Genomic DNA, 57,671 nt, shown 5'->3' with positions numbered 1-57,671 from the left:
TGCGCCAATCTTCTCGGAAGCTGCTACGGGTCCACCAATCCTTTCAGCGAAAATCCGGAAAGCGGCGAGCCCTATTTCTATGATTTTCCACAGGTGACCACGCGAGATCTTGCCGCAAGCTTGGAAAGGCTCAGAATCCATCTCGGAATTCACCAGATTCATACGCTGATAGGGGGATCACTTGGTGGACAGGTTGGCTTGGAATGGGCGGTGATCCTTGGTAAAAAATTAAAGCATGCGGTTATTTTGGCATCCACAGCCAAGACCTCCCCTTGGGTGGTCGGCTTCAACGAGACCCAAAGAATGGCCATAGAGTCTGACTGTACTTGGGGGGAACGCCACGAGCTTGCGGGAATAAAGGGATTGGAAACTGCCCGTGCCATCGCCATGCTCAGCTATCGCCATCCTGATGACCTGACCGTGAAGCAAAGTGAAAGGGAGGAAAAGCTGGACGGCTTCAGGGCTGCCTCCTATTTGCGCTATCAGGGACAGAAACTGGCGAAGAGATTTAATGCCCTTTCCTACTGGACACTTTCCAAAGCCATGGACAGCCACGACTTGGGCAGAAATAGAGGCGGCGTGGACGTTGCCATCTCCTCCATCGAGGCAAGGGTTCTAGCCATCGGTGTCAACGCAGACTTGCTCTTTCTACCCACCGAAACGCAATACATCAGCCAGAAGGCTAAAAGAGGAACGTATAAGGAGATCAACTCCACCGCAGGCCATGATGCGTTCCTGATTGAGTTTGAGCAACTGGCTTACTTTCTCAAGTCCTACTACCTGGAGCAAAACTGAAAAATGGCGGGTTTGGCCCGCCATTTTTTATTCTATTCTCGTCCACTCCACTGTCTTTCCCACAAAAGAAAAACCAAGGTAGCCTTTCACCTCCAATACTTCCTTGGATTGGAGTTTAAGCTCACATGAGTAGGTTTTACCGGAGTTTGGATCATAGATCTCACCGTCCTTCCAGATCCCTTTTGCATAGGTCAGCCCATCCAAGAGCTTCAATCCGACCAATGGCCTTTTCCTTAAGGTATGATCCTCATTGTTTTTGTCTGTGGCAGGCTTTCCATCCGGATTTGGGTTTTTCAGCCATACGATTTCTCCCGAGTAGATGGATCCTGTTTTCTGGATATCGATTTTGGCTGTTTTCTCGGTGTTGTACCACAATCCTACGATTGCATCCGCTGATTGGGCCCGGGCCTGGAGCACAGTGATTAGAAATAAGACCAGTGTGCCTGACAGGAGTTGACTTGTTTTCATAAAAATTAAGGTTTGATATCCCTAAATACGGATAGATTTGAAACTGTTATGAACGAGGCAGAAAATTTGACGCAACATCGAAAAGGACTTTCATCGCAGTTCCATGGGTACACTTTTGAATTTCTTTTGGAAAAAGCCCTTTGGATCAAAGAGTTGGACACCCTTTTGATCGCTGATCTGCATTTTGGAAAAGCAGCCCATTTCCGAAAGTCAGGTATTCCCATCCCAGAACCTATCCATGATCTTGATTTGATTCGGCTGAGAAGGCTACATGATCATTACCAGCCAGCCCAAACCTATTTTCTGGGAGACTTGTTCCACTCGGACTGGAACGAGCAGTGGACATTTCTCAACCACTTTTTGCAAGGAATAGACGGTACAAAGTTTCACTTGGTCAAGGGAAATCATGATGTACTTTCACCGGCGGCCTATCTTCAATCCACGCTGACCATCCACGAGAGTCCGTTGGAGTTTGGGCCATTTCTCCTCTCCCACGAACCTTTGGGTGTGGTACCGGATGGCAAGCTCAATATCTGCGGACATATCCATCCGGGGATTCGGTTGGTAGGCAGAGCAAGACAGTCCCTGATCTTGCCGTGTTTTTTTCAATCAGAAACGCAACTGCTTTTGCCGGCATTTGGAAACTTTACCGGATTGGCAAGGGTGAGGCCGAGTGCCCAAGATAAAGTTTGGGCGATTGCCGATGAAAAAATCATCCCCGTCCTTTCTGGCACATCGATTGGTTAAATCCCTCCGGCTTTCCTATTTTTGACCTGAATTAACCAACTATGGCTAACCCATCCCGCAAGAAGAAAACCCTCGGACATTTTAAGTTTGGAAGTGTGCTCTTCAGCACCACCCTTTCTCTTTTTATTGTTGGGCTTTTTGGAGTGATATTGATCCAGGCCAGGTCATTGACAAAAATGATCCGGGAAAACGTGGAAGTGCAGGTATTTCTCGACAAAGGGCTTTCCAAAGAACAGCTCGCTGACATCAAAAAAAACATTTCAGGGCGGCCATTTATTCTGACCAAATCGGATACGCTCGGTCTGCGATTCATTTCGGATGAGGAAGCGGCAGCCACTTTCATCGAAAATACCGGCGAGGATTTCACGGAGTTTTTGGAGGACAATCCCTTGAGGGATAGCTATGTGATCGTAGTTGCAGAGGAATTTCAAACGTCGGAGCAGTTAGACATCATTGCCAAAGAACTGGAAGCAGTACCAGGCGTGTTTGAGGTTTCGTACATGACTGACCTCGTTGATTCGATCAACAAGAATCTTCTGAAAGTCAGTTTGGTGATGGGAGGATTTATCCTAATCCTTATCATTACCGTCGTAATGCTCATTAATAACACCATTCGCTTGGCACTCTTTTCCCAGCGGTTCCTCATTCGCTCGATGCAACTCGTCGGTGCGACCAGGGGCTTTATCCGAAAGCCATTCCTGATGCGCGCGCTCCTATTTGGAATGGTTGCCGGCGCTGTAGCATCAGCGATATTGTTTGGCTTGGTGGAATATACCAAGTCGAACATCGAAGGGTTTGTCATGCTGCAAAACCAAGAGTTGCTGTTTCTACTATTTGCGACATTAATTCTGACAGGTGGAATACTTTCAGTCCTTAGCACCCTAAGGGCAGTAAACAAATATTTAAACATGTCTCTTGACGAACTTTATTAACCATGGACAATTCCCCACTTCCTTTTTCCAAAAGAAACTACAGGCTAATGCTGGTCGGCTTAGGCATGATTGTCCTTGGATTTATCATCATCAGTCTCGATGGTCAGCCTAACGGGAATGGAGTTCTCGGTCTGACAGTCGGCCCCATCGTGACCTTGGCGGGTTTTATTTTTGAGTTTTACGCGATTTTTGCAAAAGCTGAAAAGAGCTGAATCATCCTTCCTGCCCACTTCCAGCAGGTGACTACCAATTCATAATTATGCAGCAAGAAGCGTACGGAGAAGTATTTCTGATAGACAAGCCACTGGAATGGACATCCTTTGATGTTGTTAAAAAGGTAAGAAACGCACTCCGTATCAAAAAAGTGGGCCATGCAGGCACCCTCGATCCATTAGCAACCGGATTGCTGATCGTATGCGCCGGTAAACAAACCAAGCAGATCGAAACCTACATGGGCCAAGAAAAGGAGTACACCGGCACCTTCGTGATCGGCTTCACCACCGAATCATTTGATTTGGAAAAGCCCGTCATCCCTGTGGGAGATTTTTCCAAGCTCACTATCGAGCAAGTCAAAGACGCCGCGGCGCAGCTCACAGGGGATATCCTTCAGGTACCACCGATGCACTCTGCCATCAAAGTGGACGGAAAGCGGGTCTATGAGTCTGCTCGAAAAGGTCTGGAAGTAAAAATGGAGGCGAGGCCTGTTCAGGTCAGGGAGTTTGAAATTACCAGATTTGCGGGTAATGAAGTCGATTTCCGGATTTCTTGTTCCAAAGGAACCTATATCAGGAGCTTGGCGCGGGACTTGGGCGAGCTACTCGGTACGGGAGCTTATCTAAAGGCCTTGTGCAGAACCAGAATTGGCAATTTCCTGCTGGCGGAGGCCCATGAGCTGCCCGAATTGATCGAAGAAATCAAAGCCAGACCCCATGAAAATCTATGAAGGCCTTGAGGGATTCACACCGGTAAGGAATGCCGTGGTGACTTCGGGTACTTTTGACGGTGTTCATCTCGGACATCAAAAGATTCTGAAGCGGATTCGGGAAATCGCCCGGTCGATTCAGGGTGAGACCGTTCTGATTACTTTTTGGCCCCATCCCCGACTGGTTCTTTATCCCGATGAACACAAACTGCGGCTCCTCAGCACTTTCGAAGAGAAGACCAAGCTACTGAGACAGTTTGGGATAGACCACTTGATTACGATCCCATTTACCCAAGAGTTTTCCCGGCTGACCTCCCAGGAGTTTATCCGAAAAGTACTAATCGATTCGATTCATACTCGAAAGCTAGTCATCGGCTACGATCACCGATTTGGCAAAAATCGCGAGGGAAGCTTTGAATACCTGAAAAGTAACAGTCATACTTTCGGTTTCGAGCTGGAAGAGATTTCCAGGCAAGACGTGGAAGAGATCGCCGTGTCGAGCACAAAGATCCGAAAAGCACTGGAGTCTGGTGATGTCAAAACTGCCGAGAGCTGCCTAGGCCGACCTTATGAACTCAATGGGCTCGTGATCAAAGGCCAACAAATAGGACGTTCTATCGGCTTTCCAACGGCGAATATCCATATTCCCAACGACTACAAACTTATCCCGAAGGATGGCGTTTACGCTGTAGAGGCCTCCGTAGATGGTACACTTTATAAAGCCATGCTAAATATTGGCAACAGGCCCACGGTAGACGGAACCAAAAAAACTGTGGAAGCCAATCTGTTTGATTTCCAAGGCGATCTATACGACAAGCAGATCACGGTTTACTTCCGGGAGTTTTTGAGGGAAGAGCGAAAATTTGACAGCTTGGAGGCGCTGAAGGATCAACTCATCCAAGACCAGCGTTCAGCAAAGTCTTTACTTTAAACCCAGATAAGCTATGATTGACAAAACTGTAAAAGACGCGAAGGAGGCGGTGGCCGACATTCCCAGCGACAGCGTGCTGATGATGGGGGGATTTGGGCTGTGCGGAATTCCGGAAAACTGCATCCAAGCCCTTTTGGAAAAAGAAATCAAGGGGCTTACCATCATCTCCAACAACGCCGGTGTCGATGATTTTGGAATTGGCCTTTTGCTGCAAAAGCGGATGGTCAGAAAAATGATCTCCAGCTACGTGGGCGAAAACGCTGAGTTTGAGCGACAGCTGCTCAGCGGAGAGCTGGAGGTGGACTTGATTCCCCAAGGCACTCTTGCGGAGCGGGTCCGAGCCGGAGGCGCTGGCATCCCAGCTTTTTATACTCCCGCCGGAGTGGGCACAGAAGTGGCCCAGGGAAAGGAAGTCCGGGAGTTTGACGGCAAGCTCTATCTGATGGAAAGCTGGCTGAAGGCTGATTTTTCGATAGTGAAAGCCTGGAAAGGGGATTCCTCTGGGAATTTGATCTTCCGTGGAACGGCAAGGAACTTCAATCCTGTAATGGCTACCGCGGGCAGGATCTGCATTGCTGAGGTCGAGGAACTGGTAGCGGATGGTGAGTTGGATCCGAACGAGATCCATACCCCTGGGATTTTTGTGCAGCGAATTTTCCAAGGAAAGAACTACGAAAAAAGAATCGAAAAGCGAACTGTAAGCCAATAACGCCATGCTAACCAAGGAACAAATAGCCAAACGAATCGCCAAAGAGGTAAAGGATGGCCAGTACATCAACCTGGGCATAGGCATACCCACATTGGTCGCCAATTATATTCCCAAAAACCTCAATGTCGTGCTCCAGTCAGAAAATGGACTCTTGGGGATCGGCCCTTTTCCTACCGAAGACGAGGTAGACGCGGATTTGATCAATGCGGGAAAGCAAACCATTTCCATGCTTCCGGGCTCCGCACTGTTCAATTCGGCCGATTCGTTTGCCATGATTCGTGGCGGACACGTGCATCTGACCATTCTTGGGGCGATGGAAGTGTCTGAAAACGGGGATATTGCGAACTGGAAAATTCCCGGCAAAATGGTGAAGGGCATGGGCGGTGCCATGGACTTGGTAGCGTCTGCCGACAATATCATTGTGGCGATGCAGCATTGCTCCAAAGACGGAGAATCCAAGCTTTTGCCCAAGTGTAGCCTTCCTATCACGGGTATCAAGTGCGTTAAAAAGATCGTCTCTGACCTTGCCGTATTGGAGGTAGTTTCCACGGGGGGCTTTGTTTTGAAGGAGCGTGCCCCGGGTGTGTCCGTAGACGAGATCAAATCCAAAACAGCCGGAAAGCTCATCGTCGAGGGTGAAATTCCGGAAATGACATTCGATTAAACCACACAAACTGGAACTCGTCGCAGCGTTGGCGGGTTTCTTCCTAAATTTTATCCAAATGAAAAAATCAGACATCAATTTCCAGATCGAACTGGATGAAAATAACCTCCCCAAAGCAATTCAGTGGGACGCCTCAGACAAGGAATCCGCTGGCATGGAGTCCACCAAAAGCATTAGCGTAAACGTATGGGACAATCTGAACCATGCAACACTGCGAATCGATCTTTGGACAGAGGAAATGTCTGTGGTGGAAATGAAAAGATTCTACATCGATATCTTAGGCGGAATGGCCCAAACCATACTCAACAGCACCGGAGATGAATACTTTTCCGAAGAGATGAAGGAACTTTGCGATCGTCTGGTGAAACATGTGAATGAGGAGAATAAAAGGAATTCCTGATTCAAAATCATCTAAATACTAGGCATGGCGTTGACCATGCCTTTTTTGTATCCACTTCAAGCGAAAAATCATTTTTTAGTAATTTTTAATAAATCAGACTTCCTGCTTCGGTTTTTCTAAAGGACTGTAAGAATAATTTTTGATTCTCTTCAAAAAGCCCTCAGTTTCCATTTTTGGCCTTTTTTAGGTATGGGAAACTGCTTGTTTAAAAAAGTAAGGAACGATTGTTAATTGGGTTTTTAATCTAAATTTCGATCAATTCAAAGATCAATCACCTCAATTGAAAAACCCAAAATACTCACAACAGATCGCCTATGAGAAATCTTACTAACAAGATCTGGGTGGCAGTGTTTACGCTGTTTTTGCTGGTTTCCCAAGGAACGGAAGCCGCATTCGCCCAGACCACCATCTCCGGTACCGTGACCGATTCGGACACGAAGGAGACCTTGGTTGGAGTAAATATCATCGTGAAAGGAAAAGTGATCGGAACTATCACTGACCTTTCGGGTAAATTTACACTCAACGTCGCTCAGCAGCCCCCCCTTGTCCTGGTATTTTCCATGGTAGGGTATTCACCAAAAGAAATCGAAATCACCAACGCAAATACCTCTGACTTGATCGTAGACTTGAGCGAGCAGACGATGCTTGGTCAGGAAGTGGTGATTTCTGCATCTCGGGTTGAAGAAAGCATCCTCCAATCTCCAGTATCCATCGAAAAAATGGATATTCTGGCAATTCGGGATACGCCAGCTGACACCTATTATAAAGCCATTGCCAATCTCAAGGGGGTGGATGTCACTTCTTCCTCGATCAATTTCCAAATTGTCAATGCCCGGGGATTCAACTCGACGGGTAATACCCGATTTGTCCAACTGACGGACGGGATGGACACGCAGGCTCCGGCCTTGAATTTTCCGATTGGAAACCTGAATGGCCCATCCGAACTGGATGTGGAAAGCGTGGAGTTTATCCCAGGCTCGGCATCCGCGCTGTATGGCCCAAATGCCTTCAACGGCATCCTTCTAGTAAACAGTAAGAGTCCATTTGAATACCAAGGGTTGAGCGCTTTCTATAAGCAGGGGTTCAACCATTTCGGAGGGACGGCAGGAGAACCAACCAGCCCCCAGCCTATGTATGAAGGATCTATCCGCTATGCGAAGGCATTCAACAACAAAGTAGCCTTTAAAATCAATGCTTCTTTTATGCAGGCAGAAGATTGGTACGGCACTGACCAGACTGATCTGGCAGCATCAACACAGGGAGACCTTCCTTTCAACCCCGGAGCAAATCGCGTCCACGTCTACGGTGACGAAGTGGCCAACAACATTGGCCTCCTACGAAATGTAGGCGCAATACAACAACAGGCACAAGCGCTTGGCCTTGGGGGATACCTATCCAGCATTCCGGATCAAATCGTGTCTAGGACGGGATATGATGAACGATACCTCGTGGACTATGGGGCCAAAAATTACAAAGTCAATGGAGCGCTCCACTACAGAATCAGCGATAAATCTGAGCTATCCTACACTTTGAATTACGGTGCAGGTACCTCAGTGTACACCGGTGCGCAGCGATATTCCCTCAGAAATTTTGAGATTACCCAGCACAAACTGGAACTGAGAGGATCCAACTATTTTCTGCGAGGATATACTACTCGGGAAAATTCGGGAGAGTCTTATATCGCCGACTTGACTGGGGTCAATATCAATTCCATGTGGAAGGATAATTCCAGCTGGTTTGGCCAATACACACTCGCTTACATGGGTGCCTTGGCCCAGCAGGGAGTGGCCCCAGGTACACCCGGTACCACGGCCCAGCAAGCTGCTGCCCACAACGGTGCGCGAGCCTTTGCGGATCAGGGACGATACGAAGCCGGTTCAACTGATTTTGAAAATGCTTCCAAGGAGATTAGGAGCCAGTTCATTCCCGAGGGATCGCTTTTCAACGACAAATCCAGGATGTATATGGCGGAAGGTCAATATGATTTCCGTGAGGAAATCGATGTGATTGACCTTCAGGTCGGTGCACAATACCGCGTATACGAGCTGAGATCCAACGGGACCATCTTTGCTGATGTAGAGGGCAATGACATTACGATATCAGAATATGGAGCTTTTGTCCAGGCCGCAAAGAGAATATGGAATGACAAACTAAAAATTTCAGGAAGTCTGCGGTATGATAAAAACGAAAACTTTGATGGACAAATCAACCCAAGAATCTCTGGGGTCTTGACTCAAAACAACCACAACATCAGGTTTTCTTACCAAACCGGTTTTAGAATGCCTACTACGCAGGCACAGCATATAGATCTCAATGTGGTATCTGCGCGTCTGATTGGCGGCTTGCCATACTATCGGGAGAAATATGATATTTTCACCAATGCCTTTACCCTGGCTTCAGTGGAGCAGTACGTTGCCAAGGTAGGATCTGGTACCAGCCCGATATCCCCTGAAGCGACAGCACTGCTGCAGCCTGCAACTGCGGAGGATTTTCCGGAATTGCGTCCAGAGCAGGTGAGATCCATAGAAATCGGCTACAAGAGTTTGTTGAGTAACAACAACATCATGGTAGATTTCGCCTACTACTACAATACCTACAACGATTTTATCACGCAAAACGCAGTAAGAAAGGCACCTGGACCAGTTTATCCAGTTCCAGCAAACGGTGATCAGTTAGCGGTCAATGCAGTCAACGCCCCTAGCCTTTTGACTCCCGTTACCATCCCAGGAAGTGAAAATACCTTTCAAACCTACACCAACTTTACCGAAGGCAACGTAAGGGCACATGGTGCGGCATTAGGGATCACTTTCAATTTGCCGAAAAACTATACTTTATCAGGCAACTACAACTTCAACAAACTCCTCTCCTCACCTTCCGAGGGATTCCTAAACGACTTCAATACGCCTGAACATAAAGGAAACATCGTTTTTGGCAACAGAAGGCTCACAAAAAACATGGGGTTCAACGTCGCTTGGAGATACCAGACCGAGTTCCGATGGGAATCATCGTTTGCTAGAGGAGACGTGCCTGCAGTTTCCAATTTTGACGCGCAATTGAGCTACAAAGTCAGCTCGATCAAGTCGATCATTAAGCTCGGTGGCTCAAATATCTTCAACAACCGCTACATCTTGAATTTCGGTGGGCCGAAGATTGGAGCGATCTATTATGTCTCGATCACCTTTGACGAACTGCTAAACTGACCTCATCCATGAAAAATTTCATAAAATACTCATTCATACCCTTGTTTGGAGCTGTAGTATCCTGTACCTACGATTTTCCAGCTGACGAAACGCAAGTGCCAACTGCAGGTGAAGCCAACTTTGCGAAAATGGTGGTCATCGGCGACGGCATAGCGGCGGGCTTCATGGACGGAGCGCTATATGACAGAGGGCAGGGAAACTCTTTTGCCGTGAGACTGGCGGAGCAGATGAGCCTAGTCGATGGAGGTGCGTTTACTCAACCCTCCATCAATTCGGTCAATGGCTATTATGGTATGGGGCCAAATAATACGATTCTGGGCAGGCTGATACTTAAAACAACCAATGGCGTCACGTCTCCGGCTCCCATAGGACCCGGAGAATTGCCGACAGCGTATGGTGGAAATAAGGCGGAGCTGAACAATTTCTCCGCCCCAAGTTTGACCCTTGGCCTGGCACTTATCCCCCAGACAGGAGGACCAAATGTCCCTCAAAACCCTGCCTTCAACCCATATTATGCGAGATTTGCTTCCAACCCAGGTGCGTCAACCCCAATCGGGGACGCAGCACAGGCCCTGGGATCAAGTGGCACATTCTTTTCATTTTGGTTGGGTAGCAGTGATGTGCTGGGCTACGCCATTGGCGGTGCCTCCAATCCCCTGATATTGACTTCCGATTCCGATTTCACTCAGAGATATTCTCTCGCGCTCGGAGCCATGTTGTCTGCCAATCCAGATGCAAAGGGCGCTGTGGCAAATATCCCTAACCTTAACGTACTGCCTTATTTCAATCTGGTGCCCTGGAATGCGCTTCCTTTGGACCAAGGTACAGCGGCGGCGGTAAACCAAGGATTCGCCGCCTACAATGGCGGCCTGGTCCAGCTGAAAAATATGGGGCTGATTAACGAGGAAGAAAGGGTCTTGCGTACGATCAACTTTGTAGCGGGACAGAATGGATTCCTCATGTCTGACGAAAGCCTAACCGACCTTAGCCAGTTTGGACTTCCATCCATCAGACAAAGCAAAGCATCCGACAAGGCTACGCTTACTTTGGCGCAAGCCTTGGGTCAGCCTATTGGCGGAAATTCCCAAGTCGTGCGAGGAGTGAGCTATCCTGTCGAGGATGTCTACGTCCTGACCCCTGCGGAACAAACGCAAATACAAACAAAAATCGACACGTTTAACGGGATAATTTCAGCTGCGGTGCAGGCAGATGCGCAGCGATTGGTCTTGGTTGACATCAATGCTTTTTTGAACCGAGTGCTACAAGGACAGGTCAACTTTGGCGGTGCTGTATTAAATGCCTCCATCATTCCGCCAAACGGTGGGTTTTCCGTGGATGGCGTTCATCCAAATGGACGTGCGCATGGATTTATTGCCAATGAATTCATCAATGCCATCAATGCCAAATGGGGATCCAATATTCCACTCACCAATCCCAACGCAATTCCTGGAAACGATATCCCAGTTCAATAGGAAAACAGAAGCCATCTAGCTTGCTACAAAGCTTGAATTTTAAAAAAGGAAAGGCCCATGAAACTGGATTTCGTGGGCCTTTTCTATGAGATTATCTTTGTAAATCAATGAACTTCTCCCATCAGCTTCCGCAGAACAGGTTTCAGTAAAAATAGAAGCAGTGCAGATCCAATTACCGTGTATACGATGGTCATAAACTGGTCAGGCATTGCAGCCAGGCCCTCTTCAGTGCCTCCGCTCGCCTCACCTGCGATTATTCCTGCGAAGAGATTACCAAGTGCGACGGACAAAAACCAAATCCCCATCATTTGTCCAGCATAGCCTTTCGGTGCCAACTTTGTTGTAAGGGAAAGTCCGACAGGTGACAAGCTCAGCTCACCAAAGGTGTGCAGCATATAGGTAATGATCAGCCAGGTAGGGGCCGCCAGATCTCCTGAAGCTGCAATCTTCGTAGCAAAGTACATTACAAAAAAGCCCAGTCCCAGCAGGAGCAGGCCAAAAGTAAACTTCATCGGGGAGCTGGGCTCTAGATGAATTCTTCCGAGCCATACCCACAGGGCCGCAAATATTGGTGCAAAGATGATGATGAAGAGCGAGTTGATCGACTGGAAATAGCCGGTAGGAATCTCCCAGCCAAAGACAGTTCGGTCGGTAAAACGCTCCGCGAACAAGTTCAGCGTAGAGCCTGCCTGTTCAAAGCCGGACCAAAACATCGCAGAAAAAACGAAAAGAATGGCAATCGCACCCACCTTCTTTTTGTCTGAACTCACCAAGCCACCAAAAAGTATAACATAGCCCAAGTATCCGAAAGCCACAATCGCAATGACCGTCCCTGAAGCTCCCGCAATGGCAGAGGCGTTGATTGGGATGATCCCGGTAAACAAAACTCCGACAACGGCGGCAACCATCAAACCTATAACCGAGGTGATCGATTGGAGCTTCCTTTTCGAAGCGACTTCTTCCGAAGTGATCGCAATGGGAGGCTCTCCATATCCGTCTAGGCTACCTCCAGTGAGTTTGTATTGGATCAATCCAAATACCATTCCCAAGCCAGCTAAACCGAAACCCATATGCATATCAAATTCGGCCACGGTGCTACAGGCAATCGGTGCAATGAAGCCTCCCAAGTTGATGCCCATGTAAAATATTGAGAAACCTGCATCTCTTTTGGAGCTCCCGGCAGGATAAAGCTGTCCGACGATTGAACTGATATTGGGCTTGAGCAATCCCGTGCCCAATACGATCAAAATAAGTCCCAAAAAGAACGAGGTGGTGTCAAGCGTACTTAGCGAAACTTTGGGTTCCGATCCGCCAGCTATCCAAGATTCAATTCCAGGAAGAGCCATCATGAAGTGGCCCAAAGCGATGATGATACCACCATACCAGACTGACTTCTTCAAACCAAACAGACGGTCAGCCAGCCAGCCTCCAGGCAGTGCCAAAAGGTAAACTCCCATCGTGTAAAGCCCATAAACTGCACCAGCCGTTTTGTCGTCAAACCCCAGGCCTCCATCCACTATTGCTTTGGTCATGAAGAGGATGAGCAATGCCCGCATGCCGTAATAGCTAAAGCGTTCCCACATTTCTGTGAAAAACAAAGTCATTAGTCCTTTGGGATGTCCAAAAGCGGTGGGTCCGGTAAATTCAGAGTTAAGTTGTTTTTCCAAGAATTGATATTTTTTTAAGAAACAGAACTGCAATGATAAACTTTTTTGGCGCTTGTTTAAAAAGTTTTCCCTAGTTGGCATGGATATCAAGTGCAATTTCACCTAACAACCCAAAGCCGGATTTGGAGGGATTCCAAGAAAGCTGACAAAAATCAAATATTGTTCTGATTTTTCTTCGTAATCGATTGAACTGCGAAATTTCGATGATTTTTTGGTTTTGAATTTCAATAATCTCTCTAATTTTGGTGAGATTATTTTCAGAATATAAACCCAAAAATCTTATGCAGGACCTAGTTCTGACTCCTACAGTTTCCCCCTATCCACTCCCTGATGTGGATACTTCGGGAAAAGTTTTTTCGAACCTGACTCCAGCGGAATTGGTGGAGCATTCCCTTCGCAGGAAAGAAGGGTTTCTTTCTTCCACAGGAGCGCTAATGGTAGATACCGGGGCGTTTACCGGTCGCTCACCCAAAGACCGCTACCTGGTTTTGGACGAAAAGACAAGAGAAGCCGTTTGGTGGGGAGATATCAACATCCCTTTAGACGAAGAGAAATTTGATCAGCTGTTGGCTAAAATGAAAAACTATCTGGCTGACAAAGATCTCTTTGTGCGCAATGCGCTAGCTGGCGCAGATCCAAACCACCAGCTCAGGCTGAAGGTCATCAACACCATGGCTTGGCACAATCTGTTTTGCTACAACATGTTTCTGAGACCGACCAAGGACGAACTCAAAAATTTCAAATCGGATTTTACCATCATCTGTGCACCAGGCTTCGAGGCAGATCCCAAAACCGATGGAACCCAAAACGCCAACTTTGTCATTTTGAACCTCACGAAGAGAATGATCCTCATCGGCGGCACAGCCTACGCCGGAGAGATGAAGAAGGGGGTTTTTTCGGTGCTTAACTTTTTGTTGCCACATGAAAAAGGAATTCTTTCTATGCACTGCTCGGCCAATATGGGCAAAGACGGTGATACCGCCATTTTCTTTGGGCTTTCCGGAACGGGCAAAACCACGCTTTCGGCAGACCCTGATCGTCAGCTAATCGGAGACGACGAACATGGCTGGACGGAAGATTCCGTCTTCAACTTCGAGGGAGGATGCTACGCAAAGGTGGTAGATCTGAGCCGTGACAAAGAGCCAGAAATCTACGATGCGATTAAGTTTGGTTCGGTGGTGGAAAACACCTGCTTCAAAAACGGAACTAGGGATATTGACTATGGCAATCGCTCTCTGACTGAAAACACCCGAACAGCCTACCCCATCCACTACATCCCGAATGCACTCCAACCTTCCATAGGCTCCATTCCGAAAAATATCTTTTTCTTAACAGCGGATGCTTTTGGAGTGATACCACCTATCTCCCGTCTGAACAAGAGTCAAGCCATGTACCATTTCATTTCAGGATACACGGCGAAGGTGGCCGGCACCGAAATGGGCGTAATCGAGCCCAAGCTGACCTTTTCGGCTTGTTTTGGAGCGGCCTTCCTTCCGCTACATCCCACCGAATATGCAAGGCTGTTTGGAAATAAGATGGAAAAAAATGAGGTGAATGTCTGGTTGGTCAATACCGGTTGGACTGGTGGATCGTATGGGGCAGGCACAAGGATGAAGCTCTCCCATACACGCGCTATGATCAAGGCAGCGCTACAAGGAAAACTTGAATTCGCTCCCTACCATGTCGACCCGGTGTTCGGCTTTATGGTTCCGAATATCTGTCCGGACGTACCCTTTGAGATCCTCAACCCAAGAAACACTTGGGACGATGCTGAACAATATGACCGCACCGCAGAGAATCTTGCAAATGCCTTCAAGGAAAACTTCCGTAAATTCGAAGACTTTGCCGATGAGGACATCCTAAAGGGAGCTCCCTTGAAATAATCCGAAAAAGACGGGGTGTGAGTACCGCACCTCGTCTTTTTATTAGTAAAGTAAGGTCACTATCGCCTATTTTTGCGATTCTATATTCTTTCGGCCTAAAGGCCCACACAAACCAGAAATTCAAACCTAATGAAGACAGCAGAAATCATTACTGAAAAAGGTACAATGAAGGTGGAGTTTTTTGAAAAAGACGCCCCAAACACAGTTCAAAACTTTGTGGATCTATCCAAAAAAGGCTTTTACGACGGCCTCACTTTTCATCGCGTCATTCCTAATTTCGTGATCCAAGGCGGCTGCCCCATCGGTAATGGAGCTGGCGGTCCTGGATATAAAATCAAATGCGAGCTAGACGGCGGAAACCAGTATCACGACCGAGGCGTGCTTTCTATGGCCCATGCGGGTAGAAACACAGGAGGCTCCCAGTTTTTCATCTGCCATAGCCGTACCAACACCGCCCACTTGGACAGAAACCACACCTGCTTCGGAAAAGTAATTGAAGGTCTGGAGGTGATCGATGCAATCCATGCCGGAGACAAGATAGAAAAGATCGTCATCTCAGAGACTGAAGCTTAATTGAAAATCCCTCGAACGAGGGATTTTTTGTTTGATAGGTTTGAATAGCTTGGCAAGTTCACAAACCTTGCCGCTGGGGAGTGTGGTAATTTGCATTGGATTGGAATGGAAATTGAGCAACTGCACAGTCAATCCCCTATTCCATGGCAAAACCATTTCTTACCTTACTGCTCTTCCTTTTTTTCCAAATAACATTTCAGGCCTTTCCGCAGCGCTACGGCACCGCTCTAGGACTCCGATTTGGCAATTCGGATTTCAACAGGACACTAGGTTTGACGCTACAGCAGCGCTTAACTGAGCGAGTCACCCTAGAGGGAATCATCCAGTCTGATTTCAACCTAAATTCAACCTTTTCGCTATTGCTGGAGAGGCATAGGCCGATTATTTCCAAGCGATTCAACTACTACTTGGGCGGCGGAGCGTCCTTCGGCAAGGAAGAGTCTTTTGTGAAGAACCCAGCCACAAAGGAGATAGTCCACACCTACGGTAATGCGACTTTTGGCGTGGACCTCGTGGCCGGTATCGAGCTCACCATCGCAAATGCAGTCATCGCGCTCGACTACAAGCCCAATATCAATATCAGCGGAAGAGAGGAGTTTTATCGGGGCCAGGTCGGCATTTCTGCACGTACTGTTTTGGTGAAAAGCAAAGAACAAAAAAGGCGGCAAAAACAAAGACAAAAAGCCAAAAAGGCGTCGCAACAGCAGACTAAAAAGCCCTTTTCAGATCTATTTAAGTAACTGACCTAGCTTATCCAATTCGGTTTTTAAGGTAAACTTTCTCGTGGATTTCTGAATTCTTCACCAGCGAACGGTACCATTTCATCCTCAACAAGTTTTTTTCCTCCTCTGAAAGAAGAAAGTTCTCTATTTCCGCTTTTTGGGCTTTTCTCACTAGATCAAAAAGAAATATCGAAGCCGATACCGAGATATTGAAACTATCAGTAAAACCCAACATGGGAATATGGACCAAACCGTCCGCTTTGGATTTGACCTCTTCTGATATTCCTTCGTGCTCGTTGCCAAAAACCAACGCAAGCTTTGCATCCGCCTGCAGATCATAGATCGACATCGAGCCCGGCTCTGGGCTGGTGCCGTAGATTTTATAGCCCTTTTCCCTAAGGCTGTCAAAGCAGGCGTCCACTGAGGTTCCATCTTCCCTGTAGTACTTGTGCAAATCCACCCATTGGGAAGCACCTCGAGTCACGTATGGATTTACTTTGTACTTGTTGGTCTTTTCAATCACATGTATGTCCTGCAGTCCGAAGCAATCACAAGTCCGGATCACCGCGCTTGCGTTGTGGGGCTTAAAAATATCCTCCAAAACGACTGTGAGGTGCCTGGTCCTTTTGGATAAGACCTGCTCCATCACGGATTTCTTGTGTTCGGTGATGTATTGGCCGAGGTAGTCGAGCAGGCCTGGATCAAAGTCGTTTTTTTCTTTTTCGCTAGGCATCCCTGTGTTATTTCAAAATAATCCCAAAGGCGCATAAACAAACTTTCCAGAAGCCTAAACTTCCGGAAAGCTTGCCTGTCAGCTATCTGTACGATCAGAACAAGCCCAATTGCTCCTCGTCGTCTTTCTTTGGGCTGAGGTCGATCGTGCTACCTATCTCGAGTTCCTGTTCAGAAGGCCTAGGAGTTTCTGCCTCATCCTCAGATTCGGACTCGCCTGCCTTTTCAGATTGGATTAGCGAGATATCCTTGACGGGATAGGTGCTCAGCTTGTTTCCAATGGCTTTCCAGCCTTTTACATCGATCAGCATATCCAAGTCGTATTCGGTCACCTCCTCTTCTTTTCCTTTGATCAAGGTAACGGATACCTGGGGTTGACTCGCAGTCGAAACGACTTTGAGGAAAGACTGCTTGTGGTCGGAGATGAAGTTGAAGCGCTTGTTGACAGTTGTTGTCTCGATCAAGAACCGCTTGACAAAATAGATCTTGGTCGCCCCGTCAAAATAGATTGCCGAGAGCACTTTCTTGATGTCGAACTTTTCTATCAAAAGCACATCCGATGGCTCGTATCTATTGGTCAATTCGAAGCTGGTCAGCTCATAGTCTCCATTTTTATAGCAAACCAAAATCTTGTCATCGCCGAGGAAGTTGCCAATGAGCTTGCCTCGTTGGTCTGTATTCAATCGTCCCACCACCACGTCATAGTAAATATTCAAACCTCCAAGAGTTGATTTCCCTTCCATCTTGAACTGGATCTTGCGGACGGGATATTTCGTCAAAATATTTCCTCCTGCCCCACGTCCTTTGATTTCAATGTCTGCAAAATCAAAATCAAACACTTTGACCCTTGCTTTTGCCCCTTGGGTGAGGTAGACGGTCACCGTCTCAGCCTCGGCATTTGGGTTGGCTGTGAGGTAAAGTACTTTTGTCCCTTTAGTGCCCTTTGTCAGGTCGTATTCCTTATCCCGGGTGATTCCGCCGACTTGAAAGCGCTTTACCATGGATCGTCCAGATGTGCCATCGAGGTAGATCAAATTGAACGTCATTCGGTCGTCGTTCTTTCGAAAGACGCCAACGTACAAAATATCCTTGCCCATGAATCCCTTTTCCTGAATCCTGGATACCATGAACTTCCCATCCCGACGAATGGCAATCACGTCATCCAAGTCAGAGCAATCGCAGATAAACTCGTCCTTTTTCAAGCCATAACCAACAAATCCGTCGGCTTTGTTGACGTACAATTTTGCGTTGTTTGCTGCGACAACAGTTGCTTCAATCGTATCCAAAGCCCTGATTTCAGTCTTTCTCTCTCGCCCTTTTCCGTATTTGCCGAGTAGGCTTTGGTAGTATTTAATCGAATACTCTGTGAGGTGCTTCAAGTTGTAATTCACTTCTTTCAGCTCCTCCTGCAGACGCCTCATCAGTTCGTCTGCCTTGAATGCGTCAAATTTTGAGATTCTTTTGATCTTGATCTCCGTCAGACGAATCAGGTCTTCTTGGGTGATTTCTCTGTAGAAATCAGGCTTGTATGGCTCAAGGCCCTTGTCGATCGCCTGCAAGACCCCATCCCAAGTGGTGCACTCCTCTATGTCGCGATAGATTCGGTTTTCGATGAAGATTTTTTCAAGTGAGGAGAAAAGCAATTTCTCCATCAGCTCTGCCTTTCGGATCTCGAGCTCCCTTCGAAGAAGCTCCTTGGTCTGATGGGTGTTGTACTCGAGGATTTGGTTGACCGTCAGGAAAACTGGCTTATCCTCTATTATCACGCAAGCATTGGGAGAGATGGAAATCTCACAGTCGGTGAATGCATACAAGGCATCAATAGTGACATCCGGAGACACACCCGGCGTCAGCTGTATCTGAATCTCAACATCCTTCGCCGTGTTGTCCACGACTTTCTTGATCTTAATCTTGCCTTTGTCGTTGGCCTTGAGGATAGAATCGATCAGAGAATCCGTCGTAGTCCCATAGGGAATCTCCTTGATTAAGAGAGTTTTACTGTCTTCCTCTTCAATTCTTGCCCTAACCTTGATCTTGCCTCCCCGGATTCCTTCCTGATAGTCCGAAAAGTCCGCCAATCCACCGGTAATAAAGTCTGGCAACACATTGGTTTTGTTGCCTTTGAGGATCTCGATAGAGCCCTCGATGAGTTCGATGAAATTGTGCGGGAGAATTTTTGTGGAAAGACCGACTGCAATTCCTTCCACGCCTTGGGCCAACAGCAGAGGAAACTTGACAGGCAGCGTGACCGGCTCTCTCTTTCTACCATCATAGGAAAGCTGCCATTCGGTGGTTTGAGGATTAAATACGACCTCTAAGGCAAATTTTGACAGCCTAGCCTCAATGTATCTTGCCGCCGCAGCGCCGTCCCCAGTTCTGATGTCTCCCCAGTTACCTTGCGTTTCGATCAGCAATTCTTTCTGCCCTAGATTGACGATCGCGTCACCGATGGACTGGTCCCCGTGTGGGTGATATTGCATGGATTGGCCGATGATGTTGGCGACTTTGTTAAACCGCCCATCGTCCATTTCCTTCATGGCGTGCATGATCCTACGCTGTACTGGCTTCAGGCCATCTTCAATGGCCGGCACCGCTCGCTCCAATATCACATAGGACGCATAGTCCAAAAACCACTCCTTGTACATGCCCGTCACGGGCACGGAGGTATGCAGACTCTCGTCTGCACCATCTGCTAAGTTATTTTCGTCACTCATGTACTAATTCCAATTGCTCGTGTGCTGTTCAATTCGAGACATAATTTATGCTGCTTCTACCTCTTCCTCCTCTGCCTTTTTGGGATCTTCCAGAGCTAAGTCTTTTTCGATCTTTAGATTCTCTATGATGAAACTTTGCCTGTCCGGCGTGTTTTTCCCCATGTAAAAGGTCAAGAGATCTGAAATTTTGGTTTCCTTGTTCAGGATGATTGGCTCCAATCGTATGTCTTCTCCTATAAAGTTGCCAAACTCTTCCGGTGAAATCTCCCCCAATCCCTTGAAGCGTGTGATCTCTGGTTTGCTTCCGAGTTTGTGGATAGCACGCTGGCGCTCCTCATCAGTGTAGCAGTAGATCGTCTCTTTCTTATTCCTCACTCTAAAAAGTGGAGTTTCCAGAATATAGAGATGTCCGTTTTTCACCAGATCTGGGAAAAATTGCAGGAAATAGGTCATGATCAGCAGCCGGATATGCATACCGTCCACGTCCGCGTCGGTAGCGATCACGATCTTTCTGAACCTGAGATTTTCCACCCCATCCTCAATGTTGAGCGCATGCTGAAGCAGGTTGAATTCTTCATTTTCATAGACTACCTTCTTGGTCATCCCAAAGCAATTAAGCGGCTTCCCGCGAAGGGAAAAAACCGCCTGAGTCTGCACATCACGGGATTTGGTAATCGATCCGGAAGCCGAATCCCCTTCGGTGATGAAGAGCATCGTGTTGTTTTTCACCTCTTCATCGCCCTTGGCATCATCATAATGTACCCGGCAATCCCGCAACTTTTTGTTGTGGAGATTCGCTTTTTTTGCCCGCTCATTAGCCAGCTTCTTGATACCCGAGATTTCCTTTCTTTCGCGCTCAGACTGGAGAATTCGCTTCAGCAGCGCATCGGCGGTAGCTGGGTTTTTATGCAGGTAATTGTCCAGCTCTGTCTTGATGAAGTCGTTGACAAAGGTCCTCAGTGTAGGTCCGTCTGGACCAATACTTTGCGAGCCTAATTTCGTCTTGGTTTGGGACTCGAAAACCGGCTCCTGTACGCGCACAGCAATCGCAGCCACCACAGACTGCCGTACGTCAGACGCGTCAAAATCCTTCTTATAGAATTCCCGGATCGTCTTTACGATGGCTTCTCTGAAAGCGGCCAAGTGCGTACCTCCTTGGGTAGTGTATTGACCATTGACAAAGGAATAATATTCTTCACCATAGGAACCCGAGTGGGTGATCGCCACTTCAATGTCGTTGCCTTTGATGTGGATGATGGGATAGCGGATGCTTTCCTCGTCCACCTTGTTGGACAGCAGGTCAAAGAGTCCTTTGTCGGAAAAGTACTTCTTCCCGTTGTAGTTGATCGTCAGTCCGGCGTTGAGGTAGGCGTAGTTCCAGATTTGGTTTTCCAGATACTCCGGGATGAAATGGTAGTTTTTGAAAATCGAGGCATCCGGCGAGAAGATCGTCCTGGTCCCGTTCCGCTCCGAAGTCTTGCCGATAGGCGCGTCGTTGGTCAGCACGCCCTTTTCAAACTCCGCCATCTTGGTCTCGCCTTCCCGATAGGATTGCACTTTGAAATAGTCGGAGAGCGCGTTGACCGCTTTGGTACCGACTCCGTTGAGTCCTACTGATTTTTGAAAAGCTCCAGAGTCGTATTTTCCCCCAGTGTTGATCTTGGACACGCAGTCAATCACTTTTCCCAAGGGGATACCTCGGCCAAAGTCGCGAACTTCCACGCGGTGTTCGGAGATTTTTACCTCAATATTTCTCCCGTAACCCATCATGTGCTCATCGATGGAGTTATCCAGAATTTCCTTTACCAAAACATAAATCCCATCATCTTGGGCACTTCCGTCGCCGAGCTTGCCGATGTACATTCCCGGACGAAGGCGGATATGCTCTCTCCAATCCAGGGACTTGATGCTGTCTTCTGTATATTTAACTGGTTCTGCCATAATATTCGATTACGCTCCTTTTTGGATTTGTTTGAATTTGCCCACCAACAAGACCGCCAGCCCGATCACCCAGATCGCCAACAGCAAGGGCATGAGGTAAAAGAAAAAGTTGAACTGACTTGAAGCAATGACTTCTTGATTGTTGATCGAGTGTACAAAAAACACCAACAAGGCCAAACTCAGATTGATGATCCCACCAAATGAATAAAACCATGTGAGCAGGTAGTCTCTAAAGGGATCCCCGATTGGGAATATTCGGTGCAGCTTTTTGTTGGACTTAGTCTCGAGGGACTTGGGGGTAAACAGCGTGAATGCGTTCAGGATGAGAAAGATAGCCACCGTCCCGTAAAAAAAGCTGCTTTTGTCCACCGTCCGCGCCACTGTGCCATTTTCATCTACACTTAGGCCTATGGTCTCGGTGAGTGCTGAATAGAAATACAATAGAAAGAAAACGAAAAGTAAAATACTCGTGAAGTAGAATACTTTTCCAAATCTGTAATACATGCGAATGAGTGATTGAACGTGCTAATATAACCGATTTGAGCTAACCAAGGGAGCAAGTTGGACGATCAGGCCGAGGATAATTCCGACACATACTTTCGGAGATTTTTCAAACACATGAATGTCAGCGAACTTCCAATTTTGGGCTCGAGGGAATATTTTACTCCCTGAAGTTTTGCAACGGCCTCGACTTTTGAAGCCATCTTTGCAGGAAAATTCCTCTTTAGCATGCAAAAGACCTTCTATTCATTTCTGACTCTTGCTCTCCTAGGACTGGCCTCCTGTAGTGGGAAGATGGACGCGGGCGAAGTGAATTTGGACAATTGGAAATCGGATCGCTATGGTTGCTCTGGCCTTAGGATGCTGGAATTGGAGGCTTTCCAAGCGGTCAAGAACAATTTTTTGGGAGCCGACAACCAAGCCTTGATCAAAACATTCGGCCGGCCTGATCGGATAGAGCTGGTGGATAAAAGCCAAAGCTTTTTCTTCTATTTTATCGAGCCAAGCGGAGACTGCGAGGGCATAAAAGAGGAAAAAGAACCCCTGAAGGTTCTTTTTCGAATGAATGCTATCAGTAAGGTGTCCGAAGTCACGATCACAACCCTGAACCCATAAAGCAAAGCGCCGCCGCTCCAAGGGTACCCGCGTTGTTTTCCAGGGTGGCTTTCTTTAGCCTAAGATCCTTCACATAATAAGGTGTGAGGTATTTTCTGGTATTGTAATCTATGGTCGGCATCATGAACTCCAAGCCGGCTGAAATTCCTCCTCCGAAATACACATCCGTGACATCGAGTATCCGCACCGTCGAGACGATCGCCTCACTGATTATCTCAGCTACTTCTTTGAATACCATCAGGGAAACTTCATTCCCGGTTTTTGCGGTATCCACCAGCAGATGTGTACCAAGTTCTTTTCCGATCAGTTCTCCCGCTTTTTCCGGATAGGCGGAAATCAGATTTTCCATGATCCTGAGAATGCCATTTCTTCCGATCAGGGTCTCCAATCCTGCATTTCCTCGGGAAAGCATGTGTCCCATCTCTAGGGCATTGCCTCTGGAGCCTTTGAACACCTGTCCATCCAATATTAAGGCACTGCCGATACCCGTCCCCATCGTTATGAAAAGAAAATTTTCGGCCACGTCACCTTTGCCATAATAAAACTCGCCAATGGCTGCCGCGGCGGCATCATTTTCCATAAAAAATTCATGATTTGGATAACGCTCCAAAAGCCCTGCCTTCAAGGGAAAATTGTTGAGGTTGGGAATAGCCGGAATTTCCAAGGGAGTGGTTCGGTCTTTTGTGATCATCCCAGGGAGTCCAATGCCGACTTTGTCGACTTCAGGATATTTCTTGAGGTATTTTCCAAGTCCTTCGATGAAGCACTTTCCAAATCCTTCAGGATTGTCTCTATATGGCCTTGTATCTTCTTTCTGAAAGTCCAGCATAGTGCCTTTCCTATCTACCAATCCAATCTTCAGGTGTGTACCTCCTACGTCCACTCCCAAAAAAAGAGAATCCTGTTTGCTCATAGTGTTATTTATAGGTTTGATTGCCAAAAAAGCAAAAGAAATGCGTCACTTCCTATATTCTTTGCCGATCTCATAAAATATTTTGAGTACGGCGGGACAGACCAAGGTGTTCTTCAGACTAAGATCCAAAATCCCAAGCATGTTTTTCCGATCCGTATGAGGATACTCCCGGCAAGCCTTGGGGCGGTCTTCATATACCAGGCACTTATTGTCGGCACCCAAGAAGGGACAAGGCGCGGAACGCAGCACATAGTCACCGTCTGGGTCTCGAAAAAGATACTCGTCTATGAACTCGCTGCTCCTCATCCGAAATGTCTTGGCGAGCCTGTCAATGTCGGTCTGGATGAAAATCGGGCTGGTGGTCTTGCAGCAGTTGGCACAGTTTAGGCAATCTATATCCTCAAAGACCTCTTCGTGCAGGCTATGGAACTTGGCGTCCAAATCCCTGGGCTTGGTCTTTTTTAGCTTTTCCTTCAGCTTCTTGTTTGCCGGAAAATCGGATTTACTCTCTCTGGAAAATTTATTAATGTCGATCGTCAATCTTGCAAAATATTGAATTACAAATATTTAGAATATTTCACTATATTATTGTTCACTAAACCCAAGCGCCATGAGACTTCACCCTTCCGAACTGTATTTCTATCACAGCTCAGCACAGCCAATAGACAAGCAAACCAAGGCCTATGCAAAAACTCTGACTAGGTTTGTCAACGAGATAGATGTCATCAACGAGCCCATTACCGCCACACAATGGGACCAAATCCTACGCAAGCTGCAACTGAGGCCTAAGGACTTGCTAAACAGATCCCATCCCGACTACCAAAGCCAAATCGCAGGCAAGGACTGGGACGATGAGGGCTGGCTAAACATCCTGGTGAAATTTCCCCACTTGATCAAAAGCCCTATTGCCATCTTCAAGAACAAGGCTATCCTCTGCAGGACACCCAGTGATATACTTAAACTCGACTAGTCCTCGATTCGCGAGATGCCGTCAGGCCTGATGAGAATTTGTCGGGCTTTGTACAGCTGACCGATACACTGTTTAAAATGCTTTTTGGACATGCCGAGCAGCGCTTGGATTTCCGCCGGGTCGGACTTGTCGTGAAGCGGGAGAAATCCTTTGGAATCCAAGATTTCAAGGATTTTTTCCGCTCCTTCGTCGTATTTGACCCTCCCCATGGGCAATACCTGAAGATCGAGTTTACCGTCGTCGCGGCGTTTTTTCACCCACAGTTTTCTCTCCGAGCCAATTTCCAGCGGCTGGAAAACTTCGTTGGCATAAATCAAACCCTCGTAGCGATCCTCCAGCAATACCTTGTAGCCCAAGTCGCTTTTTTCAAAGATCAAGCCCTCGACCTCCTCTCCCGGTTGGTAATACTCAGGTGCAGGGAAAATGAACTCACGGTACTTGGAGACTCCGATCAATCGGTTGGATCTATGGTCGAGACAAAGTCGGATGAGGTATTTCTCCCCTTGCTTCATCGGCTTTCCCATTTCTGCATTGGGAACCAGGAGATCCTTTGGAAGGCCCCAATCCATAAAAGCACCAATCTTGCCCACCTCCTTCGCCTCGAGGACGGCAAACTCATCCAGAAGTACCTTGGGTATGGTGGTGACTGCCACCGGTCTATCCTCACTGTCGGTGTACACAAACACGTTGATGAAGTCCCCTTCTTTTTCATCCCCTTCGAGATAGCCCTTGGGCAAAAGGACTTCTTCCCCGTCACTGAGGGCCATGTATGCACCGTAGTCGGTGAAGCGATTGATTGGCAGTCTGCTGATTTGGCCGAGTTCTTTCATCCATCAAAGGTATGGATTAATCGTTTTTTGGAGCGTTGTTTTTTGCTGGGAGGAAAAGCCCGAAAGTCAACTGCCAAAATTGGATTTGGAAAGGCTTAAACTTAGTTTTGGAAAAAGCGGGATGCTCTCCATCAATGCTCAAACCCAAATCATAACGATTTTTGCTCCAAATAAAGTAATTATGAAATCTATCTCAGTCATCGGCTCCGGCACGATGGGAAACGGCATCGCGCATATTTTTGCCCAAAAGGGCTTTCGGGTATCGCTGGTGGACATCAAGTCAGAACTGCTGGAGAAAGCCCTCGCTACGATCTCCAAAAACATGGATCGTCAAGTAGCAAAAGGAATGCTAAGCGAACAGGAAAAAGATGCTTCGCTGGATCTAATCTCCACTTTTACGGAATTGGAAAAAGGAGTTGCAGAGGCAGATTTGGTCGTAGAGGCCGCCACCGAGCATCTCCCGCTGAAGCTGGAAATCTTTCGAAACCTGGATCAGCTTGCTCCAGCCGGGGCTATTTTGGCCAGCAATACCTCCTCGATCTCCATCACCAAGATCGCTGCCGTGACCCAACGTCCAGATCAGGTCATAGGAATGCATTTCATGAACCCGGTGCCTGTCATGAAACTCGTCGAGGTCATTCGCGGCTATGCCACTTCGGATCAAGTGACCAAATCCGTGATGGAGCTATCGCGAAAACTGGACAAAGACCCGGTAGAAGTCAACGATTACCCTGGATTCGTCGCCAACAGAATCCTGATGCCGATGATCAACGAAGCAATTTATAGCCTCTATGAAGGGGTGGCGGGAGTTGCGGAGATCGACACCGTGATGAAACTCGGCATGGCCCACCCCATGGGACCTCTGCAACTTGCGGATTTCATAGGTCTCGACGTCTGCCTATCCATTCTACGGGTGATGCAGGAAGGGTTTGGCAATCCAAAGTATGCGCCCTGTCCTCTTTTGGTCAACATGGTCGAGGCAGGCTTCAGGGGCGTGAAGACTGGCGAAGGTTTTTATAGCTACACCGCCGGAAGCAAGGATCTGATCGTCTCCCCCAGATTCTCCAAAATCTAAACCCGCAGCAAGAAATGCACCTAGCAGTATCCGGAAATATCGGTAGTGGCAAGACCACGCTTACCGAAAAATTGGCCAAACATTATGGTTGGAAGGCGGAGTTTGAGTCTGTGGATCAAAACCCCTACCTGCCGGACTTTTACGAAGACATGAAGCGATGGGCCTTCCATCTCCAAGTTTATTTTCTCAACTCCCGCTACAACCAGATTCGGAAAATCCAAGAAAGTGCTGTCTCGACCATCCAAGATAGGACGATCTATGAGGACGCATACATCTTTGCAGCGAACCTGTACAAAAGCAAGCTCATGACTGAGCGGGATTATTGGAACTACAGAAGCCTCTTTGACTCGATGATTACGCATGTCAAAGCACCAGACTTGCTGATCTATCTCAAAGCGGATATTCCCAAGCTGGTCGGCCAAATTGAAAAACGGGGACGATCCTACGAGACGGCCATGCGCATAGACTATCTAAAAAACCTCAACTCCCATTATGAAGAGTGGATCGCAGGATATAAGGAGGGAAAGCTACTCGTCGTCGATGTGAACAATCTGGACTTTGTGGAACGTCCTGAAGATTTTTCCTTTATCGTGGAAAAGATCGAGCGGGAGATGTTTGGCTTGTTTTCTTGACTTGCTATCTGGCTGGGTGCCAAAACCAAAATCTTAACCGTGGGTTTTCACAGCGGAAGTCTATGTGATTTTTCTCTTTAGCCAGTTGTACAGCATAGTCCGCTGCTCTTGTTTAGGATTGACTAGTAGCTGGTCTAGACGTTTGAGCGTTCCGCCTGTCATCAGTGTTTCGTAGGGAGAAAGCCGGATAAGTTTGTAACCATGTAGGCGAGTCTGCAAGTCGTATTGGGCGTCATTGTAGGCGGTCAACTTCCAGCCAGTAGCGCCATTGCCAGTCAGGTCGCCAGAATCTGAAGCTTCGCCAAAAGCAGTCTTGGCCACGGGCGGACCATTCCAAATCCGAAGTTGCATTCCAGCTTTGAGACATTCCTTTTCGTACGTTCGGCAGAGTCGTCTGTGTCCTTCGGCAAACCCAAAGTTCCATTCGGAATACATCTCGGACCGAAAGGTCGTCAGTCTATATCGGTTGAAATGCAGCTCGTCATCCCAGACCAGAAGAGTTCTTCCTAATTTGAAATCAAACTTGAGCTTTTCCAGAAGGGGAAAGCTTCCATTACCACCGAGGTCTTCAAATACTTCTTTGAGCCAGGATCTTCCTTTTGTGTCCAAAAAACTCGGGTTCAATTCCAGATCGATTTGCCAGTCGTATTCCGCTCCACCTTCCTTTAGTATATGGTCGAGCTGTCTTGTCATCAGATGTTCCATCAATTAGTTGTTGTCTCTGAGAATCTCCCAAGTATGGTCAGCGAGAAGCTTCACTTCCGCGACAAAGGTCGCCCAATCCCGCTTCCTCCCCCACTCCTCGGGAGCGATCATGCTTAGAAAGTCGGATCCCTCGGCTTTTTGGTACAAAAAATAGCGGTGGTTGATCAGCGGCTCAAAGGCCATGGTGGCTTGGTAGATTCGCTCGGAAACTTCTACCCGAGTTTGGATTTTCTTGGCTTGGTCGGCCAATAGCCTCATCTGCTCGTATATCTGGGCCATCTGCATGTCGGTCTGCGTGTGCATGGCCGCCACGGCACGCCCGGTGATCTTTCCTTGGTCTTCCGGTTTCACTACGGCACTTCCGTTGTGATGTGCATAGGGCAGCGTACACGGAGTCTCCGTGGTGGACTCTTTCATCCTTTCCAGGTCGATTTTCTCAACGTCAATCTTGTTTGCCGTCATTTTTTCTCAGCTTCGGTTTCAGACGAAATACGTTCTTTTAAATTCCCTTTGGAGCCAGGGAAAGTCGTCCTTCTGGAAATATCATAGCCGATCCAAAGCATGATTGCCATGAAAATGATAAAGAGAACCAGGAAAATTTTCTTGTTCTTCGTCATGTCTTCTTATTTCTCCATTTACGGGCAGTCCCGGAGAGAATTGTCGTTTGATCGCCCAAATTTAAAACTCATGAAAAGCAAAAGAGACTTTTGGGAAAATGTTTTTTGTTTTAACTTACTGACACCAAACCGCGATTTTTATCAGTTTACATCCTTCTTTTTCCGCACATGTACCATCTCATAAGCGAGCAGTCCATTTATCAGTACTTTGGAGACGATGATCCGGATATGATCCGTGAGATGATCCAAATCATCCTGGATACGAATATCAAGGATTTGAAGGAACTGGGTTCGTTCTACAAAGGCGGGGATTTTGCGACGATCAAAAAGCGTTGCCACAAGGCCAAGCCAAGTATGAGCTACATCGGTGCCATCAAAACCAGGAGGACACTTGAAGAAATCGAGGCTAACTTGGAAAATTCAGCCCCGCTCAATGACTCTCTTCAGGAGCAAATCAAGGTCATCGAAACCGAATTGACCAAGTTCGTTTCGGCAATTAACTGAATTTCAAACACCCTAATTCTTTCCCATGCAGAGAAAACTACTTCTTCTGCCGATTCTTCTTTTCGCTCTGACGGAAGTATCGGCACAATCCCCACTCTCAGTCGAACACATCATGCGAGATCCCAAGTGGATGGGAGTATTCCCCTCCTCCCCCGAATGGAGCGATGACGGTAAGACGATCTTTTTCAAATACAATCTAGAAGGAGACCCCACCGACTCCCTTTACAAGATAAATCTTGCAAACCCGTCACAAATTACCAAGGTGCATTGGCCGGAGGAAAAGGCTCTGGCAAGGCCTCAATCCGACCTCAATGCTGACCAAAGCCAGAGAATCTACAGGAAGGACAACCTGATTATGCTCGAAGATCTGGAGAAAAATACCAACACCACGCTCCTGGAGTGGCATGAGCCGGTGACCAATCTTCGGTTTTTGGCCAATGAAAATCGAGTCGCCTTCAACTCAAGCGGAAACATCTACGTTTTTGACCGAAGCTCAAAAACAGTCAGCAAAGTCACCAATATCTCTAGTGGCTCCAAACCCTCCTCCAAAGACAAGTCCGAGGAAAAAATCACTTTCCTCGAGTCCGAAAACCTAAAGCTACTCGACGTAGTGCGGGAGAGAAAAGAAGCTCAAGAAAAGTCAAAAGCCTATCGGGAATCCATTCGAGATGGTTTTGACGAATACACTTACTACACACAGGGTAAAAACCTCACCAACCTTCAACTCTCCCCGGATGAAAGATTCGCAACCTTCTCCATCTTCACGCCAGCAACCAACAAAAACACTGCAGTCCCCAACTACGTCGACGCATCTGGCTATACCGAAGACCTCAATGCGAGATCCAAGGTGGGAAACAGTCCAAGCAAAGTCGAGATTGGCATTTATGATCTGACAAGGGATACCGTTTATTTCGTATCCACCTCCGATCTTCCTGGCATCAAAGACCTTCCCGATTATGTAAAGGACTATCCAGAGAAGACCTGGGAGGAAAAAGAGCGTGCTCTCACCTTGTCCAGTCCTATCTTTTCCCCCGATGGAAAAAAGACTATTCTCCAAGTTCGGGCTTTTGACAACAAAGACCGATGGATCACAGAGGTAGACCTGGAAACTGGTAAACTTAAAACGCTTGATCGTCAGCGCGACGAAGCGTGGGTCGGAGGACCAGGTATAGGCGGAGGCTTTGGCGGTGGTACGCTGGGCTGGCTTCCTGACAACCAACACATCTATTTTCAGTCTGAAGCGACCGGCTACTCGCATCTTTATTTGCTGAATGTGGGGACTGGAGAGAAAAAAGCCTTGACCCAGGGTAATTTTGAGGTGTTTGATCCATTCCTTTCCAAGGACAAGAAGTCTTGGTATCTGACGACATCCGAAGTGGATCCAGGAGAGCGACACTTTTACAAAATGCCCCTGATGGGTGGCTCTATGGAAAAGCTCACTTCGATGACAGGTAATAACGCAGTAGTGCTCTCCCCCGACGAAAAGAAAATTGCCATCATCTATTCCTACAGCAATACCCCCGCGGAACTGTACCTCCAAGACAACAAGGCGGGTGCAAAAGCCCAGCAACTGACCTCAGGCCAAAGCGAGGAGTTCAAAGCGTATAAATGGCGAGATCCGCAGATCGTCAGATTTGCCGCGCAGGATGGAGCCCAGGTTCCGGCCAGACTTTATCTCCCTGAGCCTTCCAAGAAAAACGGCGCTGCGGTGATCTTCGTCCACGGTGCTGGCTACTTGCAAAACGTCCACAAGTGGTGGAGCAGCTACTTCCGTGAATACATGTTTCACAATCTCCTGACCGACCTTGGATACACTGTTTTGGACATTGACTACCGTGCTTCAGCGGGCTATGGCCGAGATTGGAGAACCGGCATCTACCGCCATATGGGCGGCAAAGACCTCTCTGATCAAGTCGATGGAGCCAAATTTCTCATGGCCGAACATGGCGTCACTCCGGGGAAAATCGGGATCTATGGCGGAAGCTATGGCGGATTTATTACGCTGGTGGCACTCTTTAACCACGGAGATGTCTTCACGTCTGGAGCGGCACTTCGCTCGGTGACGGATTGGGCACACTACAACCATGGCTATACCGCAAACATACTTAACACACCCGAAGAGGATCCGATTGCTTTTCGTCGCTCCTCTCCCATCTATTTCGCCGAAGGCTTGCAGGGGAATCTCTTGATTGCCCATGGCATGTTGGATGTGAATGTGCATTTCCAAGACGTGGTGAGGCTTTCTCAGCGACTGATTGAGCTTGGTAAGGACAATTGGGAAATGGCGGTCTATCCCGTAGAGGATCACGGATTTGTCGAGCCGAGCAGTTGGACGGATGAATACAAACGAATCCTCAAGCTCTTCAACAGTACTTTGCTCGACCAGAATTGATGAAAAGGGCGATTCCTACAGGCTTTGTCTTTGTGGTTTTGCTTCTCTTCTCCTGTGGAAAAGAGACTCCAAAACCTGAAACAAAAACTGGGCTGATTGCCGAAAAAGCGATGGTTGTGTCCGCACGTGAGGAAGCTTCGCGGATAGGGCTGGAAGTGCTCAAGAATGGCGGAAATGCCTTTGACGCCATGATGGCTACTGAGATGGCTTTGGCGGTAACCTATCCTTTTGCGGGAAACCTAGGTGGCGGAGGTTTCATGGTCTATCGAATGGCCGATGGTTCGGTAGGTTCGATGGATTATCGTGAAAAGGCTCCTGCTGCGGCAACAAAGGACATGTATCTCAATCCACAGGGGGAAGTAACCCCAGGTCTTAGCACTAAAGGTGCGTTGGCTTCGGGAGTCCCGGGTACAATCGCCGGAATATTCGAGGCACAGGCCAAGTTTGGAAAGCTGAGTCCGGCAGAGATCTTGCAGCCAGTCATTACCTTGGCCAGTGACGGATTTGTCGTCACCGAGAGGCAGGCTGAAAGGCTGCAGCGTGCAAGAAGACAATTTGTCGAAGTAAACGGCGCTGGAACGTTTTTCGATCGGGATATCCAGGCTGGGGATACACTGAAAATCCCCGCCTTGGCTGCCACACTCGAGCGAATCTCCCGAAATGGCCGCGACGAATTTTACAAGGGTGAAACAGCTCTGTTGCTTGCAGCACACATGCAGCAAAAAGGCGGCATCATTACCGAGGCGGATTTGGCAGGCTACGAGGCAAAATGGCGAGAACCACTGGTGTTTCCTTATCAAAACCTAAAAGTGATCTCCATGGCTCCTCCCAGTTCGGGGGGAATGACTTTGGCTCAGATCCTAAAAATGATCGAGCCTTATGACTTGCAAAAGCTTGGGCATCATTCGCCGGAATATGTGCAGGTTTTGGTCGAGGCTGAGCGCCGCGCCTATGCAGATCGCAACTATTATTTGGGAGATCCTGATTTTGTTAACATACCAGTAGATCAACTTCTTGATACTGTATATCTAAAGTCAAGGATGGAGTCATTCAGCTTTCAGGCAGCCACTAGATCGGAGGAGATAGCCCAAGGCGAGGTACACTTTTCCGAAAGCATGGAGACCACCCATTATTCTATCGTGGATGCTGAAGGGAATGCTGTTTCAGTCACGACGACACTCAATGGAGGCTATGGTTCCAAGGTTTTCATCGAAGAGTTGGGCTTTTTCATGAACAACGAAATGGACGACTTCAGCGCCAAGCCGGGGGTTCCAAATATGTTTGGGTTAGTTGGAGCGGAAGCCAACAGCATTGCTCCGGGAAAGCGGATGCTTAGTTCGATGACTCCCACTATCGTCGAGAAAGACGGTAAGCTCTGGATGGTCGTCGGAACTCCGGGAGGATCAACCATTATCACCTCCGTGTTGCAGACGATCTTGAATGTAGCTGAGTTTGGTATGGGAATGCAAGAGGCTGTAGAGTCCCCTCGATTTCATCACCAATGGCTCCCCGATCTGGTCAATTTTGAACCTGAATCATTTGACTCAACGCTGATTCTAACGCTAAAATCCCGGGGATACCTGATCAATGAGGGAAACAGCCCGGTGATCGGCAAAGTTGATGCAATTTTGATCTTGCCTGATGGAAGGTTGGAAGGCGGCGCTGATCCAAGGGGAGATGACAAAGCCCTCGGATACTAGTCGCCACCTTATTTTGCCAACTAGCCTTGAAAAACAGACGCAGTTCAAAATCAGGGGCAAAGCCGAAATAAAAATCCTAATTTAAGCCTAGACACTCTTGCAAACCCAACTTAACCATGAACAACAGAAGAGAATTTCTACAAAAATCAGCCTTGGGAATAGCTGGTCTGGCTATGGCACCTACTTGGATCCAGGGCGCCCCTGCCCTCATCAAATCGCTCAACAAGCCGGATTCGGAAATAAACGGAGTCAAGATCGGATGTATCACTTATTCCTTCCGATCCATGCCCGACCAAAGCGCAGAAGCTACATTGAAGTATGTCGTCGACTCAGGATTGTCTTCGATAGAACTGATGGGAGATCCGGCGGAAAGCTTTGCAGGGATGCCAAAACCGACTTTCAATCGGATGCGGGCTTCTCAGTTGGGGGGAAAGCAACGCCGTGGCGAGACCCTCACGGAGGACGAAACCAAGGAAATGGCTGATTTGCGGGCCCAAGCAGATGCCTACACCAAAGTGGTCGCAGACTGGCGGGCCAAGGCGGACATGAAGAAGTTTGAGCAGCTACGCAAGATGTACAAGGACGCCGGGGTAAGCATCTATGCATTCAAGCCAAGCGCCTTTGGAAGAAACAATTCCGATCTGGAAGTATCCTACGGCATGCAAGCCGCCAAAGCGCTCGGGGCGAGTCACGTGACCCTGGAGCACCCTTCTGACGATGCGCAGACGCTACGGCTCGGAAAACTTGGCGAAAAGAACAAAATGAACATTGGCTACCATGGACATGAGCAGGAAACTTTTACTTTTTGGGATACGGCTCTGGCGCAAAGTCCAAACAATGGACTGAACCTTGATGCAGGCCACTACATAGCTGCCGGACATAGCGATCTTATGCAACTGATCGAAAAGCAGCACTCCCGCATACTGAGCATGCATACCAAAGATCGTCAGACGCCAGCCAATGGCAAGGGGAATCTGGCTTGGGGAAAGGGTGACACCCCAATTCCAGAAATGCTGAAACTGATGCAAAAGAACAAATATAAATTTCCCGCGACGATAGAGCTGGAATATCAGGTTCCCGAAGGATCCGACGCCGTCAAAGAAGTCCAAAAATGCGTCGAATTTTGCCACAAAGCATTGGCTTAAAGAAGGTAAGGTCGTCTAAATTGATGTGCCACGGATAGGTGACCAACCTCTTGGGGGCACATCATTTTTTTGCTTTTTTACGATACCATTTCCTAGCGCCTACAGCAATTTCCTAGGTCTGTTTCCGATCTATTAGGCCTCTTAAGGTAAAGGAATCGGAAAACGGTCGCGTTGATTTACATTTTGAGACAAAAGCTTCCAAGGCAATCCCCCGTAGCGCTATTTGCGGAGGAATCGCGGAAGCCTTCCTTTTGACGAGCAGCTAGTTTGGTAGTTTCCAACTCACAACTTATTGCCTGTTTCCGTCGATTTGATAGAAACGAAAAATGAGTAAAACTGAATTGAGTACCGCAAAAACACCCCTGCCGAAGCCAAGTATCCACAAGGAGGACTGGCTAGAGCATCTGGAATCGATGACCGGCTCGGGCATTTGGGAGATGGATCTGGAAACGAAAAAACTGTCTTTTTCCAACGGTATCTACCGTCTTTTGGGGTTTCTTCCCCATGAGTTCACTCCAAGCTACGCTGGGCTGAAGTCCATTATCTATCAGGAAGACTTTCAATCCGTCAAAAACCATTTTGAATTATTCTTGGCTGGAGTGTCCAATTTCGATATCAAGCACAGATTGTTACAAAAAGACGGAAATCCAATTTGGGTTCTCTCCAAAGCCAAGCTTGTTTTGGACGAAAAAACCCGCCGTCAAAAACTGATTGGAACGCTTCAGGATGTGGATGACTTCGTCCAAACCAAGGAGAAGCTAAAGAGCGAAAAAGAGAATAACAGATCGCTGATCGAAAACCTGGACGGAGTTTTCTGGGAAGCTGACGCGCAGACCTTCGAATTTACTTACATCAGCCCGCAATCGGAAAAGACTATTGGCTATACTCCACAGGAGTGGATGGAGGAAAAAGATTTTTGGCAGAATCACATCCATCCCGAAGATCGGGAGATCGCGATAAAGACCTGCCATCTGGAGACGAGTCGTCACCAAGACCACAACTTTGACTACCGCTTCTTGACCAAAGTGGGAAAAACCATTTGGATCAATGACCGGGTGAACGTCGTTGTCGAAGACGGTAAACCGAAGAAAATCAGGGGAATGATGGTCGACATCACCCAGGAAAAAGAAGTCGCCCAAGCACTCCAGGAGGAAATCGGGTTTAATCAATCCCTGATCCAACAGCTTCCCAGTCTCTTTTTCCTATTTGATACCGACGGGAAATTCTTGCTATGGAATCACCAACTGGAGGAAGTGTCAGAGTACTCTGCTGAGGAGATCTCGCAAATGAGTCCCGAGGAGTTTTTTGCGCCTAAAGACAGCGCCATCTTCAATTCCTATTCCCGCAAGGTAACCGAAGACCGTCAGATGGACTTTACTCTGGAATTGCATACCAAATCCGGCAAAAGGATCCCGTTTCTTTTTTCAGCATCCCAGCTGACTTACCACGACAGGAACTGCATCTTTGGTACCGGCCAAAACATCTCCGAGTTGGCCGAAAGCAGAAAATCCGCTGCCCAGCATATTGAAAGATTCCAGATCGTCACCAGGGCAACCAGTGATGCGATTTGGGATTTTGAAGTGGAAAAGAAGAATCTGTATTGGGGCGAAGGATTTCTAACACTTTTCGGCTACGATCCCAAAGTCACCGAGACAAGCTTTGAATTTCTGTTGAACCTGATCCATCCAGAAGACCGGACGAGGATATTTAAGCTCATTCAGTCTTACATGGACCCGAGATCCACCAGAAGCCACTGGTTGGAGGAGTACAGATTTCTCAGGAGCGACGGAAGCTATGCTTTCGTGTTGGATAAGGCCATCTTTATCCGAGATGAACAAGGCATAGTCACCCGAGTGGTGGGTGCGATGCAGGACATTTCCAGCCAAAAGGAATTTGAAGAATCTCTTCAAAAGCTCAACCAGAAGCTGGAAAAAAATGTGAAGGATCTGGCAATTTCCAACCAAGAGCTTCAGCAATTTGCCTTTGTAGCTTCCCATGACCTCCAAGAGCCGCTCCGGATGATTTCCAGCTTCATGGGCCTGCTGGAGCGCAAATACAAGCATGTGCTGGACGAAAAAGCTTTGGAATACATCCACTTTGCAACCAACGGAGCCAGACAAATGCAGCGGATCATTCTGGATTTGCTGGAGCTCTCGAGGGTAGGAAAAGTGAGCGAACAAAAAACCAGCTTGGATATCAACGAGCTTGTTGAAGAGCTGGAGCACTTTATGAAGAAGGCCATAAAGGAGAAGAATGCCATGATCATCTACGAGGACTTACCCCAGATCTACTCCTACAAAACGCCGATTTTCCAGATCTTTCAAAATCTAATCGGCAATGGCATCAAGTACTCCAAAGCGGAAGTACCACCCATTATCACTGTGCGAGGCAAAGACCTCGACGAGGTGTGGGAGTTTTCCGTGGAAGATAATGGCATCGGGATAAGCGAAGAATATTTCAGCAAAATCTTCGTGCTTTTTCAAAGGCTTCACAATCAGCGGGACTACGACGGTACCGGGATAGGTCTTGCCATTGTCAAAAAGTCCGTTGATTACCTGCGAGGTGAGATCAGCCTCGAATCCCAGCCTGGAAAGGGATCCAAGTTTACCTTCACGATCAGGAAATAAGCCTTACCTCGATCACGCAACAGCCAGCAGTCCTAAAGAACTGAAATCGATTCATTTCTGAAATTTGGTTCAAAAAATTCCCATTTACCAAAAATAAATCCGTTCCGGATTCGTCCTAACTGACGAGTATCCGATCCGATGAATAGACTGTTGACTCTGGCTTTTGTCCTGATTTCCTTTTACTCCAGCGCTCAAAGCTGGACTTACGAATCTTACCATAAATACAATGAGGCCACTTTTTATCGAATCGAGGCGCTGTACGAAGCCATAGACTTTGACCATGTAAATTTCCCCTTGCTTCAGGCCGCCATATTCTACGCCACCAACGAAGAGCGGGTAAAAGCCAAACTGAAGCCCTTTGAATTCAGGTCAGAGATCGAACTCGTCGCCTCCGGACATGCCCAAGACATGGTCAAATATGGCTTTTACTCCCACACGAGCAGGATTCGGATCAAGCGTTCGGTGCGGGATCGTTTTCATTTGGAGGGCTTGAATCCAGAATTTTTCGGAGAGAATATCTGCTCCACCTATGGCCTGCAATACCAAGCTGGCAGAAAAGTAAACCCTCCCTACCCTTCAGGTGAATTCACCTACGCTTTGACCTCCAAGCGCGAAGTGATCCCACCCCACACATATCTTTCCTTCGCAAAGTCGGTCGTCAAGCTCTGGATGGAATCCCCAGGCCACCGGCAAAACATCCTCAACCCCCAATTCAAAAAGTTGGGCTGTGGGGCAAGAGTGTATCGGGAGAAAAACTTCTATAACATGCCCTATTTCATGGTTGTCCAGAACTTTGGAAGTGATTGATCGTCCTCTTTAAAACCAGCTCAATTCCAGTCGGAATCGGGCAGGATGGGAAAAGGTAGAAATGGCCAAACCATTTCAACTCCGTCGGAGCAACTTTTCGGCATCAAATCCAGTTTGTCTACTGAATTCAAGTTCAATTGATGAAAAGAAGGACTTTTCTTACTGCTCTAGCGGCGGCGGCCCCTGCAGGATATTTGCTCACCACCGTCGATTTCAACTCCGATACAACTTTGAACCACACATACAACCCCAAACTCCCCTATGACAGAGTTCCCAGCGATTGGAAAGGAACACCTCGTCTAAGCAATGGCCTTTTCCAAAACCTGCACCATCCTTTTGAGGCAAGCCTCGCTGCAGTGGTCAAATGGAAGTTCAGCAAAAATCCCCAAGAAGAAGAAAAAAAGACGGACAAGCGAAGACTGGAAGTGCACCAGATGCCGAATCCGCTCCCCAGTGGAAAAGATCAGCTGATCTGGCTGGGACATGCCAGCTATCTGATGCGTCTCGCCGGAGTTACGATCCTTACAGATCCCGTCTGGATAGACAACTGGGCCCTTAAACGTCATTCAAAGCTCCCCCTAGTACCGGATCAATTGGGGAAAGTGGATTATATATTGGTTTCCCATGACCACCGGGATCATTGCGATGAAGCGACCCTGAGGCTTTTGGGAAAACTCATGCCACAAGCGACAATCCTGACTGGAATGAACATGTCCCCACTTCTCAAGCCCTGGATGCCCAAGAATCCTATACAAGAGGCGGGCTGGTTTCAGTCCTACGATCTCAAAGAATCCTTGAGGATCACCTTTGTACCGACGCGGCATTGGTCCAGGCGAGGACTCACCGATACTAACCAGCGACTTTGGGGTGGGTATTTCATCGAGAGTGGTGACAGAAGCATTTATTTCATGAGCGACTCCGGATATGATCGGCATTTCAAGCTAATCGCTGATACAATGGGATCCCCTGATTACGCAATCATGGGCGTGGGTGCGTTTAAGCCGGAGTGGTTTATGCATCCAGTCCATACCAGTCCCATGGACGCGGCCCGGGCATTTATGGAGATGGGTGGAAAGCATTTCATCCCCATGCACTTTGGCACCTTTGACCTTTCCAACGAACCACTACTTGAGCCGCTGGACTGGCTAAAAGCCAATCCTGTCGCAGTAGACGGTAGGATGATCTATCCCGTCGTAGGAAGAAATCTGCTTGCCTAGGGCCAGTCGGAAACCCTCACCACTTTTTCAGCTGCTGATAGACTAAGTGTTGCGGAAAGCCCATGACGGTGAAGTAGGAACCTTCTATACTGCTCACTCCAGTAAACCCTATCCATTCCTGAATTCCATAGGCGCCCGCCTTGTCGAATGGGGCGTAGTTTCGGACATAGTGCCAGATCTCCTCTTCGTCTAAAAATCGAAAAGTCACCTTGGCCTCATCTTCCAGCGTCACACTTTTTTTGTGATCCTTGATCGTCACCGCAGTCATCACCGTATGGCTCGTCCCAGATAGGCTTTTGATCATCTCAAAAGCTTCCTTTTCCGAATTGGGCTTCCCCAAAATACGGCCATTGACGATCACAACCGTGTCTGCCGTGATCAAGATCTCATCAGGAGCTAAGGGATCGGGATAGCCTTCGGCTTTCAGCCTGGACAGAAATGCTGCCGCATATTCGGCGGGAAGGTCTGCAGGTATAGTCTCGTCAATTGAGTTGACACGTACTTCAAACTCAAGTTCCAATCCTCTGAGAAGCGCCTGCCTGCGCGGGGAGTTCGAAGCCAGAATGATGCGTCTATCGCTTAGCTTGCTCAAAAAAGGCTTCATAATCGTATTCAAATTCTTCTTGTTTAATGCTTCCGAAAAGCAATCCTCCGAGTGCCTTCGGGTAAAAGTAAGTAGATTTTTGAGGCATCAATGCACCCGTTTTGCAAACGTCCAAAACTTGACTCATTTCAATCTCGCGGGTAATCATAGCGAAGCTTGCCTTACCGCTTCTTACCTCCCGCAGACACCTTGCAAAATTGCGCTCAAAGGCGAGCTGATCGGTTTTTCTTTGCTTTTCCAGATCCATCCCAAGGATTCTCCCAAACACAACGTCGTGCAAAATCACCAAATCCAAGCGTCTCAAGGCCTCCGGCAAATCAGGCCTCATCTCCTCAAATCGCTCCGGCTTGAATTTGACTACAAAGGACTGGTCCTGCAGGATCAATCCAAAGGACCACTTCCTCTGAAAGGTATAAGTGGCGAGTTCCTCGGCATCACCAAAGACCCGTATGTCAAACCATTCACGCAGTTTCCCCAAAAATAATTCCTCCGATAGTTCCATCCCATACAGCAATCTATGCGTGGGAAGAATCTTGAGGTGATTGCCATATGCATTGGTCAGGTACATCAAATGGTAATCCGAGCCTCTCCACTTAGCTGATGGAAAAGCATCCCTTTGCATCTTTCTATATTCTATGGCAGCCTCTAAGCGATGGTGCCCGTCCGCCAAAATCACCGTTTTTTGTTTTAGCACTTCCAAAAATCTAGAAATGACCTCCCTGTCATGGATGACGGCGACGACCTCTCGGACGCCTTGATAATCCTCCAGTTCGTAGAGGGGCGAAGCCATGGCCGCATCCATGTGGATCTCGAGTTCCTCGGATTCATCTTCATACAAGCCATGGGTGGGGCTTGCCTGAATTTCGGTAGCGCGCAGGAGGTCTATGCGATCATTCACCGAAGATACGATCGTGCTTTCATGGCGGAGGATTTCACGCTCATCCCAATCGTAGGCCTTGATATGCGCGATGAAACCCTTCCTACATCGTTCCTCTTGATCGCCAGGTAGACGAAAATACTGGTAGTAGACATAAATCCCCGGAAGTGGATCTTGTGCGATGATCCCTTGCGATTTCCAATTCGCCAAGGTTTGCCGGGCATTATCTGCAGGATTTTCACCTTGGGGAACGGACAGATGGATGCTGTTTAGGGGATTTTCATAGAGCAAGTCCCGTTGACGGGCTGAAACCACATCAAAGAGCGGAGCAGTCAAATCTTCCAGATTCTCGCTCAATCGCTCATTGTATCTCCATGCTTTGAGAGGTAGAATCTCCGCCATCAGATCAAACGGTGTTTCCATTTGGTACTCGGGAGCGACGGCAAAGGATGGCTTGGGTTGATGCGGTTTTCTTCTTTTTCGAAAAATACCACAGCCAAAGCCGCAAGCAGTTCCTCCTCCTCCGTTGTGAACGTTGGCTCCAACATTTCCGGCGTAAAATAAAGCTGCACAAATTTGGTGTTAAAATCCCCTGAAACGAAAGCCTCATGCTGAAGGGCAAATCGGCAGAACTCCAGTGTCGTTTGGATACCAGTGATTCGATAGTCATCTATCGCCCTTATCATCCGTTCTATGGCATCCTGCCGACTTTCCCCATGAGTAATCAGCTTGGCAATCATCGGATCGTAAAAGATTGGTATCTGCATTCCCTCTTCAAACCCATCGTCTACTCTGATGCCTGGACCCTGAGGGCGCCGATAGGTTACGAGCTTGCCGATGTCGGGGAGGAAATTGTTTTTTGGGTCTTCGGCATAGACCCGGATCTCCACCGCATGGCCATTGATTTTGAGATCTTCCTGGGCAAATGACAAAGGTTTGCCTTCCGCTATCAGGATCTGCTCCCGGACGAGGTCCTTTCCTGTGATCATCTCTGTCACGGGATGCTCGACCTGCAGGCGGGTATTCATTTCCAAAAAGTAAAAGTCCAGGTTTTCGTCCACAATGAACTCCACCGTCCCAGCACCATAGTAATCGCAGGCTTTTGCCACTCCCACTGCGGCCTCGCCCATAGCCTTTCGCATCTCGGGAGATACGACCGCCGACGGAGCTTCCTCGATTACCTTCTGATGGCGTCGCTGGATCGAACATTCCCTTTCAAAAAGGTATACGATGCTTCCATGCTGATCACCCAATACCTGAATCTCTATGTGCCGAGGAGAGGTGATATATTTTTCTATAAAAACGGCTCCATCCCCAAATGCGGATTGTGCCTCCGAAACGGCCCGCTGCATTTGCTCCTCAAATTCAACTTCTGATTCGACGATTCTCATCCCCTTGCCTCCCCCTCCAGCGGATGCTTTGATCAGGATGGGATAGCCAATTTCTTCGGCTCTCTTCTTGGCAGTGGAAATATCCGAAATTGCCTGCTCCGTCCCTGGAACCAATGGAATATTGTATCTCGCGACGGCCTGCTTAGCCGTCAGCTTCGATCCCATGATCTCGATGGACTTCGGTGAGGGCCCGACGAAAATCAATCCGGAATCTTTTACCAGTTTGGCAAATTCGGCGTTTTCCGACAGGAAGCCATAGCCGGGATGGATGGCGTCCACATCTAGCCTTTTGCAAACATTAACGATCTTGCTGCCCACCAGATAGGATTCCTTGGAAGGCGCCGGCCCCAAACATACTGCCTCGTCCGCAAACTTTACATGGGGTGAAAGACGGTCCGCTTCCGAAAAAACCGCAACGGTTGCAATCCCCATCTCACGCGCTGTCCGCATGATTCGCAAGGCGATCTCGCCACGGTTGGCCACCAGTAGTTTCTTGATTTTAGGCATGCTTTAGTTCATTTTCGCGGACGCATCCAAGGGTCTGAAGCGAAGTAAGGAAAATATTCCGAACTTTCTGGATTGGGTTTTTGATAAAAACAGTTTTTTGCTTCCGAGGCATAATAGTCTTATTTTTGGCGGATTTTAATGAAAAATCGACTTTCGCATAAACACTAAATTCAAACTGCTTTGGATCTATTTGCAAAATTAAGAACGAATATGGGCCCCTTGGGCAAACACTCTGAGTTTGCTGACGGCTATTGGTCATTTCCAAAACTCGAAGGAGAGATCGCTCCCCGGATGAGATTCAAGGGAAAGGAAGTTCTCACTTGGAGCTTAAACAACTACCTGGGACTTGCCAACCATCCTGAGGTGAGAAAGGCCGATGCTGACGCCGCTGCCAAGTGGGGAGCAGCCTATCCTATGGGAGCCCGTATGATGTCCGGACAAACCAACCTCCATGAGCAATTGGAGGACGAGCTCGCGGCATTCGTTGGCAAAGAAAAATCCTACCTTTTGAACTATGGCTACCAGGGAATCATGTCGGTGATCGACGCGATCCTCGATCGGAAAGACGTAGTCGTCTATGATTCCGAGTGTCATGCCTGTATCATCGATGCCTTGAGAATGCACCTTGGCAAGCGTTATGTATTCCCTCACAACGACATTGAAAGCTGCGAAAAACAGCTGGAAAGAGCTACTAAGCTTGCCGCAGAAACTGGCGGGGGCATCTTGGTAATTACTGAAGGTGTTTTCGGCATGACCGGAGATCAGGGAAAACTGAAGGAGATCGTCGAGTTGAAAAAGAAGTTTGAGTTTAGGATCCTGGTGGACGATGCACACGGTTTTGGAACTATGGGCAAAACCGGCGCAGGCACCGACGAAGAACAAGGCGTTCAAGACCAAATCGACCTGTACTTCTCCACTTTCGCCAAGTCCATGGCATCCATCGGAGCTTTTGTCGCGGGAGACGCCGACGTGATCTTGTATTTGAGATATAACATGAGATCGCAGATCTTCGCCAAATCCCTTCCAATGCTGCTCGTAGAGGGTGCACTGAAAAGACTGGAACTCTTGAGATCTCAGCCAGAACTTAAAAGCAATCTCTGGAAAATAGTCCATGCGCTGAGAGACGGGCTGCATGCGCATGGTTTCAGCACAGGGAAATCAAATTCCCCTGTGACACCTGTTGTACTCAACGGAACTGTAGGCGAAGCTGCGGCATTGTCTATGGACCTTCGCGAGAACTACGGCATCTTCTGTTCAGTGGTGATTTACCCGGTTGTACCTAAAGGAATGATTATCTTGAGATTAATTCCTACGGCAGTTCATACCCTCGAAGACGTGGAAGAAACCGTCACCGCTTTCGCGGCCGTGAAGGACAAATTGGATTCTGGCGTATACAAAAATTCTGAACTTGCTCTTTCGTTTGGCGAATAAAAAAAAAGGTAAAAAAAAAGGCCTCTGGATTGAATTGGTAAGTATTTGGGCTATATTGGATCAAAATAAACTTATCATCAACCTATAAAATAAACTTTTACTATGAGCAGATTTAGTGAAGTAAAGAATCTTGTAATGAGCCTTGAAGGTGATTTCGAAAAGTTCTATGACAAGGGAAATCAGGCAGCTGGCACCCGAGTTCGGAAGGGTATGCAGGAATTGAAAAACCTTGCACAGGAAATTCGTACTGAAGTTCAGGACAAGAAGAACGCCGGTTGATCCTAAAGAAAAAGAAAAAGGTGGCCTAAGCCACCTTTTTCTTTTTACAACATAAACTAAAGTGGAGCCTAAAACTCCACTTTATTGTTTTCCTGCTCCAGATCCGCCATTCTTCTGCTTGGATCTATCTGCACCGATTTTATTGTCTCAAAATTTCTGGCCAACACCAGCGTTTTTGTGGTGTCAGTCCAAGGCCAGGTTTCGGTGTGGATGCGCTCTGGCGCTCCCTTTTCAGGCTTCTTTCCGCCTCTCATGATCACTAGGGGTAAGTATATCATTTCAGAAGTACCATCCTTGTAGGTGATCACCAAGTCTATAGGCATGGGCACAAGCCCTATTCTTTGGAGCTTGATTTCGGTATTTTCACCGCTCGGACGCACTTCTGTGATTCCGTAGTCGATGGTTTTGGTGGTATACACGAAGTATTCTTTGTACCAATCCAGCTCCATACCACTTTCTTTTTCCATCACCCTGATGAAATCATTTACGTTGGGATGGTGAAACTTCCAGGTGTCAAAATAGCGCAGCATCCCTTTGTCTCTTGCCTCAGCGCCGATCACATATCCTAGCTGTTCCAAGAATACCGCTCCCTTTGAATAGGAAGAGGTGCCGTAGGAGGAGTTAAGTTGATAGTGGTCTGAATGCGTGGAAAGCGGCTCTTCAAATCCAGATTTGGCCAATTTGTAATAGCCCGCGTAGGAAGCCCTGTGGGGGTTGGGGCTCGGTTGGAAAATCGATGCCATAGCGAGGTTGGACGCGTAGCTGGTGAATCCCTCATCCATCCAGGGATAAAGCGACTCATTGGTAGCCAGGACTCCATGAAACCAGCTGTGTGCCAGCTCGTGAACCATCACTCCCACCAAGCTGCCGAGCGGGCGCTGACCGGTTACCAGCGTTGACATCGCATATTCCATTCCTCCGTCACCTCCCTGAATCACTGAAAACTGTCGATACGGATATTGTCCAAAGTGTTTGGAAAGGAAATCAATGGCTTTAGGAGTAAACTCCTTCAGTTTTTGCCAAGACTCAGTAGTCTTCTCGCCAGGAATATAAAGGTGGTGAACCGTGATACCATTTGGCATTTCCACCTTGTCGTGTTTGTAGTTTGGATCAGCAGCCCACATAAAATCATGTACCTTCGGAGCTACAAAGTGCCAGGTGAGTGTGTTTCCTTTTGGAGGGGCTACTTTGTCCCCCTCTCCCTCATAGCCATGACCAACTTCGACAGGATTTCTAACGTACCCAGTTCCACCTAAAACATAGGATTTATCAATCGTAATCTTGACGTCGAAATCACCCCATATGCCATAGAACTCACGACCTATATAGGGATTGGTATGCCATCCCTGCTCGTCATAGTTTGCCATCTTGGGATACCACTGCGACATGGAATAGCGGACGCCCTCGGCATTGTCCCGGCCGGATCGTCTAATCTGAAGCGGCACCTGCCCCTCAAATTCCATCTCGAAAGTCACCGTCGAATTGGGCAAAATAGGTTCGATCAAATCCACCTCAAGAATAGTCTCCACCTCAGTGAACTTCACGACTTTCCCGTTCATCTTTAGGCTTTTTGCATGCAGAAAGCCAATCTCGTCCGGTTTTAGTTTACTGATCCTATCCCCCACTCTCCGGTCTGGATCAGAGATGGTTCGCGACCGCACGTCCATCATACTTCCAGGCTGAAATGCATTGAAGTAAAGGTGATAGAACACTCGTTTCAGCGTATCCGGGGAATTGTTGGTGTATTCAAGTTTTTGTGAGCCAGTGTACTGGTTGGTCTGGACATCCATCTTGACCTCCATTTTGTAATCAACAGCCTGCTGAAAACGGCCTGTCTGGGCCGTAGCAGCAAATGTCGCTGCAAAAAGAAAAAGCCCTAAAAAAGGCTTTGTCATAGTGATGAGCATAGTAATAGATAATTTTTCAGCAAAGAAAACGAATAGCGGTCCTGTGCCCAAACCAGCTATATAAAAATCAGCACAGTGCGCCGCCACTCAGCTGAATGTCTTTCGTTGAATCGGCTGCAAAAAAAAGCGGCAGTAAACTGGAAAAGACCATTGCAGGTCTTAGCACCCTTAAGCCCTTTTGTTAAATCTATTGGATACTTAATGAAAGCTAGGAGTAAGCTAGCAATTGAGGTTGATGATAACCGGCTACGAGCTTGGCCTCAGCCATTAAACCCAACAGCCAATCCTGGGTAAAACTCTCCTGCCTCGCCCGACAAAAGATTGCATCTCTGGTCAAGCCCCACAGTTTATCCGCAACTTCAATGGACGATTCTAGATAATCACTCCAAATGGGAATAATAGCAGCCGCTATCCTAGTATTGAAGTGGTTCAACACTTCATCAAACAGCTCCACTTCCCGGTTTTTGACGAGCTGGATCTGAAAGAAAAAAACCTCCTTGTGGTCAAGAAAGAAATCCGGCTGGAAATCGCTGGCTTCCCGAATCTGATAAGTCAGGGAATCAAGACGGCTTAAGTGCTCGCTCATCAGCGCGTCGATGAAGCTTTCCCTATCCTTGAAAAAGTAATAGAAGCCGGACTTGTTTTTTTTCATGCTTCTGGCAATCCGTTCAATCTGAATAGATGAAAGACCTTCAGATGCAAAAATGCCGTATCCTTTATCTATCCAATTTTGTATGCTTCCCCGCTTCCCGTCGCTCTTTGTACCATAGTTTGTTTCAAAAGCTATCTTCATAAGATCCTGGTTGTTTCACACCAAACAAAAAAACATTACATTAAATGTATTAAATACATTTATAAATGTAGACAATTCTTTGGCCTGATCAACAGAATGCACTCCAAATATTTCGCCTCAGCAGGCAGATGGGAAATCACCGAAAATATAGGATCCTGAGTGAACGGTTTGCCTGCAATTGAAAAGCAGAGGAAAAAGTGGCTGATCGATGGTTAAAATCCGAAACTATAGCCTTCCCGCGATAGCTTGGAGTAGGTTTCCTGATTGAACTTGTACAGAAAAGAGCCCTTTTTTGATGTGGATTTATCCTTTTTGGTGAGTGGGATGAGAAGTCCCGACTTTAAAAGTTTCTTCCTGAAATTCCGGTTGTCGATCGGGTGGTCAAAGATCGCCTCATAGACCTTTAGCAGCTGCACCATCGTAAATTCTTGCGGCAAAAGCTCAAAGCCTATAGGTTTAAACCTGGCCCTTTCTCTCAAGTTTGAAATCGCCATTTCCACCATTTCCCTATGATCCAATACCAATTCCGGGATTGCGTCAATAGAAATCCACTTAGACTCATGAGTCCTCACATTGAATTCAAGATGGCTTTGGTCTACCCGGATCAGGCTCCAATAGGCAATAGAAACGACCCTACCTCCAGGATCCCTGTTTACTGCCCCGAAGCAATGCAACTGTTCCATATAGATATCCTCCAAGCCCGTCAACTCGAAAAGTATCCTCTCCGCAGCCTCATCTACAGACTCTTCAAAATTGACAAAAGATCCCAATAGCGACCAGCTGCCGGCTAGAGGTTCCACCTCCCGCTTAAAAATCAGCAGCTTCATCTTTGCGTCCTGGACACCAAAAATAATACAGTCTATCGCGATCAACAGGGGCTTTACGTCCTCGTAGAGAGGAGCAAGGTACAGGGTCATGAAAGTTTGATTTTGGGTTTGTTTGGCAAATTGAATGTATCTACTAAATATACGGTTTGATTTTTCTGATCCCAATTGGCCCGAAACCAAGACGAAGAAACACGCGAATTTCCACAGTCTTTTATGTCAATTTAACTTTCACTCTAGTCCTCCGGCTTTTTCCATCTTCAGTTTGGAAAAAAATCTCCGGAGCGTTCGTTGTGCACACGGTCCGGAGCAATTATTTTGAAGAAAATTTCGAAGATCTTGCCAAGACCTAAAATGGCGAACTTTGGGAACCTCGTCCATAAGCTAACTTTTAGCCCTTGAATCCATCGTCAAGCAAAATTTCTTGGAAGTCAGCCGCGGCTTTGGTCGTCGCCAATATGATCGGGACGGGTGTATTTACCAGTTTGGGCTTCCAGTTGGCGGAGGTTCAAAACACCTGGTCCATCCTGCTGCTTTGGCTTTTGGGGGGTGTGATGGCCCTCATTGGAGCTTTTGTGTATGCGGAACTGGGCACCCATTTTAGAAAAACAGGCGGAGATTACATTTTCCTTTCGGAGATTATCCATCCCGCATTTGGCTATAGCTATGCCTGGATCTCGCTGACTGTGGGCTTTTCTGCTCCTATTGCGATAGCGGCAATGGCGATGAACGAATACCTAAGCCCGATAACGAGTGGGAGTTCCTTCCCCGGATTGTTTTTTCTTCTCTTGGTACCGGTTGCCCACGTATTCTCCGTTCGTCGCTCCGCTGTCGTCCAAAATGCACTCACGCTGGTAAAAGTCGTTTTTCTGGTCTTACTGGTCGTCTTGGGACTATCACTTCCTACGGCAGTGGATGTTCCGGCGTTTGATTTTTCATCCTCTTGGCAAGGCGAGATATTCGTCCCTGGATTTGCCGTGTCGCTAGTGTATGTCTTCTACGCCTATACGGGGTGGAATTCAGCGGCGTACATTATTGAAGAGGTTGACAAGCCGGAGAAGAATCTGCCGAAAGCGTTGATCTGGGCCACTTTGTCAGTGATGGTTTTGTATGTTTTGTTTCAGCTGGTCATGCTCAAGCATGCGGCGGTCGATCAGCTTTCCGGCAAAGTTGAAGTAGCGGACATAGCATTTGGAAATCTTTTGGGGCCTACCGGCGCACTCCTTGTCAGTCTATTTATCGGCTTGCAACTGATCGCCACGATATCCGGATACGCATGGGTTGGCCCCAGGATTACCTATGCGATGGCGAGGGACTTTCGGCTTTGGCGGCCCTTGGCCAAAGTCAACTCGCAAGGGGTTCCAGTCCGTGCGATAGTGCTTAATACCGGCCTCAGTCTCGTCCTCTTTCTTTCGGGTTCCTTTGAACAGATTATGCTTTACGCGGGCTTTGTCCTCCAGCTCATGGGCACGGTCACCGTTTTTTCCTCGCTCCTGATCTCAAAGCAAAGTGGGTTTGTCAGTCCGATGAAGCCATGGATTCAATACATCTACCTGCTCTTCAGCACGGGGGTCTTGGTCTATCTATTCTGGGACCGGCCCTCGGAGAGCTTGGCGGGATTGGGCATAGTCGGACTAGGACTGTTCATCTACGCCTTAGACAAAAAATACTCAGCCATTTAGAAAGCAGCGCTTAAAAAAAGCCGTCCAAAATAAATACGATTAATCGGCACCTCCCAAGAGACGTCTGTGGTAGTTCACCTGACCCAGATGATAGTTAAAATGTCCGTAGAGATGAACCAGAAAATAGCCGATAGACATCTCATACCCAAAGAAGGCATGGACGGACTTCTCTGAAAGTCTACTGGAATCCAATCCGAGAAGCGAGGAGGAAATGATAGATTTGACTTCCTCTAATTCTTCCAATAGCGCCGCTCTGGATACTCCTTTAGCCGCAAACTCGCGATCTCTGTCACGCTCATATGGGATGTTTCCAAGGTCACTGCCGATGAATGTGCGCAGATTTCCAAACAAGTGCATGGCGAGGTTGCCTGCGGAGTTTGCGATTTCTTTGTCGATCACCCAAAGCTTGTTTTCTTCAGAGTAGGCGGACAATTCCACTCCAAGCCTTTCCAGGTCTCGCTGGAAAAGTCGGTTGAGTTCTTGCGTGTTCATTAGGATTGGCTTAGGAATTTCTGATAGGCATTTGCCATCTTGATATCGTATTTGTTTTGGGCATAGCCGGCTCCATTGTAACAGTTTGCAAACTTCGCCCAGTTTTTTGCCCTCAGATGCGCGATGCAACCAAAGGCTGTAATGTACCTTCCAAAGGCCTCGAGGTGGTTTCTTTCATGGACGTACATCTGGTCTGTAAACTCCTGGACAGAAGAGTAGCCGAGCTTCGCAGCATGATATCCCATGATTTGGTAGCTACCCCAAGAGGCCGAGGCCAATGCGGCCGTCTTTACCTTTGGGTCAGCCAAAATCCCCGCCGCTTTTTCCATCCGATCGTATTCCCGAGGTCCACCCACATAGTGTCCTTTCGTCCATCTCGGATAGAGTACATCGGCATTGGAAGCACTGGCCACGGATGAAGGATCTATGCCCGCTTTTTTCAACTGATCCCAAAAAACATGGCCTTCAAAAAGAATCTTGGGTCTACCATCCACGAAAAACCCTTTCCCGCTGCTTTCCACTTCGTTGACAGCTTTGACCGCGGCGAGCTCGATGTTGTGCTTCGTCGCAAAATCCTTCAAATCCTGTTCTGACAAAAATTTGTCTCCCAAAGCCTGGGCCGGCCTTGCCTTGTCAATGAGGATAGTCCAGGTCTTTATGCCCACCTCACCGTCCGACACCAAGTCATTTTTCAGCTGAAAATCCTTGACCGCGGCATCCGTCAAATCTCCAAAGTATCCCGTCGCCGGTATCTGATAGCCGAGCTTGACGAGTAGTTCCTGCAGGTAAGAGACCGATGGTCCTCTTGACTTCAATTTGATGGTTTGCATAGTGCCGGGATTAAAAATGAAAAGTACTTCAAGATACCTGAAGTACTTCACAAATACCACAACAATAGACTGAAAATCAGGACTCGATCACATTCTTGCGCTGCCCAAATTTGCTGGGTTTCTCAGGCTCAGCGCTGGCAGTAGGCTCAGTTTTGGAAGCCTCCGGTTTGGGTGTAGAATGCTTTTTCTGAGATTCGCCTCTTGGTCGAGATTCCTGCACTTGTGCTTGTTTTTCCCCAGACGGCTTGTGTCCTGGCTTCTTCTTTTTCTTCTTGTTCTTGGATTTGTTTCCAGCAGATGGAGAAGTGACAAAATCCGATGCTTTGGCTTTTTCGCCCAAATAAACCGGCCCGGCCTCAAATCCCTCGGGGAGCGGATTTTGGGTCACTTGCATGCCGATCAGCTTTTCAATTCTGACAAACTTATGCTGGTCTTTGGGATTGACGAAGGTGATCGCTTCACCCTCCTTGTCGGCGCGGGCGGTTCGCCCTACCCGGTGCACATAATCCTCCGGATCACTCGGCGTGTCAAAATTGATGACCAATTCTATGCCCACCACATCGATGCCGCGGGAGATGATGTCAGTTCCTATCAGGATCTTTACCGCTTTATTTTTGAAGTCCGACATGATCTTTTCCCGCTCTACCTGCTCCAGATCGGAGTGGAACGCCTCGATGTCAAACTGCTTTCGGAGTACCTTATAGAGCGCTTTCACCTTGTCTTTGGTTGAAGCGAAGATGATCACAGCCTCGTAAGCTTTTTGGGACAGGATATGGCGAACGAGTTCTTCTTTTTGGCCATCGTAGACGGAGTACATGGACTGGGTCACTCCCTCTGCGGTCTTGCCGATCGCGATGGAAATCTCCTCCGGATTTCGGAGAATCTTCATGCTGAACTGCCTGATCTTCGGTGGCATGGTCGCCGAAAAGAGTACAGTCTGCCGATTTTGGGGAAGGTAGTTGACGATCTTGAGGATATCGTCGGAAAATCCCATATCCATCATTCGGTCGGCCTCGTCCAGAATCAGATGTTCCAGCGAACTCAAGTCCATTTTTCCTCCCGCCAGCAAGGCAATGAGACGTCCGGGAGTCGCTACGACGATCTCGGCTCCAGTCTCCAGCGCTTTTTTTTGTTGCTCCCACACGACGCCGTCGCCTCCGCCATAGATCGGCACGGAACTGACGCCGAGAAAATAAGAAAAGCCTTGTATCTGTTGGTCGATCTGAATGGCCAGCTCACGTGTCGGAGCCAAAATCAGTGTATTCAACGTGCTGGAACCTGACTTCGAGATTTTGTTGAGTATGGGAAGCACGAATGCTGCAGTCTTGCCTGTTCCGGTCTGTGCGCAGGCAATCAGGTCCCTGCCTTCAAGTATTACCGGGATTGCCATCTCTTGGATGGGTGTCGGGCGGTCAAAGCCCATAGCGTCGAGCCCGTCCTGAAGCGAGGGCTCAAAATTGAATGATGTAAAACTCAAACTAGTGGTGATTTATAAACAGAAATGGTCTTCAAAGCAGATGACCTTTTCAAATATACGCCCTTAAAGCATAGAAAGCCAATCGGTAGCCAATGTGTCGTCAGCCGATCTGTTGAAAACAATTGATTTAGCAACAGTCCTAGGTTTATCTTATATTACTAAACAAACCACTTCGCACAAGAATGATCGCGCAATTTCGACTTGTTGGCTTTATCACCTGCATCTTGCTGGTGATCTGCAGCTTTTCCAAGGCACAAAATTTTCAGCTCAAGGGCCGCATTCTTGACTTTGACACCAAGGAATACCTTGAAGGTGCCGCTGTGAGTCTAAGAAATTCCACCTTTGCAGATTTCACCGACGGAGCGGGAAACTTTGAGATCAAAGATGTCGCTACGGAAAAATATGTGCTGGTCGTCACCGCCTCCGGATACAATACATTTGAAAAAACAATTCAGCTTCAGGCCGACTTGGACCTGGGAAATCTGTATCTGGTCAAGTATGGCAGTGAAGGTACAGGCGCAGCTTTGCAAAAGACCATCCGCGCAACCAACGTCAGTCGCCTTCTGGTCGAGCGACCCAATCTGATGGGAAATGCCATCTATGGAATTCCCCCAGAGCCCAAGAAAGTGGAAGGAAATTTCTACCTCGACAATAAATGGAATGTGGCCTCTATCCTACTCTATCGTGAGCAAACGGTCTTGGAGGGATTTCGTGTTAGGTACAACATCAACTCCAATACCTTTGAACTGATGGAGCCGGAGAAGAACCTGGTCACCACGATGCCCGGCCTCCGGATTCAGAACATCGTGTGGATGGACAGCACCTACAAAGTCCCGAGGTATTTCGTCAACGGCATGGATTTCAGAGACGAAGGCGTGCCTATTTCCGGCTTTTTCGAAGTGATCGTGGAAGGCCAGTTGCCGCTGATGCGTAGGACGATTGCCGTGTTTAAAGAATCCAACTACAATACAGCCCTGATGGTAGGCAACCGCAATGATCAGATCATCAAACGGAATGTCTACTATTATTTGAAAGGAAAAGACTTGTTTGAAGTGCCCAAAAAACGCAAAGACCTATTTCCGATATTTGGGGAAAAGGCGGAGGAAATGGAAAACTTTGTCTCCACGAATGAGATTGATCTGAAAAAGACCGGCTCCATCTTCCAGCTCTTCACTTATTACAATTCCCTGTTTCCCGGCTTTATTCCAATTATGGATCAACTTCTGGGTGAAAATGATCAATAGCATTTCCCTCTACTTTGCATAAGTTTAGATTTGACAGTCGATGAAGGGCTAATATCAAATGTCCTCGACCGCCCATAGCAGGTTCGCTTGAAATTCATTTCCGAATTGATTAAGTACATGCCCTCAAAGCCCCTGAAGATTCGAAAACAAGTTGACTTATCAAGAGTTGCATTGAAAACCCACCGACAGATCATGAAAAAACTTCACCTCTTAGCATTTCTTTTTCTCTCCTATAGCTCCTTGGGGCAAGGTCTCCCCGGCCTGGGCGCGGGCACGATAGGTACCAACAAGCCCATACTTCACGGCAAAAACTGGGTCGCTATCACTGGCAAACCACTGGCGGCAACAGCCGGGGCACAGATCTTCCAGCAAGGAGGCAACGCCGTGGATGCCGCTTGCGCCATGATCGCCGCTACTTCCACCATGTGGGACGTGCTCTCTTGGGGAGGCGAAACCCAAGCACTTATTTACCATCCTGGGGAAAAAAAGGTCATCGCCATCAATGCGCTGGGCTATGCGCCTACTGGCGCAACAGTGGATTTTTACAAATCGCAAGGAATGGCCTACCCGCCCGAATATGGCCCCCTCGCAGCCACTACTCCCGGTACACCCGGGGGCATCATGACGATGCTGGCAGAGTATGGAAGCCTGAGCCTGGAGCAGGTACTGAAACCTGCCATGGACCTCGCCAAAGGCTATCCGATAGAAGCACAGACGGCAAACGCCATCGAAGGCCAAAAAGCCAGAATCAAGGAATGGCCTTATTCCAAAAAGATATTCCTGACCCATTTGGGTGAAAAAAGGGAAGCTCCAGAGGCGGGGGAAATCTTTGTACAGGAGGATCTATACCAAACGCTGGCCAAGCTGGTGGTCACGGAGCAAGAAGCATTAAAGGCTGGAAAGTCCCGAAAGGAAGCGATCTACGCCGCCTACGACCGATTTTATAAGGGTGACATCGCCAAAGAGATCGTACGTGGGACTCGAGAACAGGGCGGGCTCTTCACCGAGTCGGATCTGGCTACTTGGAAAGTGAAGATCGAGGAGCCGCTACATGTCAACTACAAAGGAATCGACGTCTACAAGTTGCAGGAATGGACGCAGGGCCCCGCACTGCTTCAGTCTCTGAACATCCTGGAAAACTTTGACCTGAAAGCGATGGGCTACAACTCCGCCAACTATATCCACACGGTATATCAGGCGATGAGCCTGGCCTTTGCAGACAGGGATTTCTACTACGGTGATCCTGCTTTTGTCAAATCACCGATGAAGGGCTTGCTGTCCAAAGAATACGCCAAGGAAAGAGCGAAGCTGATCGGCTCCATGAATGATCCCAAGATCGGTGCGGGCGACCCCTATCCTTTCCAAGGGGAAACCAATCCTCACGCAGACCTATTGAAAAAGAATCAGCTCGCCCTAGCTTCAGCGGATCCAAGAGAGCTGCCGTCGGAAGTTGATGAGAAATTCCTGAGCGAATTCCAAAGCGGCACGACTTCCGTGCAGACTGCCGATGCGGAGGGATGGCTCGTGTCGGTAACCCCTAGCGGAGGCTGGGTTCCCGCCGTGATCGCGGGTAACACCGGGGTTGGCCTTTCTCAGCGCATGCAGAGCTTCGTCTTGGATGAAAGCCTGAATCCCTACAACCTGCCCGAACCCGGTAAGCGGCCCCGCGTGACCTTGACCCCAAGCTTGGCACTGAAGGACGGCAAACCACTTTTGGCCTTCTCCGTACAGGGAGGCGATTCCCAAGACCAAAACCTGCTCCAATTTTTCCTCAATGTCGTCGAGTTTGACATGAACGTGCAGGAAGCCGTCGAAGCCGCCAACTTCAATTCCTACCAGATGCAGAGCTCCTTTGGCGCGCACGAGATCAAGCCTGGAGGAATCACGCTCCGACAGGACACCCCGGATTGGGTACGTAGTGAGCTGCTCAAGCGGGGTTATTCCATGGATTTCTGGACCAAAACCTCCGGTCCCATCACCGCCATTTGGCTGGACTGGAAGCACGGTACCCTCTGGGGCGGCGCCAGCAACTACGGCGACGACTACGGGATTGCTTGGTGATGGAGTCGACAGTGTTCAATCACTATCTTGTGTCAGGTTGAGCGGAGTCGAAACCTTTTTCAGATTGCAGTTTCCATCTGCCGGAGATCGACACTTTGGGTTTGTGTCTTCGTTCCGTCGTATTGTTATCCTCGGGTTGGATTCGACAAGTTCAGCCACGACCCGCGGTTATTGAAAGATTTGACCCCTGTCGGGCTCTGATTTCCAAGTGAGAATCTATTATTAACTCTAGACAAAGGACTCAATTGCAGCCGATATCTGTAGACGATTCCACAAACAGTACTTTCTAGACTTTATCCTGAAGATAAAAAGACTAAAGCGAGTTGGGGCAACCCACACCGGTTTACCAGGCCTGAAACTTATCATATCCAAGCTGTAAGAACTAATCCCCAAGAAAAAAAGACAGCATCGAGAAGATTCCCGATGCTGTCTAAAACTTTCCCCAAAAGGCCCAGTGGCCAATCCGGGATTTATGATCTAGCCATCACTTTTTGATCAATCGCTTGGTCATCACCAAATCTCCCATTTTCACCTGTACTGTGTAGAGGCCAGCTGCCAGTCCGTCCAAGTTGAAGGTTTGTGTGAAGCTGTCTTCTCGGTAGGCTTCATTTTCGGCCACCAGTCTGCCAATCGCATCGTAGATTCTGATCACAACCGTTGCCTCCCGGTCCATATCTACCATCACATTGGTTTCACGATGTGCCGGGTTTGGATATAGGAAGAATTCTCCAGGCTTCAGCTCTCTGCTCAGCTTGATCTCTCTACTGATCGTCTGGCCCGCTCTATCGATACTGAATACGTTGAAAGTCAACTGCATTGGAACGGTGGTCCCTCTCCAGATCAGCTTGTCGCCATCCAGGATCAGATCAGGATGTTCTTCCATTTCGTAGGTATGGATGTTGTCCACAGGATCGACGGTGCTCAGGCTTCCTATCAATTCACCGGATTGGAATTCGCTGGTCAACTTATCGTTACTAATGGTGATGTCCAGCGCATGTGGTTTGTCGAGGACAAGAACTTTTACGGAAATCGGCTCTTCCAACATAAACGACTCGTTCTCTTCAACATCAACTTGCAATTCATAGAAGCCTGCTTTTAGAGGATTGTATGTTTCAGCAGAAATGTTCAACTCGATTTTCTTACGGTTAAACCATGTTTCACTTTGAGCAGCAATCTTCTCATTTATCACTTCAAGTGGAGTGTTCCATGGAACGGTAATCAATTCGGTCTCTTTGTCCATTCGGTAGGAAATACTGCAATCCCCCACGTATGAACCCGGACTACCGGACAGTAAGGCATCGACTGCATTATAGCTTACACAGATTGTCTTACGTTTTCCGTTAGGAGTCACGTGGCAGACGGCAACTTTATTTTGACCCTCTTTACCACAAGAGGCTTCGACGGAAATTACTTTGGAGAAGATCTTATTTCCAACACAGTTACCATTCACTATCAACTCAACCATATATTCTTTTACAAAGTCGCCATTTGCAATAATCGTATAAGCTGAACTAGTAGCACCTGAAATCAAGGTAAAAGAGCCTCCGATGTTTCTTGAATACCACTTATAGGCGACTCCCGAATAGCTGGAAGGCTGATAAGTAGCGGTCAATACAGTGCTGGAAGATAATCCCATGGAAGAGTGTGCTCCGTCAAATATGACCACATTTCCATTTCCATTTGGAGCGACACTTGAGGTGATAGAAGCTTGTAGTACCGTCAATTGAGCATTTGAATTTGTCTGGGATCCGGTGAGATTTCCGGAATTCGGAACGAACTCAGCTGAAATATTATAGGTGGCTCCAAGTGGTAAATTTATGGAGAATGTACCTGAGAATATTCCACCACTTACCGAAGCTGCAGCTACTGTTCCAATCGTTGTGCTGCCATTTTTGAAGCTGACTAGTCCTCCAAAATTATTAACACTTGCTTGGATTGATGGGTTAACGGTGTTCACCGTTGCAGTTAAAGTTACTTGGCCACCATCACAATTGGCAATTGAATTTGCAAGAGTAATTGTGGTTGAGGCTTTAGTGATCTCCAGGCTGCCTTCCACAAAGCTCAGGTCATAGTTGGCGCTCAAGGCCAAAGTGCCCTGCGTGATTGCGTAGTTGCCCACGTCCTCGCCCGCGTCCCTGCCGAGCGCCCCCGTGAACGCGTCGCTGAACGCCAGTGAACCGGAGGTGACCTGGTAGGTCAAGGCTGGATCCGCTTCGCCGTATACCTTGGTCTGGTCGTCGGCGGTCACCTCGATCTCGCGTACCGTGATCTCCAGATTGCCTTCCACAAAGCTCAGGTCATAGTTGGCGCTCAAGGCCAAAGTGCCCTGCGTGATTGCGTAGTTGCCCACGTCCTCGCCGGAATCCCTGCCGAGCGCCCCGGTGAACGCATCGCTGAACGCCAGGCTTCCCGAAGTAATCTGATAGGTCAAGGCTGGATCCGCTTCGCCGTATACCTTGGTCTGGTCGTCCGCGGTCACCTCGATCGCCCTTTCTGTGATCTCCAGATTGCCTTCCACAAAGCTCAGGTCATAGTTGGCGCTCAAGGCCA

Annotated in this window: 51 protein-coding genes (1 of these 51 running past the window's edge); 30 read left to right on the top strand and 21 right to left on the bottom strand. The window is 48.0% G+C overall.

The features are described from left to right. Window positions 1–795, top strand: the 3' portion of a protein-coding gene (locus J0A67_RS07500; RefSeq protein ID WP_206568698.1) for a homoserine O-acetyltransferase family protein. 258 nt of this gene lie to the left of the window's left edge; the window shows 795 of its 1,053 coding nt (coding positions 259–1,053); its start codon lies beyond the left edge, outside the window; the stop codon is at window positions 793–795. 27 nt (window positions 796–822) lie between these two features. On the opposite strand, the gene J0A67_RS07495 is transcribed toward J0A67_RS07500, so the two are convergent. Beyond that, window positions 823–1,263, bottom strand: coding sequence for a DUF2147 domain-containing protein (locus tag J0A67_RS07495; protein WP_206568697.1), 441 nt, complete (start codon window positions 1,261–1,263; stop codon window positions 823–825). A 48-nt stretch (window positions 1,264–1,311) separates the two neighbouring features. On the opposite strand from J0A67_RS07495, the gene pdeM reads away from it, so the two are divergent. From pdeM to J0A67_RS07445, 10 genes are all read left to right on the top strand, one after another. Further along, the gene (pdeM, locus tag J0A67_RS07490; protein WP_206568696.1) at window positions 1,312–2,010 is read left to right on the top strand and encodes a ligase-associated DNA damage response endonuclease PdeM; all 699 of its coding nucleotides are present in this window, start codon (window positions 1,312–1,314) and stop codon (window positions 2,008–2,010) included. A 41-nt stretch (window positions 2,011–2,051) separates the two neighbouring features. Beyond that, the gene (locus J0A67_RS07485) at window positions 2,052–2,942 is read left to right on the top strand and encodes a cell division protein FtsX (RefSeq protein WP_206568695.1); all 891 of its coding nucleotides are present in this window, start codon (window positions 2,052–2,054) and stop codon (window positions 2,940–2,942) included. 2 nt (window positions 2,943–2,944) lie between these two features. Next, window positions 2,945–3,154, top strand: a complete 210-nt coding sequence (locus tag J0A67_RS07480) for a DUF3098 domain-containing protein (protein WP_206568694.1) — start codon at window positions 2,945–2,947, stop codon at window positions 3,152–3,154. Window positions 3,155–3,201: 47 nt separating this feature from the next. Beyond that, a complete protein-coding gene (gene truB / locus J0A67_RS07475) occupies window positions 3,202–3,885 on the top strand; it encodes a tRNA pseudouridine(55) synthase TruB (RefSeq protein ID WP_206568693.1) in 684 nt (227 codons plus the stop codon). Beyond that, window positions 3,872–4,795, top strand: a complete 924-nt coding sequence (locus tag J0A67_RS07470) for a bifunctional riboflavin kinase/FAD synthetase (protein WP_206568692.1) — start codon at window positions 3,872–3,874, stop codon at window positions 4,793–4,795. The genes truB and J0A67_RS07470 overlap by 14 nt, the downstream gene beginning before the upstream one ends. Window positions 4,796–4,808: 13 nt before the next feature. After that, on the top strand, window positions 4,809–5,504 hold the full coding sequence (locus J0A67_RS07465) for a CoA transferase subunit A (RefSeq protein ID WP_206568691.1): 696 nt from the start codon (window positions 4,809–4,811) through the stop codon (window positions 5,502–5,504). Between the two features lie 4 nt (window positions 5,505–5,508). Continuing rightward, window positions 5,509–6,168 (top strand): CoA transferase subunit B, encoded by a 660-nt coding sequence (locus tag J0A67_RS07460; RefSeq protein ID WP_206568690.1) that lies wholly within the window; start codon window positions 5,509–5,511, stop codon window positions 6,166–6,168. 58 nt (window positions 6,169–6,226) lie between these two features. Next, window positions 6,227–6,568 (top strand): gliding motility protein GldC, encoded by a 342-nt coding sequence (gldC, locus tag J0A67_RS07455; protein ID WP_206568689.1) that lies wholly within the window; start codon window positions 6,227–6,229, stop codon window positions 6,566–6,568. Window positions 6,569–6,882: 314 nt separating this feature from the next. Next, a complete protein-coding gene (locus tag J0A67_RS07450) occupies window positions 6,883–9,768 on the top strand; it encodes a TonB-dependent receptor (protein WP_206568688.1) in 2,886 nt (961 codons plus the stop codon). 8 nt (window positions 9,769–9,776) lie between these two features. Further along, entirely contained in the window at window positions 9,777–11,240 is a 1,464-nt protein-coding gene (locus tag J0A67_RS07445) for a hypothetical protein (RefSeq protein ID WP_206568687.1), read from the top strand. Between the two features lie 104 nt (window positions 11,241–11,344). On the opposite strand, the gene J0A67_RS07440 is transcribed toward J0A67_RS07445, so the two are convergent. Continuing rightward, window positions 11,345–12,844 (bottom strand): peptide MFS transporter, encoded by a 1,500-nt coding sequence (locus J0A67_RS07440; protein WP_241265158.1) that lies wholly within the window; start codon window positions 12,842–12,844, stop codon window positions 11,345–11,347. Window positions 12,845–13,188: 344 nt separating this feature from the next. Between J0A67_RS07440 and pckA the strand changes: the two genes are divergently transcribed. From pckA to J0A67_RS07425, 3 genes are all read left to right on the top strand, one after another. Beyond that, window positions 13,189–14,790, top strand: a complete 1,602-nt coding sequence (gene pckA / locus J0A67_RS07435) for a phosphoenolpyruvate carboxykinase (ATP) (protein ID WP_206568685.1) — start codon at window positions 13,189–13,191, stop codon at window positions 14,788–14,790. Between the two features lie 129 nt (window positions 14,791–14,919). Then, window positions 14,920–15,363, top strand: a complete 444-nt coding sequence (locus tag J0A67_RS07430) for a peptidylprolyl isomerase (protein WP_206568684.1) — start codon at window positions 14,920–14,922, stop codon at window positions 15,361–15,363. Between the two features lie 143 nt (window positions 15,364–15,506). Beyond that, window positions 15,507–16,103: a hypothetical protein gene (locus J0A67_RS07425; protein WP_206568683.1), complete on the top strand. Its 597-nt coding sequence runs from the start codon at window positions 15,507–15,509 to the stop codon at window positions 16,101–16,103. Between the two features lie 10 nt (window positions 16,104–16,113). On the opposite strand, the gene J0A67_RS07420 is transcribed toward J0A67_RS07425, so the two are convergent. The 4 genes from J0A67_RS07420 to J0A67_RS07405 form a co-directional block, all read right to left on the bottom strand. Further along, window positions 16,114–16,818, bottom strand: coding sequence for a TrmH family RNA methyltransferase (locus tag J0A67_RS07420; RefSeq protein WP_206568682.1), 705 nt, complete (start codon window positions 16,816–16,818; stop codon window positions 16,114–16,116). A gap of 94 nt (window positions 16,819–16,912) precedes the next feature. Further along, window positions 16,913–19,531: a DNA gyrase/topoisomerase IV subunit A gene (locus J0A67_RS07415; RefSeq protein WP_206568681.1), complete on the bottom strand. Its 2,619-nt coding sequence runs from the start codon at window positions 19,529–19,531 to the stop codon at window positions 16,913–16,915. A 45-nt stretch (window positions 19,532–19,576) separates the two neighbouring features. After that, a complete protein-coding gene (locus J0A67_RS07410) occupies window positions 19,577–21,472 on the bottom strand; it encodes a DNA topoisomerase IV subunit B (RefSeq protein ID WP_206568680.1) in 1,896 nt (631 codons plus the stop codon). 9 nt (window positions 21,473–21,481) lie between these two features. Continuing rightward, window positions 21,482–21,976: a DNA topoisomerase IV gene (locus tag J0A67_RS07405; RefSeq protein ID WP_206568679.1), complete on the bottom strand. Its 495-nt coding sequence runs from the start codon at window positions 21,974–21,976 to the stop codon at window positions 21,482–21,484. 225 nt (window positions 21,977–22,201) lie between these two features. On the opposite strand from J0A67_RS07405, the gene J0A67_RS07400 reads away from it, so the two are divergent. Further along, on the top strand, window positions 22,202–22,588 hold the full coding sequence (locus J0A67_RS07400) for a hypothetical protein (RefSeq protein WP_206568678.1): 387 nt from the start codon (window positions 22,202–22,204) through the stop codon (window positions 22,586–22,588). On the opposite strand, the gene J0A67_RS07395 is transcribed toward J0A67_RS07400, so the two are convergent. Next, on the bottom strand, window positions 22,569–23,501 hold the full coding sequence (locus tag J0A67_RS07395; protein WP_206568677.1) for an ROK family protein: 933 nt from the start codon (window positions 23,499–23,501) through the stop codon (window positions 22,569–22,571). The genes J0A67_RS07400 and J0A67_RS07395 overlap by 20 nt on opposite strands. A gap of 45 nt (window positions 23,502–23,546) precedes the next feature. Beyond that, window positions 23,547–24,041 carry a YkgJ family cysteine cluster protein gene (locus J0A67_RS07390; protein ID WP_206568676.1) on the bottom strand — a complete coding sequence of 165 codons (495 nt, stop codon included), beginning with the start codon at window positions 24,039–24,041 and terminating at the stop codon, window positions 23,547–23,549. A gap of 70 nt (window positions 24,042–24,111) precedes the next feature. Between J0A67_RS07390 and J0A67_RS07385 the strand changes: the two genes are divergently transcribed. Next, a complete protein-coding gene (locus J0A67_RS07385) occupies window positions 24,112–24,471 on the top strand; it encodes an arsenate reductase family protein (RefSeq protein WP_206568675.1) in 360 nt (119 codons plus the stop codon). Here J0A67_RS07385 and J0A67_RS07380 read toward each other — a convergent pair. Next, window positions 24,468–25,301: a CvfB family protein gene (locus tag J0A67_RS07380; RefSeq protein WP_206568674.1), complete on the bottom strand. Its 834-nt coding sequence runs from the start codon at window positions 25,299–25,301 to the stop codon at window positions 24,468–24,470. The genes J0A67_RS07385 and J0A67_RS07380 overlap by 4 nt on opposite strands. 181 nt (window positions 25,302–25,482) lie before the next feature. Here J0A67_RS07380 and J0A67_RS07375 point away from each other — a divergent pair, with 181 nt between their 5' ends. Beyond that, window positions 25,483–26,376 carry a 3-hydroxybutyryl-CoA dehydrogenase gene (locus J0A67_RS07375; RefSeq protein WP_206568673.1) on the top strand — a complete coding sequence of 298 codons (894 nt, stop codon included), beginning with the start codon at window positions 25,483–25,485 and terminating at the stop codon, window positions 26,374–26,376. 14 nt (window positions 26,377–26,390) lie between these two features. Then, window positions 26,391–27,008, top strand: coding sequence for a deoxynucleoside kinase (locus J0A67_RS07370; protein ID WP_206568672.1), 618 nt, complete (start codon window positions 26,391–26,393; stop codon window positions 27,006–27,008). A gap of 60 nt (window positions 27,009–27,068) precedes the next feature. Here J0A67_RS07370 and J0A67_RS07365 read toward each other — a convergent pair whose 3' ends face one another. After that, window positions 27,069–27,713: a DUF7255 family protein gene (locus tag J0A67_RS07365; protein ID WP_206568671.1), complete on the bottom strand. Its 645-nt coding sequence runs from the start codon at window positions 27,711–27,713 to the stop codon at window positions 27,069–27,071. Between the two features lie 3 nt (window positions 27,714–27,716). Beyond that, the gene (locus tag J0A67_RS07360) at window positions 27,717–28,175 is read right to left on the bottom strand and encodes a DUF2452 domain-containing protein (protein WP_206568670.1); all 459 of its coding nucleotides are present in this window, start codon (window positions 28,173–28,175) and stop codon (window positions 27,717–27,719) included. A 323-nt stretch (window positions 28,176–28,498) separates the two neighbouring features. Here J0A67_RS07360 and J0A67_RS07355 point away from each other — a divergent pair, with 323 nt between their 5' ends. The 7 genes from J0A67_RS07355 to J0A67_RS07325 all read left to right on the top strand — a co-directional run bounded on the left by J0A67_RS07355 (window position 28,499) and on the right by J0A67_RS07325 (window position 38,722). Continuing rightward, entirely contained in the window at window positions 28,499–28,834 is a 336-nt protein-coding gene (locus tag J0A67_RS07355) for an Hpt domain-containing protein (protein ID WP_206568669.1), read from the top strand. 25 nt (window positions 28,835–28,859) lie between these two features. Continuing rightward, window positions 28,860–31,226, top strand: coding sequence for a S9 family peptidase (locus J0A67_RS07350; protein WP_206568668.1), 2,367 nt, complete (start codon window positions 28,860–28,862; stop codon window positions 31,224–31,226). Further along, window positions 31,226–32,926, top strand: coding sequence for a gamma-glutamyltransferase (gene ggt / locus J0A67_RS07345; protein WP_206568667.1), 1,701 nt, complete (start codon window positions 31,226–31,228; stop codon window positions 32,924–32,926). Before J0A67_RS07350 ends, ggt begins: the two co-directional genes overlap by 1 nt. 116 nt (window positions 32,927–33,042) lie before the next feature. Continuing rightward, entirely contained in the window at window positions 33,043–34,071 is a 1,029-nt protein-coding gene (locus J0A67_RS07340; RefSeq protein WP_206568666.1) for a sugar phosphate isomerase/epimerase family protein, read from the top strand. A gap of 326 nt (window positions 34,072–34,397) precedes the next feature. Further along, on the top strand, window positions 34,398–36,698 hold the full coding sequence (locus J0A67_RS07335) for a PAS domain-containing sensor histidine kinase (RefSeq protein ID WP_206568665.1): 2,301 nt from the start codon (window positions 34,398–34,400) through the stop codon (window positions 36,696–36,698). 138 nt (window positions 36,699–36,836) lie between these two features. Next, window positions 36,837–37,505 (top strand): CAP domain-containing protein, encoded by a 669-nt coding sequence (locus tag J0A67_RS07330; RefSeq protein ID WP_206568664.1) that lies wholly within the window; start codon window positions 36,837–36,839, stop codon window positions 37,503–37,505. Between the two features lie 140 nt (window positions 37,506–37,645). Further along, entirely contained in the window at window positions 37,646–38,722 is a 1,077-nt protein-coding gene (locus J0A67_RS07325) for an MBL fold metallo-hydrolase (protein ID WP_206568663.1), read from the top strand. 16 nt (window positions 38,723–38,738) lie between these two features. Here the strand turns inward: J0A67_RS07325 and J0A67_RS07320 are convergent, their stop codons facing one another. The 3 genes from J0A67_RS07320 to J0A67_RS07310 are packed head-to-tail and all read right to left on the bottom strand — an operon-like array spanning window position 38,739 to window position 42,101. Further along, entirely contained in the window at window positions 38,739–39,326 is a 588-nt protein-coding gene (locus tag J0A67_RS07320; RefSeq protein WP_206568662.1) for a Maf family nucleotide pyrophosphatase, read from the bottom strand. After that, window positions 39,295–40,626 (bottom strand): DUF1015 domain-containing protein, encoded by a 1,332-nt coding sequence (locus J0A67_RS07315; RefSeq protein ID WP_317195053.1) that lies wholly within the window; start codon window positions 40,624–40,626, stop codon window positions 39,295–39,297. The genes J0A67_RS07320 and J0A67_RS07315 overlap by 32 nt, the downstream gene beginning before the upstream one ends. Then, on the bottom strand, window positions 40,605–42,101 hold the full coding sequence (locus J0A67_RS07310) for an acetyl-CoA carboxylase biotin carboxylase subunit (RefSeq protein WP_206568661.1): 1,497 nt from the start codon (window positions 42,099–42,101) through the stop codon (window positions 40,605–40,607). Before J0A67_RS07310 ends, J0A67_RS07315 begins: the two co-directional genes overlap by 22 nt. A gap of 180 nt (window positions 42,102–42,281) precedes the next feature. On the opposite strand from J0A67_RS07310, the gene J0A67_RS07305 reads away from it, so the two are divergent. Both J0A67_RS07305 and J0A67_RS07300 read left to right on the top strand, forming a co-directional pair. Beyond that, a complete protein-coding gene (locus J0A67_RS07305; RefSeq protein ID WP_206568660.1) occupies window positions 42,282–43,532 on the top strand; it encodes an aminotransferase class I/II-fold pyridoxal phosphate-dependent enzyme in 1,251 nt (416 codons plus the stop codon). A 102-nt stretch (window positions 43,533–43,634) separates the two neighbouring features. Beyond that, window positions 43,635–43,811 (top strand): BF3379 family histone-like protein, encoded by a 177-nt coding sequence (locus J0A67_RS07300; RefSeq protein ID WP_206568659.1) that lies wholly within the window; start codon window positions 43,635–43,637, stop codon window positions 43,809–43,811. Window positions 43,812–43,879: 68 nt separating this feature from the next. On the opposite strand, the gene J0A67_RS07295 is transcribed toward J0A67_RS07300, so the two are convergent. The 3 genes from J0A67_RS07295 to J0A67_RS07285 form a co-directional block, all read right to left on the bottom strand. Further along, window positions 43,880–45,718 (bottom strand): M1 family metallopeptidase, encoded by a 1,839-nt coding sequence (locus tag J0A67_RS07295; RefSeq protein ID WP_206568658.1) that lies wholly within the window; start codon window positions 45,716–45,718, stop codon window positions 43,880–43,882. Between the two features lie 208 nt (window positions 45,719–45,926). Continuing rightward, window positions 45,927–46,511, bottom strand: coding sequence for a TetR/AcrR family transcriptional regulator (locus tag J0A67_RS07290; RefSeq protein WP_206568657.1), 585 nt, complete (start codon window positions 46,509–46,511; stop codon window positions 45,927–45,929). A gap of 212 nt (window positions 46,512–46,723) precedes the next feature. Further along, the gene (locus tag J0A67_RS07285) at window positions 46,724–47,428 is read right to left on the bottom strand and encodes an NUDIX hydrolase (RefSeq protein ID WP_206568656.1); all 705 of its coding nucleotides are present in this window, start codon (window positions 47,426–47,428) and stop codon (window positions 46,724–46,726) included. Window positions 47,429–47,733: 305 nt separating this feature from the next. Between J0A67_RS07285 and J0A67_RS07280 the strand changes: the two genes are divergently transcribed. Continuing rightward, complete coding sequence (locus J0A67_RS07280; RefSeq protein WP_206568655.1) at window positions 47,734–49,017, top strand: APC family permease; 1,284 nt, start codon at window positions 47,734–47,736, stop codon at window positions 49,015–49,017. 39 nt (window positions 49,018–49,056) lie between these two features. Here the strand turns inward: J0A67_RS07280 and J0A67_RS07275 are convergent, their stop codons facing one another. The 3 genes from J0A67_RS07275 to J0A67_RS07265 form a co-directional block, all read right to left on the bottom strand. Next, window positions 49,057–49,509, bottom strand: coding sequence for a DUF1572 family protein (locus tag J0A67_RS07275; protein WP_206568654.1), 453 nt, complete (start codon window positions 49,507–49,509; stop codon window positions 49,057–49,059). Continuing rightward, window positions 49,509–50,339, bottom strand: a complete 831-nt coding sequence (locus tag J0A67_RS07270) for an N-acetylmuramidase domain-containing protein (protein WP_206568653.1) — start codon at window positions 50,337–50,339, stop codon at window positions 49,509–49,511. The genes J0A67_RS07275 and J0A67_RS07270 overlap by 1 nt, the downstream gene beginning before the upstream one ends. Before the next feature lie 76 nt (window positions 50,340–50,415). Further along, window positions 50,416–51,816: a DEAD/DEAH box helicase gene (locus J0A67_RS07265; protein WP_206568652.1), complete on the bottom strand. Its 1,401-nt coding sequence runs from the start codon at window positions 51,814–51,816 to the stop codon at window positions 50,416–50,418. Window positions 51,817–51,998: 182 nt separating this feature from the next. Between J0A67_RS07265 and J0A67_RS07260 the strand changes: the two genes are divergently transcribed. Beyond that, window positions 51,999–53,060 carry a carboxypeptidase-like regulatory domain-containing protein gene (locus J0A67_RS07260; protein ID WP_206568651.1) on the top strand — a complete coding sequence of 354 codons (1,062 nt, stop codon included), beginning with the start codon at window positions 51,999–52,001 and terminating at the stop codon, window positions 53,058–53,060. A 192-nt stretch (window positions 53,061–53,252) separates the two neighbouring features. Then, entirely contained in the window at window positions 53,253–55,121 is a 1,869-nt protein-coding gene (locus J0A67_RS07255; RefSeq protein ID WP_206568650.1) for a gamma-glutamyltransferase family protein, read from the top strand. Window positions 55,122–55,605: 484 nt separating this feature from the next. On the opposite strand, the gene J0A67_RS07250 is transcribed toward J0A67_RS07255, so the two are convergent. Beyond that, window positions 55,606–57,671 (bottom strand): MBG domain-containing protein (locus J0A67_RS07250; RefSeq protein WP_206568649.1); only part of this gene is annotated, 2,066 nt, incomplete at its 5' end.

The organism is Algoriphagus aestuariicola, from assembly GCF_017254835.1.
Taxonomy (GTDB): domain Bacteria; phylum Bacteroidota; class Bacteroidia; order Cytophagales; family Cyclobacteriaceae; genus Algoriphagus; species Algoriphagus aestuariicola.
The sequence above is the reverse complement of the archived record's forward strand: the minus strand, read 5'-3'. Positions and strand labels throughout refer to the sequence as shown.

Bases quoted from the DNA above. Each gene is read 5' to 3' on its own strand.
- J0A67_RS07495 (WP_206568697.1), bottom strand. From the start codon at position 1,263: ATGAAAACAAGTCAACTCCTGTCAGGCACACTGGTCTTATTTCTAATC.
- pdeM (WP_206568696.1), top strand. From the start codon at position 1,312: ATGAACGAGGCAGAAAATTTGACGCAACATCGAAAAGGACTTTCATCG.
- J0A67_RS07485 (WP_206568695.1), top strand. From the start codon at position 2,052: ATGGCTAACCCATCCCGCAAGAAGAAAACCCTCGGACATTTTAAGTTT.
- J0A67_RS07480 (WP_206568694.1), top strand. From the start codon at position 2,945: ATGGACAATTCCCCACTTCCTTTTTCCAAAAGAAACTACAGGCTAATG.
- truB (WP_206568693.1), top strand. From the start codon at position 3,202: ATGCAGCAAGAAGCGTACGGAGAAGTATTTCTGATAGACAAGCCACTG.
- J0A67_RS07470 (WP_206568692.1), top strand. From the start codon at position 3,872: ATGAAAATCTATGAAGGCCTTGAGGGATTCACACCGGTAAGGAATGCC.
- J0A67_RS07465 (WP_206568691.1), top strand. From the start codon at position 4,809: ATGATTGACAAAACTGTAAAAGACGCGAAGGAGGCGGTGGCCGACATT.
- J0A67_RS07460 (WP_206568690.1), top strand. From the start codon at position 5,509: ATGCTAACCAAGGAACAAATAGCCAAACGAATCGCCAAAGAGGTAAAG.
- gldC (WP_206568689.1), top strand. From the start codon at position 6,227: ATGAAAAAATCAGACATCAATTTCCAGATCGAACTGGATGAAAATAAC.
- J0A67_RS07450 (WP_206568688.1), top strand. From the start codon at position 6,883: ATGAGAAATCTTACTAACAAGATCTGGGTGGCAGTGTTTACGCTGTTT.
- J0A67_RS07445 (WP_206568687.1), top strand. From the start codon at position 9,777: ATGAAAAATTTCATAAAATACTCATTCATACCCTTGTTTGGAGCTGTA.
- J0A67_RS07440 (WP_241265158.1), bottom strand. From the start codon at position 12,844: ATGACTTTGTTTTTCACAGAAATGTGGGAACGCTTTAGCTATTACGGC.
- pckA (WP_206568685.1), top strand. From the start codon at position 13,189: ATGCAGGACCTAGTTCTGACTCCTACAGTTTCCCCCTATCCACTCCCT.
- J0A67_RS07430 (WP_206568684.1), top strand. From the start codon at position 14,920: ATGAAGACAGCAGAAATCATTACTGAAAAAGGTACAATGAAGGTGGAG.
- J0A67_RS07425 (WP_206568683.1), top strand. From the start codon at position 15,507: ATGGCAAAACCATTTCTTACCTTACTGCTCTTCCTTTTTTTCCAAATA.
- J0A67_RS07420 (WP_206568682.1), bottom strand. From the start codon at position 16,818: ATGCCTAGCGAAAAAGAAAAAAACGACTTTGATCCAGGCCTGCTCGAC.
- J0A67_RS07415 (WP_206568681.1), bottom strand. From the start codon at position 19,531: ATGAGTGACGAAAATAACTTAGCAGATGGTGCAGACGAGAGTCTGCAT.
- J0A67_RS07410 (WP_206568680.1), bottom strand. From the start codon at position 21,472: ATGGCAGAACCAGTTAAATATACAGAAGACAGCATCAAGTCCCTGGAT.
- J0A67_RS07405 (WP_206568679.1), bottom strand. From the start codon at position 21,976: ATGTATTACAGATTTGGAAAAGTATTCTACTTCACGAGTATTTTACTT.
- J0A67_RS07400 (WP_206568678.1), top strand. From the start codon at position 22,202: ATGCAAAAGACCTTCTATTCATTTCTGACTCTTGCTCTCCTAGGACTG.
- J0A67_RS07395 (WP_206568677.1), bottom strand. From the start codon at position 23,501: ATGAGCAAACAGGATTCTCTTTTTTTGGGAGTGGACGTAGGAGGTACA.
- J0A67_RS07385 (WP_206568675.1), top strand. From the start codon at position 24,112: ATGAGACTTCACCCTTCCGAACTGTATTTCTATCACAGCTCAGCACAG.
- J0A67_RS07380 (WP_206568674.1), bottom strand. From the start codon at position 25,301: ATGAAAGAACTCGGCCAAATCAGCAGACTGCCAATCAATCGCTTCACC.
- J0A67_RS07375 (WP_206568673.1), top strand. From the start codon at position 25,483: ATGAAATCTATCTCAGTCATCGGCTCCGGCACGATGGGAAACGGCATC.
- J0A67_RS07370 (WP_206568672.1), top strand. From the start codon at position 26,391: ATGCACCTAGCAGTATCCGGAAATATCGGTAGTGGCAAGACCACGCTT.
- J0A67_RS07365 (WP_206568671.1), bottom strand. From the start codon at position 27,713: ATGGAACATCTGATGACAAGACAGCTCGACCATATACTAAAGGAAGGT.
- J0A67_RS07360 (WP_206568670.1), bottom strand. From the start codon at position 28,175: ATGACGGCAAACAAGATTGACGTTGAGAAAATCGACCTGGAAAGGATG.
- J0A67_RS07355 (WP_206568669.1), top strand. From the start codon at position 28,499: ATGTACCATCTCATAAGCGAGCAGTCCATTTATCAGTACTTTGGAGAC.
- J0A67_RS07350 (WP_206568668.1), top strand. From the start codon at position 28,860: ATGCAGAGAAAACTACTTCTTCTGCCGATTCTTCTTTTCGCTCTGACG.
- ggt (WP_206568667.1), top strand. From the start codon at position 31,226: ATGAAAAGGGCGATTCCTACAGGCTTTGTCTTTGTGGTTTTGCTTCTC.
- J0A67_RS07340 (WP_206568666.1), top strand. From the start codon at position 33,043: ATGAACAACAGAAGAGAATTTCTACAAAAATCAGCCTTGGGAATAGCT.
- J0A67_RS07335 (WP_206568665.1), top strand. From the start codon at position 34,398: ATGAGTAAAACTGAATTGAGTACCGCAAAAACACCCCTGCCGAAGCCA.
- J0A67_RS07330 (WP_206568664.1), top strand. From the start codon at position 36,837: ATGAATAGACTGTTGACTCTGGCTTTTGTCCTGATTTCCTTTTACTCC.
- J0A67_RS07325 (WP_206568663.1), top strand. From the start codon at position 37,646: ATGAAAAGAAGGACTTTTCTTACTGCTCTAGCGGCGGCGGCCCCTGCA.
- J0A67_RS07320 (WP_206568662.1), bottom strand. From the start codon at position 39,326: ATGAAGCCTTTTTTGAGCAAGCTAAGCGATAGACGCATCATTCTGGCT.
- J0A67_RS07315 (WP_317195053.1), bottom strand. From the start codon at position 40,626: ATGGAAACACCGTTTGATCTGATGGCGGAGATTCTACCTCTCAAAGCA.
- J0A67_RS07310 (WP_206568661.1), bottom strand. From the start codon at position 42,101: ATGCCTAAAATCAAGAAACTACTGGTGGCCAACCGTGGCGAGATCGCC.
- J0A67_RS07300 (WP_206568659.1), top strand. From the start codon at position 43,635: ATGAGCAGATTTAGTGAAGTAAAGAATCTTGTAATGAGCCTTGAAGGT.
- J0A67_RS07295 (WP_206568658.1), bottom strand. From the start codon at position 45,718: ATGCTCATCACTATGACAAAGCCTTTTTTAGGGCTTTTTCTTTTTGCA.
- J0A67_RS07290 (WP_206568657.1), bottom strand. From the start codon at position 46,511: ATGAAGATAGCTTTTGAAACAAACTATGGTACAAAGAGCGACGGGAAG.
- J0A67_RS07285 (WP_206568656.1), bottom strand. From the start codon at position 47,428: ATGACCCTGTACCTTGCTCCTCTCTACGAGGACGTAAAGCCCCTGTTG.
- J0A67_RS07275 (WP_206568654.1), bottom strand. From the start codon at position 49,509: ATGAACACGCAAGAACTCAACCGACTTTTCCAGCGAGACCTGGAAAGG.
- J0A67_RS07270 (WP_206568653.1), bottom strand. From the start codon at position 50,339: ATGCAAACCATCAAATTGAAGTCAAGAGGACCATCGGTCTCTTACCTG.
- J0A67_RS07260 (WP_206568651.1), top strand. From the start codon at position 51,999: ATGATCGCGCAATTTCGACTTGTTGGCTTTATCACCTGCATCTTGCTG.
- J0A67_RS07255 (WP_206568650.1), top strand. From the start codon at position 53,253: ATGAAAAAACTTCACCTCTTAGCATTTCTTTTTCTCTCCTATAGCTCC.